The 57,671-nt window shown below is 67.0% G+C and carries 41 protein-coding genes, 3 pseudogenes and 1 riboswitch (1 of these 45 cut by a window edge); of the genes and pseudogenes, 25 read left to right on the top strand and 19 right to left on the bottom strand.

The features are described from left to right. Positions 1 to 2,227, top strand: partial view of a glycine--tRNA ligase subunit beta gene (gene glyS, locus H7A87_RS19820; RefSeq protein WP_119129897.1) — the 3' portion only. Its footprint begins 32 nt before the window's first position; 2,227 of the gene's 2,259 nt are visible here — the last part of the coding sequence; its start codon lies off the left edge, out of view; it ends in the stop codon at positions 2,225 to 2,227. Then, on the top strand, positions 2,227 to 3,816 hold the full coding sequence (locus tag H7A87_RS19815) for a sulfotransferase (RefSeq protein ID WP_119129896.1): 1,590 nt from the start codon (positions 2,227 to 2,229) through the stop codon (positions 3,814 to 3,816). Before glyS ends, H7A87_RS19815 begins: the two co-directional genes overlap by 1 nt. Before the next feature lie 240 nt (positions 3,817 to 4,056). Here H7A87_RS19815 and H7A87_RS19810 read toward each other — a convergent pair whose 3' ends face one another. Beyond that, entirely contained in the window at positions 4,057 to 6,747 is a 2,691-nt protein-coding gene (locus H7A87_RS19810; RefSeq protein ID WP_180497053.1) for a TonB-dependent receptor, read from the bottom strand. Between the two features lie 236 nt (positions 6,748 to 6,983). On the opposite strand from H7A87_RS19810, the gene H7A87_RS19805 reads away from it, so the two are divergent. From H7A87_RS19805 to H7A87_RS19785, 5 genes are all read left to right on the top strand, one after another. Further along, positions 6,984 to 8,765 (top strand): autotransporter assembly complex family protein, encoded by a 1,782-nt coding sequence (locus H7A87_RS19805; protein WP_104584372.1) that lies wholly within the window; start codon positions 6,984 to 6,986, stop codon positions 8,763 to 8,765. After that, positions 8,762 to 12,616, top strand: coding sequence for a translocation/assembly module TamB domain-containing protein (locus tag H7A87_RS19800; RefSeq protein WP_119129894.1), 3,855 nt, complete (start codon positions 8,762 to 8,764; stop codon positions 12,614 to 12,616). The genes H7A87_RS19805 and H7A87_RS19800 overlap by 4 nt, the downstream gene beginning before the upstream one ends. Positions 12,617 to 12,903: 287 nt before the next feature. Further along, positions 12,904 to 13,338 (top strand): hypothetical protein, encoded by a 435-nt coding sequence (locus H7A87_RS19795; RefSeq protein WP_119129893.1) that lies wholly within the window; start codon positions 12,904 to 12,906, stop codon positions 13,336 to 13,338. Between the two features lie 10 nt (positions 13,339 to 13,348). Next, positions 13,349 to 13,798 (top strand): 3-dehydroquinate dehydratase, encoded by a 450-nt coding sequence (locus H7A87_RS19790; protein ID WP_164739707.1) that lies wholly within the window; start codon positions 13,349 to 13,351, stop codon positions 13,796 to 13,798. Further along, positions 13,779 to 14,006: a hypothetical protein gene (locus tag H7A87_RS19785; protein ID WP_180496814.1), complete on the top strand. Its 228-nt coding sequence runs from the start codon at positions 13,779 to 13,781 to the stop codon at positions 14,004 to 14,006. Before H7A87_RS19790 ends, H7A87_RS19785 begins: the two co-directional genes overlap by 20 nt. Before the next feature lie 90 nt (positions 14,007 to 14,096). Here H7A87_RS19785 and H7A87_RS19780 read toward each other — a convergent pair whose 3' ends face one another. Continuing rightward, on the bottom strand, positions 14,097 to 15,827 hold the full coding sequence (locus tag H7A87_RS19780; protein ID WP_180496813.1) for a PQQ-binding-like beta-propeller repeat protein: 1,731 nt from the start codon (positions 15,825 to 15,827) through the stop codon (positions 14,097 to 14,099). 572 nt (positions 15,828 to 16,399) lie between these two features. Then, the gene (locus tag H7A87_RS19775; protein WP_119129890.1) at positions 16,400 to 16,984 is read right to left on the bottom strand and encodes a gluconokinase; all 585 of its coding nucleotides are present in this window, start codon (positions 16,982 to 16,984) and stop codon (positions 16,400 to 16,402) included. Positions 16,985 to 17,142: 158 nt separating this feature from the next. Between H7A87_RS19775 and H7A87_RS19770 the strand changes: the two genes are divergently transcribed. The 3 genes from H7A87_RS19770 (at position 17,143) to H7A87_RS19760 (ending at position 24,796) form a co-directional block, all read left to right on the top strand. Beyond that, complete coding sequence (locus tag H7A87_RS19770; RefSeq protein ID WP_119129889.1) at positions 17,143 to 18,525, top strand: MFS transporter; 1,383 nt, start codon at positions 17,143 to 17,145, stop codon at positions 18,523 to 18,525. 62 nt (positions 18,526 to 18,587) lie between these two features. Beyond that, on the top strand, positions 18,588 to 20,942 hold the full coding sequence (locus H7A87_RS19765) for an NdvB protein (protein ID WP_180497052.1): 2,355 nt from the start codon (positions 18,588 to 18,590) through the stop codon (positions 20,940 to 20,942). Between the two features lie 404 nt (positions 20,943 to 21,346). Further along, a complete protein-coding gene (locus H7A87_RS19760) occupies positions 21,347 to 24,796 on the top strand; it encodes a PAS domain-containing hybrid sensor histidine kinase/response regulator (RefSeq protein WP_119129887.1) in 3,450 nt (1,149 codons plus the stop codon). A 182-nt stretch (positions 24,797 to 24,978) separates the two neighbouring features. Here the strand turns inward: H7A87_RS19760 and H7A87_RS19755 are convergent. The 4 genes and pseudogenes from H7A87_RS19755 to H7A87_RS19740 all read right to left on the bottom strand — a co-directional run. Continuing rightward, positions 24,979 to 25,095: pseudogene (locus tag H7A87_RS19755) on the bottom strand (manganese efflux pump); the annotation flags it as partial. Between the two features lie 149 nt (positions 25,096 to 25,244). Continuing rightward, positions 25,245 to 25,361: pseudogene (locus H7A87_RS19750) on the bottom strand (manganese efflux pump); the annotation flags it as partial. A 149-nt stretch (positions 25,362 to 25,510) separates the two neighbouring features. After that, the gene (locus tag H7A87_RS19745) at positions 25,511 to 26,095 is read right to left on the bottom strand and encodes a manganese efflux pump MntP family protein (RefSeq protein ID WP_104649912.1); all 585 of its coding nucleotides are present in this window, start codon (positions 26,093 to 26,095) and stop codon (positions 25,511 to 25,513) included. Positions 26,096 to 26,141: 46 nt separating this feature from the next. Continuing rightward, positions 26,142 to 26,270, bottom strand: a riboswitch (yybP-ykoY riboswitch). Positions 26,271 to 26,895: 625 nt separating this feature from the next. Further along, entirely contained in the window at positions 26,896 to 27,645 is a 750-nt protein-coding gene (locus H7A87_RS19740; protein ID WP_104585589.1) for a helix-turn-helix domain-containing protein, read from the bottom strand. Between the two features lie 180 nt (positions 27,646 to 27,825). Between H7A87_RS19740 and fucP the strand changes: the two genes are divergently transcribed. Beyond that, entirely contained in the window at positions 27,826 to 29,130 is a 1,305-nt protein-coding gene (fucP, locus tag H7A87_RS19735) for an L-fucose:H+ symporter permease (RefSeq protein ID WP_119129886.1), read from the top strand. Then, positions 29,127 to 29,492, top strand: coding sequence for an L-fucose mutarotase (locus H7A87_RS19730; protein ID WP_104585593.1), 366 nt, complete (start codon positions 29,127 to 29,129; stop codon positions 29,490 to 29,492). The genes fucP and H7A87_RS19730 overlap by 4 nt, the downstream gene beginning before the upstream one ends. A 1,043-nt stretch (positions 29,493 to 30,535) precedes the next feature. On the opposite strand, the gene H7A87_RS19725 is transcribed toward H7A87_RS19730, so the two are convergent. From H7A87_RS19725 to H7A87_RS19705, 5 genes are all read right to left on the bottom strand, one after another. Then, positions 30,536 to 31,858: an L-fuconate dehydratase gene (locus H7A87_RS19725; RefSeq protein WP_119129885.1), complete on the bottom strand. Its 1,323-nt coding sequence runs from the start codon at positions 31,856 to 31,858 to the stop codon at positions 30,536 to 30,538. A gap of 183 nt (positions 31,859 to 32,041) precedes the next feature. Further along, complete coding sequence (locus H7A87_RS19720; protein ID WP_115678111.1) at positions 32,042 to 32,899, bottom strand: fumarylacetoacetate hydrolase family protein; 858 nt, start codon at positions 32,897 to 32,899, stop codon at positions 32,042 to 32,044. A 151-nt stretch (positions 32,900 to 33,050) separates the two neighbouring features. Then, entirely contained in the window at positions 33,051 to 33,821 is a 771-nt protein-coding gene (locus H7A87_RS19715) for an SDR family oxidoreductase (protein WP_119129884.1), read from the bottom strand. Beyond that, a complete protein-coding gene (locus H7A87_RS19710; protein WP_119129883.1) occupies positions 33,818 to 34,690 on the bottom strand; it encodes an amidohydrolase family protein in 873 nt (290 codons plus the stop codon). The genes H7A87_RS19715 and H7A87_RS19710 overlap by 4 nt, the downstream gene beginning before the upstream one ends. Beyond that, a complete protein-coding gene (locus tag H7A87_RS19705) occupies positions 34,687 to 35,730 on the bottom strand; it encodes an aldo/keto reductase (RefSeq protein ID WP_321186794.1) in 1,044 nt (347 codons plus the stop codon). Before H7A87_RS19705 ends, H7A87_RS19710 begins: the two co-directional genes overlap by 4 nt. 292 nt (positions 35,731 to 36,022) lie before the next feature. Between H7A87_RS19705 and H7A87_RS19700 the strand changes: the two are divergent. Continuing rightward, positions 36,023 to 36,343 (top strand): annotated as a pseudogene (locus tag H7A87_RS19700) (xylan 1,4-beta-xylosidase); the annotation flags it as partial. A gap of 114 nt (positions 36,344 to 36,457) precedes the next feature. Here H7A87_RS19700 and H7A87_RS19695 read toward each other — a convergent pair. Next, complete coding sequence (locus H7A87_RS19695) at positions 36,458 to 36,661, bottom strand: hypothetical protein (RefSeq protein ID WP_016901788.1); 204 nt, start codon at positions 36,659 to 36,661, stop codon at positions 36,458 to 36,460. A 3-nt stretch (positions 36,662 to 36,664) separates the two neighbouring features. Beyond that, positions 36,665 to 37,228, bottom strand: a complete 564-nt coding sequence (locus tag H7A87_RS19690; RefSeq protein ID WP_180497050.1) for a TlpA disulfide reductase family protein — start codon at positions 37,226 to 37,228, stop codon at positions 36,665 to 36,667. A 397-nt stretch (positions 37,229 to 37,625) separates the two neighbouring features. Between H7A87_RS19690 and H7A87_RS19685 the strand changes: the two genes are divergently transcribed. Beyond that, the gene (locus H7A87_RS19685) at positions 37,626 to 38,123 is read left to right on the top strand and encodes a hypothetical protein (protein WP_119129879.1); all 498 of its coding nucleotides are present in this window, start codon (positions 37,626 to 37,628) and stop codon (positions 38,121 to 38,123) included. Positions 38,124 to 38,211: 88 nt separating this feature from the next. Here the strand turns inward: H7A87_RS19685 and H7A87_RS19680 are convergent, their stop codons facing one another. Beyond that, a complete protein-coding gene (locus H7A87_RS19680; protein WP_010374372.1) occupies positions 38,212 to 38,880 on the bottom strand; it encodes a response regulator transcription factor in 669 nt (222 codons plus the stop codon). A gap of 277 nt (positions 38,881 to 39,157) precedes the next feature. Then, positions 39,158 to 41,101, bottom strand: a complete 1,944-nt coding sequence (gene acs / locus H7A87_RS19675; protein WP_115678106.1) for an acetate--CoA ligase — start codon at positions 41,099 to 41,101, stop codon at positions 39,158 to 39,160. Between the two features lie 294 nt (positions 41,102 to 41,395). On the opposite strand from acs, the gene H7A87_RS19670 reads away from it, so the two are divergent. The 6 genes from H7A87_RS19670 to H7A87_RS19645 all read left to right on the top strand — a co-directional run bounded on the left by H7A87_RS19670 (position 41,396) and on the right by H7A87_RS19645 (position 48,296). Then, positions 41,396 to 42,778, top strand: coding sequence for a DcaP family trimeric outer membrane transporter (locus H7A87_RS19670; RefSeq protein ID WP_180496812.1), 1,383 nt, complete (start codon positions 41,396 to 41,398; stop codon positions 42,776 to 42,778). Between the two features lie 84 nt (positions 42,779 to 42,862). After that, entirely contained in the window at positions 42,863 to 43,180 is a 318-nt protein-coding gene (locus H7A87_RS19665) for a DUF485 domain-containing protein (protein ID WP_104585619.1), read from the top strand. Further along, positions 43,177 to 44,904 (top strand): cation acetate symporter, encoded by a 1,728-nt coding sequence (locus tag H7A87_RS19660; protein WP_104585622.1) that lies wholly within the window; start codon positions 43,177 to 43,179, stop codon positions 44,902 to 44,904. The genes H7A87_RS19665 and H7A87_RS19660 overlap by 4 nt, the downstream gene beginning before the upstream one ends. Positions 44,905 to 45,515: 611 nt before the next feature. After that, positions 45,516 to 46,550, top strand: a complete 1,035-nt coding sequence (locus H7A87_RS19655) for a glycerophosphodiester phosphodiesterase family protein (protein WP_232087986.1) — start codon at positions 45,516 to 45,518, stop codon at positions 46,548 to 46,550. Between the two features lie 160 nt (positions 46,551 to 46,710). Beyond that, the gene (locus tag H7A87_RS19650) at positions 46,711 to 47,508 is read left to right on the top strand and encodes a peptidylprolyl isomerase (RefSeq protein WP_180496811.1); all 798 of its coding nucleotides are present in this window, start codon (positions 46,711 to 46,713) and stop codon (positions 47,506 to 47,508) included. Then, positions 47,505 to 48,296 carry a hypothetical protein gene (locus H7A87_RS19645; protein WP_119129875.1) on the top strand — a complete coding sequence of 264 codons (792 nt, stop codon included), beginning with the start codon at positions 47,505 to 47,507 and terminating at the stop codon, positions 48,294 to 48,296. Before H7A87_RS19650 ends, H7A87_RS19645 begins: the two co-directional genes overlap by 4 nt. 93 nt (positions 48,297 to 48,389) lie before the next feature. Here H7A87_RS19645 and H7A87_RS19640 read toward each other — a convergent pair whose 3' ends face one another. After that, complete coding sequence (locus H7A87_RS19640; protein ID WP_115678103.1) at positions 48,390 to 49,538, bottom strand: ROK family transcriptional regulator; 1,149 nt, start codon at positions 49,536 to 49,538, stop codon at positions 48,390 to 48,392. Between the two features lie 159 nt (positions 49,539 to 49,697). Between H7A87_RS19640 and H7A87_RS19635 the strand changes: the two genes are divergently transcribed. Genes H7A87_RS19635 through H7A87_RS19620 form a run of 4 tightly spaced genes read left to right on the top strand, consistent with a single transcriptional unit; the run spans position 49,698 to position 54,821 of the window. Further along, entirely contained in the window at positions 49,698 to 52,301 is a 2,604-nt protein-coding gene (locus H7A87_RS19635) for a TonB-dependent receptor (protein WP_232087890.1), read from the top strand. Then, complete coding sequence (locus tag H7A87_RS19630) at positions 52,291 to 53,556, top strand: phosphodiester glycosidase family protein (protein ID WP_119129873.1); 1,266 nt, start codon at positions 52,291 to 52,293, stop codon at positions 53,554 to 53,556. The genes H7A87_RS19635 and H7A87_RS19630 overlap by 11 nt, the downstream gene beginning before the upstream one ends. A gap of 51 nt (positions 53,557 to 53,607) precedes the next feature. After that, the gene (gene xth / locus H7A87_RS19625; RefSeq protein ID WP_104585636.1) at positions 53,608 to 54,387 is read left to right on the top strand and encodes an exodeoxyribonuclease III; all 780 of its coding nucleotides are present in this window, start codon (positions 53,608 to 53,610) and stop codon (positions 54,385 to 54,387) included. Beyond that, complete coding sequence (locus tag H7A87_RS19620) at positions 54,384 to 54,821, top strand: GFA family protein (protein WP_104585639.1); 438 nt, start codon at positions 54,384 to 54,386, stop codon at positions 54,819 to 54,821. The genes xth and H7A87_RS19620 overlap by 4 nt, the downstream gene beginning before the upstream one ends. Before the next feature lie 58 nt (positions 54,822 to 54,879). Here the strand turns inward: H7A87_RS19620 and H7A87_RS19615 are convergent, their stop codons facing one another. Beyond that, positions 54,880 to 55,131, bottom strand: coding sequence for a GlsB/YeaQ/YmgE family stress response membrane protein (locus H7A87_RS19615; protein WP_016901812.1), 252 nt, complete (start codon positions 55,129 to 55,131; stop codon positions 54,880 to 54,882). A gap of 126 nt (positions 55,132 to 55,257) precedes the next feature. Between H7A87_RS19615 and H7A87_RS19610 the strand changes: the two genes are divergently transcribed. After that, entirely contained in the window at positions 55,258 to 55,854 is a 597-nt protein-coding gene (locus H7A87_RS19610; protein ID WP_119129872.1) for a 4'-phosphopantetheinyl transferase superfamily protein, read from the top strand. A 111-nt stretch (positions 55,855 to 55,965) separates the two neighbouring features. Here the strand turns inward: H7A87_RS19610 and H7A87_RS19605 are convergent, their stop codons facing one another. Then, complete coding sequence (locus H7A87_RS19605) at positions 55,966 to 57,552, bottom strand: alkaline phosphatase D family protein (RefSeq protein WP_119129871.1); 1,587 nt, start codon at positions 57,550 to 57,552, stop codon at positions 55,966 to 55,968. Between the last annotated feature and the right edge of the window lie 119 nt (positions 57,553 to 57,671).

Here is a 57,671-nt window from a genome sequence, read left to right as displayed (position 1 = left end):
GGGCACCGAAGAGCTGCCGGTCAAGGCGCTGCCGGGTCTGGCGCAGGCCTTCTTCGATGGCGTGCTGGCCGGTCTGGAAAAGCGCGGCGTTGCCGTCACCCGTGGCGATTCCAAGCCGCTGTCCACACCGCGCCGCCTGGCGGTGCTGCTGCCGGGCGTGGCCACCGAGCAGCCCGAGCAGCGCTCCGAAGTGCTGGGCCCGTATCTCACCATCGCGCTGGATGCCGAGGGCAAGCCGACCAAGGCGCTGGCCGGTTTCGCCGCCAAGGCCGGCATCGACTGGACCGCGCTGGAGCGCACCAGCGATGCCAAGGGCGAGCGCTTCGTGCACCGCGCGGTGACGCCGGGCGCGCGCACTGCCGACCTGCTGCCGGAGATCCTGCGCGAGGCCATCGCCGCGATGCCGATCCCCAAGCCGATGCGCTGGGGCGCGCACGAGTACGCCTTCGCGCGGCCGGTGCAGTGGCTGGTGCTGCTGTTCGGCGATGCGGTGATTCCGGCCGAATTGCTGGGCGTGCGTGGCGATCGCCTCAGCCGCGGGCACCGCTTCATGCATGACGGCGCCGTGTCATTGGCGGCACCGGGCGACTACGTCGAGGCCTTGCGCGCGGCGCATGTGCTGGTGGATGCGGACGCACGCCGTGCGCGCATCGTCGATGAAGTCGAAGCTGCCGCCAGGCTGGCCGGTGGCAGTGCGCGCATCAGCGACGACAACCTGGAACAGGTGGTCAACCTGGTCGAATGGCCGTCGGCGGTGCTGTGCAGTTTCGAGCGCGACTTCCTGGCGGTGCCGCAGGAAGCGCTGATCGAAACCATGGAGATCAACCAGAAATTCTTCCCGGTGCTGGACGACGGCGGCAGGTTGACCGAGCAGTTCATCGGCATCGCCAATATCGTCTCCAAGGACGTGGCCGAAGTCGCAAAGGGCTACGAGCGGGTGATCCGTCCACGGTTTGCCGATGCCAAGTTCTTCTTCGACGAAGACCTCAAGCAGGGGCTGGAGGCGATGGGCGCCGGTCTGGCCAGCGTGACCTACCAGGCCAAGCTGGGCACGGTGGCCGACAAGGTCGCGCGCGTGGCGGCGCTGGCCGAGACGATCGCGCCGCAGGTCGGTGCCGACCCGGTGCAGGCGCGCCGCGCCGCGCAGCTGGCCAAGAACGACCTGCAGTCGCGCATGGTCAACGAATTCCCGGAGCTGCAGGGCATTGCCGGGCGTCATTACGCCAAGGCGGCCGGTGAACCGAGCGAGATTGCGCTGGCGATCGACGAGGCCTACCAGCCGCGTTTTGCCGGCGACGACATCGCATTGTCGCCACTGGGCAAGGTGCTGGCGATTGCCGAACGGCTGGATACCCTGGCCGGTGGTTTTGCGGCCGGGCTGAAGCCGACCGGCAACAAGGATCCGTTTGCGCTGCGGCGCAACGCCCTGGGGCTGGCGCGGACGGTGATCGAGAGTGGGTTTGAGCTGGATCTACGCGAGTTGCTAACGAGAGCCTTGAATTCGGCGTACAACGCGTTGATCAATAGCTCGCCTTTCGAGACTAAAGCCATCAAGTCGCACCTCGGCGATAGCGGTATCACGACAGAAGAACTCCCTGAAGAAAATTCAAAAATCCAAGCCCGTCGATTCACAATCCCTGATCTTGCGCCAAAAAGCGCTGAGCTCTTCGACTTCATCCTGGACCGCCTACGCGGCTACTACGCAGACAAGGGCGTTGCTGCCACCCACTTCAATGCGGTCGCCGCACTGTTCTCGGTCGCGCCCGAGGGCGCTCCTGCATCGGCCAGCGTAGGAGCGCACCCGGGCGCGACCCACGGCTCCCTCTACGACTTCGACCGCCGCATCGAGGCGATCGGCATCTTCGCCACGCTGCCCGAAGCCGAAGCCCTGGCCGCGGCCAACAAGCGCATCCGCAACATCCTGCGCAAGGTCGAGGGCGAGATTCCCGGCGATATCGACACCAGCCTGCTGCGCGAGCCGGCCGAAGAAGCCCTGGCCGAAGCGGTGGAAGCGGCCATCGGCGATACCGGTGATGCGCTGCACCGGCACGATTACGTCGCCGTGCTCGCGCGCCTGGCGCGCCTGCGCCCGCAGGTCGACGCCTTCTTCGACGGCGTCATGGTCAACGCCGAAGACCCGCAACTGCGCGCCAACCGCCTGGCCCTTCTGAAGAAGCTCGGCGACCGCCTCGGCAGCGTCGCCGCCATCGAGCATCTGTCCAGCTGATGGCCGCGTCCGCCGGCGCGGTGCACTGGCAGACCGCGCAGGCCGCGCTGGCACGTCGCGAGCTGGGGGTGGCCGCGTCTGCGCTGCAGGCGTTGCTGGAGGTGGAGCCCACGCACGTGTCGGCCCGCGTGCTGCTGGCCGGCACCGTGCTGGCCAACGGCAGGATGCGCGAGGCGGTGGCGCAGTTGCGGCTGGCCGCAGGCGATCTGGGTGACGACGTGGCGATGCGTTGCCGCGTGGCGCAAGCCTTGCTGCGTGTCGGCGAGCATCGCGTACTGCATGCCTTGCTGCGGCATCCGTCGGTGATGCAGTGCAACGATGGCCCGACCCTGGCCTTGCTCGCGCATGTGCATCAATCGCTGGGCGAACATGGCGACGCGCTGGCGATGATGCGGCGCGCGCAGGCCTGCGGATTCGATGGCGCGGATTTCCGTTTCTTTCTTGCGGTGCAGCTGCAGTTCAATGGTCGCCTCGATGAAGCGGCGCAGGCGCTGGAGCATGCGCTGGCGCAAAAGCCCGGCTATGGCCGCGCGGCGTTGACGCGTGCGCGCCTTCGCCGTCAGACCACCAGCAGCAACCATGTCGAGCAACTGCGTGAGCAACTGCAACGTGCCAAGCCCGACAGCGAAGATCGCGCCGGGCTGGCGTTCGCGCTGTACAAGGAGCTGGAAGACCTCGGCCAGACCGGGGCTGCCTGGGACGCGCTGCAGCATGGCAATGCGGTGATGCATGCGCGCCTGCGTCACGACGCCGATGCAGAAGCTGCGCTCTATACGCAGCTGGGAGCATTGGCCCAGCAAGGCGTGTTCGCCCCGCAGCAAGCCCCCGCCGCGCACGGCCCGCAACCGATCTTCGTGCTCGGCTTGCCGCGCTCGGGCACCACGGTGCTGGAGCGGATGCTGGGCAATCATTCCCAGATCGTGTCGGCTGGCGAGTTGAACGACGTTGGCCATCAACTGCGTTGGGGCGCCGACCAGGCCGGCCGCAGCCTGCTGGATGCGCGTGTGCTGCAGGCGCTGCCGACGCTGGACTACGCGCAGGTCGGCGCGCGTTACCTGGAACAGACGCAATGGCGCGCAGGATCGGCACATTGGTATATCGACAAGCTACCGGCCAACGCGGTGGCGATCGGCCCGATCGCACGTGCCTTGCCGGGTGCAGTGATCGTGCATCTGGTGCGCGAGCCGATGGCGGTGTGTTTCTCCAATTACCGCGCGTTGTTCGGCGACTCCTACGCCTACAGCTACGACCTGCACACGCTGGCGCGTCACTATCAGGCGTATCACGGGTTGATGGCGCAGTGGCGCGCGGCATTGCCGGGCCGGGTGATCGATGTGGACTATGCGCAGATGGTGCGTGATCCATCCACGATCCTTGAGCAGCTGATGGCGCGCTGCGGGCTGGAGATCGAGCCCGGTCAGATCGATATCACCCGCAATGCAGCTGCATCGGCCACGCTGAGCAGCGTGCAGGTGCGCGAAGGTGTGCATGGGCGCAACGTGGACGAGTGGCGGCGCTACGCCACGCAGCTGGAGCCGCTGCGGCTGGATTTGTTGCATGCCGGCCTGATCCAGGCCGACGCACGCTGACAACGGCCAGCACGACGACGCGAGGCTGCTGCATCGGTGCGTGCAGCGTGCCCGCAGCCGACATGCCTGCTGCATGTCGCCAGTTTGGGCTACACACCTTTTCCAGCCGCTCCTGACTCGCTCAATCGCAGTCGCGGCGCTCCCCCGAGCGCTCGATTCAAGAACGCCTGCCCTAAGCCTTGGCCAAAAACGCCAGCGGCAGCCCCCTGGCTGCCGCTGGACGCTACCGCCTCGGATCAGTCAGTGTGCGCCGAAACGCCAGTTCAGCTCCAGCATGTAGGAGCGGCCGTAGCCGGTGTAGTTGAAGATGTTGTAGTACGGGTAGCTGGTGTAGGTGCGGTCGCGCGGCGGCCGGGTGTCGGCAAGGTTGTTGACCGTGGCCGTCAGCGAGATGTCATCGTTGAGCGCATAGTCCAGCGTGGCATTGAGCGTGGTCCACGCACCGACCTTGCGGGCGCCTTCCACCGCATACCCATCGGTGCTTTGTTGCGCCACGAAGTTGGGCGTGCGGCCATTGCGTTGACCGAACAACGTGGTGGTCCAGGCGTCTTTCTGCCAGGTCACCGAGGCATTGACGATGCTGCGGAACTCGGAGGAGAAGAACGGTTCGCTGAGCAGGTCGCGCACCGGGTCCTGCGGGAACTGCTGGCTTTCGTGCTTGAGGGTGAGGTTGTATTGCGCATCGAAAACGAACAGGCCCCAGGATTCGGTCGCCAGGTTGTACGTCGCCTTGCTGAGCACGCCGGAGATCTCCTCGTTGGAGATATTGATCGGGTTGATGCGGATGCCGCTCAGGCGATTGGGTACCGGTGCATCGGCGGCGGTGCGATCGATGCGCGACAGTGCATCCACGCAGGTGGGCGAGCTGATATCCAGGCTGCCGAGGCGGCAGGCCGATTCGGTCTGCAGCAGGTTGTCGGTGCTCAGGTCGCTGACTTTCTGGTCGATCTTGATGTTGTAGTAATCGGCGTTGACGCTGAAGCGCGCACTCGGCGACCAGACCACGCCATAGCCCCAGGACTTTGCCGTGATCGACTGCAGGTCCCGATTGCCGGCGCGGCGTCCGGCGATCGAGGTACCCGCATAGGTGCAGTCGGCGATCGGCACGTTGGGCTCTTCGAGTGCGCACCGGTAGTAATCGTTGACGCCCTGGAAGAAGCCGCTGTCGCCAGCGAAGGAAAACGCCATGTCCGGTGCCTTGAAGGCGGTGGCATAGTTGCCGCGGAACAGCAGCGAATCGATCGGGCGGAATTCCAGCGCGGCCTTGTAGGTGAACTTGGAATCGCCACCGCCGCCCTGGTTCTTGTAGTCGTCGAAGCGTCCGGACAGGTTGGCCGTCAACGTCGAGAGGATCGGCAGGCGCATCTCGAATGCCGCCGCCCAGTTCTCGCGCTTGCCGCTGCCCTGGGTGCCGGTCAGCTGGTAGAAGTCACCGGCGATCACACGTTGATCGGTCGGGTTTTCCCAGTACTGGTTGCCCGCCTGCAGCACGCCGGCCACGCCGACGGCACCGGCCGGCAGGTTGAACAACTCGGTGTTGGTGAGCTGCAGGTTGACGTTCTGGGTCCAGGTCCTGGACTTGGTGCGGATCTCGTCGTTGAAGCTGCGGTATTGCGCCGGCGTCAATGCGCGATAGAAGTTGGCGTCGTTGGGCGAATAGATCGGGTAGCCGTAGTACTCGCCTTGCTGGGGCCCCAGGAACTGCTCGCGGAAGAAATCCTCGATGCGATCGGCCAACGGCCATTGCTGGCGGCTGTCGATGCGGTATTCGGCGCGTGCGTAGTACGCATCGTAGGTCCAGTTGCTGGCGCCCAGCCCGCCCTTGATGCCGGCGGCGATGTTGTAGGAATCGGCGGTCTGGCGATTGTTGTTGAAGTCCAGGTTGCCGGTCTCTTCAGGCGCGAAGATGCGCTGGTAGCCTTCCAGTTGCTGGCTGTCCTGGTTGTAGAACAAGCCGCCGGTATCGGACGAGGTCTGCCAGAAGCGTGAGCCGCTGTTGACCTCCACCTTGGTGCGATTGAGCAGCAGCGTCGCGTAGCCCTGGGTGTTGTCGTTGAAGGCGTAGGTCAGGTTGGCGTAGCCGCTGGCGCTGCGTTCCTTGTTGAGGATGCTGGCGTAACCGGGCTCGGTGCGGCTGCTGCAGAAATTGCCGCGATTGGCGCGGTTGTCGTATTGCACCGTGCCGTTGAACAGCGGGCCCAGTGCATCGCAGTTGGCGGCGCCGGGGTCGATGTAGGTGGTTGGCGTGTTGTGCAGCGCGATGCGCGAGCCGTAGCGCAGCGTGGGGTCCGGATTGTCGGAGGTGGAATCGAAATCGCGTCGCTGGGAGCCGTAGATCGGATCCTGGTTGTTGAGCTGCAGGCCCCAGACGAGATCGGCCTTGCCGAGGGTAGTGCCGCCGGTGAGCTGGAAGCGCTGGTTGTTGCCGCCACCGCCGTCGTAGGTGCCCATGCGGTAATTCATCTGCACGCCATCGACGTGCTTCTTCAGGATGATGTTGACCACGCCGGCAATGGCGCTGGAGCCGTAGATCGAGGACTGGTTGCCGGGCGCCACATCGATGCGTTCGACCATGCCCACCGGCACGCTGGCCAGGTCGACGAAGTTGCTCTGGCCGTTGTAGAGCAGCGGGTAATCGGCCATCGGCCGGCCGTCGATCAGCACCAGGGTGAAGCCGGGATCCAGGCCGAGCAGGCTCAGCGATTTGGCGCCGGCGGTGAAGCCGCCACTGAACTGGCCGTCCTGCACCGAGCCGGTGGCCATCGGCTGCGAGCGCAGCACATCGTAGACATCCTTGAAGCCGCGGCGCTGGATGTCCTGGGCGGTGATGGAGAACACCGGTGTGGCTGTCTCGACCTGCGACCGCGGAATCAACGAGCCTGTCACGGTGACCTTGTTCAATTCAGTCACTGCGTCCTGGTTCTGGGCCATCGCAAGCGATGGCATGGCCAGGGCGGCGCATACGGCGTTGACCAACAAATGGCGCTTCATGGAAACCTCTCTCTCCAAAGGCATGGAACAGGGCGCGACGACCGGGGAGGCCGCGCGGCATCGCTGTCAACGAAACGTTAACAACAGTTCGACTCTAACCAGCCCCTGCGCCTGCGGATAGTCGAGATTGTTTAGATTTTTTGTCCCTTCACGCCTAGGCTAGGTATCCTTTGTAGATGCTTAAAGTCGCGTTTGCTCTCTCCCTGCTGTGCACTCTGCTCGTTCCGCTGCAAGCGGTTGCCCGGGCCACCATCGACAAGATCGAAATCAAGGGCCTGGACGACGACGCCGACGCCGAGATGATCGAGAACATCGAGGTCTCCCTGTCTCTGTATGAGGCCGTGGGCAAGGAGCAGGGCGAGTCGCGACTGGAGTATCTGCTGGCGCAGGCCGAACGGCAGACGCGCGAGGCGCTGGAACCGTTCGGCTACTACTCGCCGACCATCGATCTGGCCGCGCCGCGCAGCGGCGACAAGGTGACGGTAGTGATCACCGTGGAGCGCGGCGAGCCGGTGCGCGTGCGGCAGTCGCATATCTCCATCACCGGCTGGGCCGAGCAGGACCGTTACCTGGGCCAGGATCTCAAGCAGTTCGAACCGCGCGAAGGCCAGGTCTTCAGCCACCCGCAATACGAAGCGAGCAAGGTGCGCATCACCCGTCGGCTGGCCGAGCGTGGCTACTTCGATGCCGACTTCACCCAGCGCCGCGTCGCGGTGACGCGCGCCGAGCACGCTGCCGATATCGATCTGAACTGGGATAGCGGCCGCCGCTACGACATGGGCAAGGTGCGCTTCGACTACGACTACTTCCGTCCGGGCCTGTTCGAGCCGTTGGTGTATTGGGACGAGGGCAGCTACTACCACGAAGGCAAGCTGGATCGCCTGCGCGAGTCGCTGACCAAGCTGGATTACTTCAGCACCATCGATATCCAGCCCAAGCCGGAAGAAGCCGACGACCAGGGCCGGGTGCCGGTGGATGTGAAGCTCACCCGCGCCAAGCGCACCGTCTACACCTCCGGCCTGAGCTACGGCAGCGAGAGCGGTGCCGGTGTGCGTGGCGGGGTGGAGCGGCGTTATGTCAATTCGCGCGGCCACAAGATGGACACGCAGCTGGATTACGCGCAAAACCGAAAGAGCCTGACCACCAGCTATCGCGTGCCGGCGTTCCGCTGGCTGGATGGCTGGTACACCGCCTCGGCGCGGCTCTATGACGAGCAGACCGAATACATTGACCTGCGCAACGTCAAACTCACCGGCAGCCGCAGCGGCCAGATCAACGAGCGCTGGAGTGCGATCGCTTCGATCAATGCCTTGCGCGAGCGCTGGCGTTTCAGCAGCGGTGACGACTTCGAAGGCGCGGTGTATGAAACCTCCACGCTGATCTATCCGCAGTTGCAAGTGAACTACGTCAATGTCGACGACCGCCTGTTCCCGCGCAGCGGCGTGTCCGGGCAGGCCTTCATCCGCGGCGGTGCCGAAGGCGCCGGCTCGGACACCAATTTCGGCCAGCTCTATGGCCAGCTGCGCTGGTTCCTGGGCGCCGGCGACAATGGCCGGGTGATCCTGCGCGGCGAAGGCGGCACCACCTGGACCAGCGATCTGGTGGCGATGCCGCCGAGCCTGCGCTTCTTTGCCGGTGGCGCCAACAGCATCCGCGGCTATGCCTTCCGCGAAGTCGGCCCGCGCACGCCCAAGCCGGACGAATTCGCGCTCGGTGCCAAGAACGTGGTCACCGCCAGCGCCGAATACGAGCATTACCTCAAGGGCGGCCCCTGGGGCGGCGCGGTGTTCGTCGATAGCGGCAGCGCGTTCGACGACACGCCCGACTGGCACACCGGCATCGGCTTCGGTCTGCGCTGGCGCTCGCCGGTGGGCCCGGTGCGCGTGGACATCGCGCATGGCTTGAACGATCCCGACTCGCAGTTCCAGCTCTATATCGATATCGGGGCCAACCTGTGAGCACACCGACGCCGCCCCCCGCACCGCGCCGCGCGCGTTTCTACCGCCGCCGCCGGTTCTGGGTGGGCTCCGGGCTGACCTTGCTGGGGCTGGTGTTGCTGGCCCTGATCGCGGTGTACTGGCTGCTGCAGACCGTGGCCGGGCGCGATGTATTGCTGGCGCAGGTGACCGCGCGCCTGCCGGTCGGTGCCAGCTTTACCTATGGCAAGGTCGAAGGCCCGGTGGCCGGCCCGCTGACCCTGCGCGATGTCGATTTCCGGTATCAGGACATCCACTTCACCGCCGAGCGCGTGTATCTGGAACCGGACCTGCGTCCGTTGCTCGGGCGCAAGCTGCAACTGGATGCCGTGCAGGTCAGCAATGCCACGTTGAATCTGGGCAAGAGCGATGAGCCGTTCACGCTGCCGAGCTGGCCCGAGTCGCTGCCGCAGATCAACGTGCCGCTGGCGATACAGGCCGACAAGATCGACGTAGAGAACCTGCGCATCACCCAGCTGCAGCAGCCGATGATCGTCCTGCACAAGGTGCAGGGCGGGCTGGAAGTGGCCACCGGCGAACTGCGCACGCGCAATCTGGTGGTCGATACCGACATGGGCGACTTCCGCCTGCATGGCGACTACGTGCCCAACGACGATTACCGCGCCGACCTGACCGCCACCGCGGTGCTGCCGGCCGCGCGTGGGCGCACCCCGGCCAGCCTGGGGCTGGTGGCACGCGGCGATCTGGACAAGATGGAAGTGGCCATCGCCGGCCGCGCGCCGGCGCCGCTGCAGGCCAGCCTGGTGTTCACCGGGCGCGATGATCCGACCTGGACCTTCAAGGCCGTCACCGAGGCGCTGGATACCTCGCTGCTGATGCCGGCCACCAACGGGCAGTACGCCGCCCCGGCCACACCGATCGCGCTGAACCTGCAGGCCTCCGGCAAGGGCGGCAACGCCGACCTGCAAGGCAGCGTCAAGCAGGGCGAGTTGAGCGCCAGCTTGCAGCCCTCGCATATCAGCCTGCTGGACCAGGTCATCACCGTCGAGCCGTTGGTGATCGATGCCTTCGAAGGCCGCGCGCAGTTGCGTGGCACTGCCGATTTCCGCGATACGCAGAATCCGAGCTTCCGCTTCGCGGTCAATGCCAGCGGCCTGCGCTTCACCCCGACGCCGGACCCGGCCACCCCCGATGCGCCGGTGGTGCCGGTGGAACTGGTCGATGCGCGTCTGGGCGTGGCCGGCACCCTGAAGGCATGGGCGGCGATCGGCCGCGCCACGCTGGAGCGCGACGGGCAGCAGGCCGCGCTGGTGTTCGACAGCCGCGGCAACGATCAGCGCGCCCAGCTCAAGCAGGTGCAGGCCAGGACCCCGGGCGGCTCGCTGGATCTCACCGGCGAAGTGGGCTGGACCCCGGAGCTGGAATGGGATGTCACCGCCCAGCTGGCCAAGTTCGACCCGGGCTATTTTGCGCCGGGCTGGAACGGCAATCTCTCCGGCAAGGTCGCTTCCAAGGGCCGCCAGCTGCCGGCGCCGGCCGGCGGCGTATCGCCGGGCTTCGAAGCCACGGCGGATATCCCGACCCTGACCGGCCAGCTGCGTCAGCGCGCGCTGTCGGCCAACGGCAAGTTCGCCTTGCGTGGCGAACAGGGCGAAGGCGAACTGCAGCTGTCGCTGGGCAATAGCCGCATCAACGCCAAGGGCAAGGTCGGCGACCAGCTCGATATCGCCGCGCAACTGCAGCCGTTGCAGCTGGACGACGTCCTGCCCGGCGCCACCGGCACGGTGCGCGGGCAGCTGCAGGTTAGTGGCAAGCGCGATGCCCCGGACATCACCGCAGACATCGCCGGCAATGGCCTGCGCTGGAACGACTACAGCGCGCAGAGCATCAGCCTGCGTGGGCGCCTGCCGTGGCGCGGCAGCGACGGGCAACTGGCCTTGCAGGGCACCGCGATCGAAGCCGGCGTGGTGCTGGACAGCGTGCGCGTGCAGGCACGCGGTGCGGTGGAAGCGCTGCGTCTGGATGCCGAGATCGCCAACAGCATGGCCAACCTCGCGCTGCAGGGCGATGTCCGTCGCAATGGCGAGCGCTGGCAGGGCCAGGTCGCCACGCTGCGGATCGCACCCGCCAAGGGCGATGCCTGGGCGTTGCGCCAGCCGGCGCAGTTCAGCACCGATGGCGCCGCGTTTACGCTGTCAGACACCTGCCTGGGCGCAGCCACCGGTGGCGCGCTGTGCGCCAGCGCCAACTGGCCGCGCGAGGGCATGGTGGTGCACGGCGATGCACTGCCGCTGTCGCTGGTGCAGCCGTGGCTGCCCAAGCAGGAGGGGCGGCAGATCTACCTGCGCGGCGATTTGTCGCTGGACGGCAGCTTCAAGCCGCGCGGCAATGCCTGGGAAGGCTCGTTCCGCATCGCCTCGCCCGAAGGCGGCATTCGCCTGGGCGAAACCCGCTACGCGGCGGTGGCCGGCAACCCCAATCGCGGCGAGTTGCTGCGCTACGACCAGTTCAGCGTGCAGGCCGATTTCACCCCGCAGCAGATCCAGGCCAAGCTGGGTATCGGCTTCCAGGGCGCCGGCTTTGTCGATGCCAAGTTCAACACCGGCTGGGACGCCTACGCCCCGCTCAACGGCGAGCTGTATCTCAATATGTCGCGGCTGTACTGGCTGGAGCTGGTGGTGGCCGATGTGGTGCAGCCCAAGGGCCTGGTCGAAGGCCATGTGAGCCTGCGCGGCACCCGCGACAAACCGCTGCTGGGCGGCGATGCCACCTTGAGCAACTTCACCGCCGAATATCCGTCGATGGGCCTGACCCTGAGCGAGGGCAAGGGACGCTTCGACGCACTGCCGGATGGCTCGGCCAAGATCACCGCATCGGCCAAGTCGGGCGAAGGCACGCTCAACATCGATGGCGGGCTGTCGTGGTTCGGCACCAGCACGCCGTTGCTGCTGAATATCCGCGGCCAGAACGTGCTGGCCTACAACACCAGCGAGTTGCGCATCATTGCCAACCCGGACATGCAGTTCGGCATCACCGATAACACCATGCAACTGCGCGGCAAGGTCACCGTGCCCGAAGCCGATATCGACCTGGAACGCCTGGATCGCGGCACCTCGGTGTCCGAGGACGTGGTGGTGCTGGACCCGGTGGACCCGGAAGAAGCGCCGGCCTCGCCGCTGGATATGGACCTGGCCATCGTGCTGGGCGACAAGGTCAACATGAGCGGCTTCGGCCTGAAGGGCGGGCTGAGCGGTCAGATGCAGATCCGCGCGCGCCCGGGCCGCGAGATGACCGCCAATGGCGGGCTGGACGTGCGCGGTCGCTACAAGGCCTATGGCCAGGATCTGACCATCAGCCGCGGCCAGCTGACCTGGAACAACAACATCGTCTCCGACCCGCGCGTGAGCCTGCGCGCCGAACGCAAGGTCGGCGATGTCACCGCCGGTATCGACGTCAGTGGACGCGCCGAATCGCCGCGTGCCGACGTGTGGTCCGAGCCGGCGATGTCGCAATCCGAAGCGCTGTCCTACCTGGTGCTCGGCCGCGGCCTGTCCACCGCCAGCAGCGACGAAACCCAGCAGGTCAGCGCCGCCTCGGCTGCGCTGTCGGCCGGCAGCAGCCTGATCGCCTCGCAGATCGGCGCCAAGCTCGGCCTGGACGAGGCGGGGGTGAGCGAATCCAGCACCGTTGGCTCAGTGGTGGGCTTCGGCAAGTACCTCTCGCCCAAACTCTACGTCGGCTATGGCGTGTCGATGGTCGGCAGCGGCTCGGTCCTGACACTGAAATACCTGCTCAGCCGCGGGTTCGATATCGAAGCCGAATCCAGCACGGTGGAGACCAAGGGCTCGGTGAACTGGCGGCGGGAGAAGTAACAGCCAATCGCGCACCAGTGCATCACGTGGTGCGCGTGGCGCCGCATGTGTCAGGTTTGGGCTTGGCGCAATGCGGATATCGAGGATGTTCGGCCATGCGTGAGGCATCGCCAGGTCGAGCGCTGCAGTTTTATCTACAAGCTGTGCCGCGTCGCCGGGCGCGGCACACCGGCATCGCGCAGGCATTACGCACTTTTTATGCCGGCGCACCAGCGCGCAAATAGCCCCTTTATGCCCGGCAGGCCTACCTTGGCACTCCCGCACTGTGGTGCGTTGAGTCCAACACGATGTGTATCCTGATTTTGCAAGGTCCGCAGGCCGATCCGGCGCAGCTGGCGCCGCTGCAGCTGCCCGAGTGTGCCGGCCGTGCGTTGCGCACGCTGGCGTGCGCCGATGTCGATGGCCTGATCGCCGGCTTGCAGGCCGCCGGTGGCGATGCCGAGGTGGAGCTGGTGCTGCTGGATTCGGGTGATCTGGCGCCGTCCGCGCGTGCGCAGGTGCATGCGACGGCATTGCGTGCGGCATTGGATGCGCTGCACACGCCCTACATCGAGCTGCATACCGATGCCGACCAGGAGCTGGAGCCGTGGCTGCATCCGCAGCATGCGCCGCTGGCGGTGGTGATCACGCCGCACGACGCGCCGCGCGCCTATGCGATGTCGTTGGGGATTGCCGCGCGCTGCCTGCCATCCCTGTGCGCGCCGTTGCGCGCCGCTGCCTGAGGAGGCCGCCATGTCGATCATGATCGTGCGTGGTCCGGAGGCATCGTTGCCGTTGGTGCGTGGGCCGCAGCCGTTGCCGCGGGCGGTGATCCGCCAACTGGTGGCGTGCGCGGGCGATGCGGGCAAGACCGTGGCGCTGCGTGCCTGCGGGTCGGAGCAGGAGCTGCTGGATGCCTTGCGCGTGGCCGGGCAGGCGCGGATGGAAATCGCGTTGATCGATCCGGGCAGCTGCGTGGACAGTGCGCGCCTGCACCGTGTGCTGGGGGCGTTGCCGTATCCGTTCGTGGAGGCCCACGACGATAGCGTGGACCGACCGGAGCGTTGCCTGCCGGAGGGTTTCGGGCAACGCATCGCGACGGTGCGCGGCTACTGCGCGCAGAGCTATCTGCTGGGGCTGGAGATTGCGTTGGAACATCTGGGCTGCACGGAGATCCAGGGCGATGTCCACGTCGGTACCTGAGCTGCGCCAGTTGCATTACTTCGCCGACTACGAGGGTTATTGCGACGGTCGGCCGGTGCTGTGGGGGCAGCTGGCCCACAGCGTGGAGGTGCCCGCCGATGGCGTGCTGGATGCCGCCGGGCTGGTCACCGCGTTGCGCCGCCGCGCGGCCGAGGCGCACGGGCTGGAAACGGGGCAGATCCGCTTGTGCCAGGTCACGCGGCTGTAGCGGCGTGACACACAACGACGCCACCGGAAGGTGGCGTCGTCGTCCTGCGGTGATTGCGCGTCGTTCGACGCAGATCACCCGGGTTGAGGCTTACTTGGCCGGGCTGGCCTCCGGCACGAACTTGGTCAGCTGGTTGGCCGTCGCCGCCGTGCCGAAGTTGAAGCGGCCGTAGCCGGCGCCCCAGTACAGCGCGCCGTCCACGATGGCCGGCGAGGCGAGCACCGAGCCGGTGGCGTCGTGGTTCCACAGCGTGGCGCCGGTGTCGGCATCAAGGGCAACCATGTTGCCGGCCATCGAACCGGCGTAGAGCAGGTTCGGCGACACCGTCAGCGAGCCCTGGCCGCCGGCCGGCACGGTCGGATTCACGCGGTTGATGCCGGGCACCTTGACCTGCCACTTGATCCTGCCGGTGGCTGCATCCAGCGCGGCCCACGAGCCGCCGTTGTGGCTCTGGGTGTTGTCCGGTCCCAGCGTGTAGGTGGCGTTGGTGCTGTTGTTGATGGCCACGTAGACCTGCGACTTGTAGGGGTCGAACGCAGTGCCCCACTCGACGCCGCCGGTGGTGCCGCCGGGGCCGACCTGGGTCGACCACACCTTGGCACCGGTCTTGGCGTCGAAGGCCCAGTAGATGCCGCTCTTCTGCCCTGCGCCGACCAGTTGCTGCGCCTTGCCGTCGCGCCATACGGTGAACAGCTGCACGCCGGCACCGCCGAAGTCGTAATCAGGACCGGTCAGGTTGGTTGCCTGGGTGTTCGGGCACAGGCCATTGGTGGGCGCCACGATGCACGACAGGTTCCAGGCGTCGTAGCCTTGTGCACGGTCGGCCCAGACCAGCTTGCCGGTGTCCAGATTCAACGAGACCACCGAGTCGACGTAGTTGTCCGGGGCCATGCACGCCAGTTCGTCCTGCACGGTGAGTTCGCTGCCGCGGTAGGAGCGCGCGTTGGAGACGCAGTTACCCACGCTGGCGGGAATGTTGTAGTTGTTGCCGGTGCCGAAATACAGGCGGCGGCTGATCGGATCGATCGCCACCTGGCCCCACACCGATGCGCCGGTATACCCCTCGGGCACGTTGTAGAACTGCCACACCTTCTTGCCGGTACTCAGATCCAGTGCCACCACGCTGCCGCGGAAACTGAAGGTGTGGGTCGAATCCAGGTTGCCCCAGTCGCCGGAGGAAATGCCCACGTAGATGCGGTTGCCGTAGATCACCGGCGAGGAGGTGATGCGCGCCTGCGGGTTGGCTTCGGCGGTGGTCTTCCACAGCAGCTTGCCGGTCTTCTTGTCGATGGCCAGCACGGTACCGGCGGCCTGGTCGCCGACGATGATGCTGTTGGCGCTGATGGCCGGAGTGTTGCGCGTCACCGAGTTGGCATTGCCGGTGTAGTCGGACAGCTTGGCCTGCCAGTTCGGCTTGCCGGTCTGGGTGTCGACGCTATACAGCGTGCCGCCCCAGTCGGGCACGTACAACGTGCCACCTTCCACGCTCGGCGTGGCCGAGATGTCGCCGGTGGTGGTCAGGGTCCATGCCGGGACGAGGCCCTTGACGGTGGTGCGGTTGATCTTCCACTCGCCCGGCGCGAAGCGCTGGTTCAAGTAGCCGCCGCCAGCGGTGGTCCAACTGGTGGGGCTGGCGAACGGAAGGTCTTTGCCGAAGCTGCGCCAGATCTGGCTGGAGTCTGCGAAGGCCTGGGTATCCAGGGACGACACCGGCTGTTGTGCGGTTGCGGGGCCGGGCTGGGCGAAAGCCACTGCGCTGGCAAGCAGGCAGGGAACGAGCGTCAAACTGCGAAATCGCAAGCGGCGAATTGAATGTGTCATCACGGCATGTCCATAGATGGAAGGAAGCGCTGGATCCCCCCGGATCTGCCGGGTGAAGATGGCCGATCGGCGAGACCATGCAACACACGCATGTCGCTGCATTCATTCAACGGTCGGGTCCGGTCGCATCTGGTACGACCAGCTCGCAAAAATTGCGTTCAGCCTGTTCGGTATTCGCACAAATGCTGATGATTCATCACTATCTGCATCAGCCGCGATAGGAAAAATGATTGGCCGCGAGACCGGCGTATCGCCTGCAAATCAATGGTCTGCAAAAAGTAACCAGGAAATTTTGCGCCACCTTGTCAGGTTGGTCACGGTGTTGAACAGCGCCCCTCTCCCCAGGGTTCGAGAAGGCACTGTTTGCGCGCCACTGGCGCGCGTGCCTTGGAGCGCCCGCGTCGCAAACGCCGGCCGGGGCGCGGAGCGGGGGTTGGGGTGAGGGGTACGGGGGCGATGCCACACGAGAGACTGGATTGCGTGGCTTCGCAGCTACCCTCATCCGCCCCTTCGGGGCACCTTCTCCCGGAGGGAGAAGGGAACAGCCATGCAGGGCTGCGTTATCTTTTACGTCAGGCGCTTTGAGGCGAGGGCGCGACGCTGTGCACCGCACTGGGCGCGATCAGCGCCAACTGCGCGATGGCATCCTGCACCACCTCCGCCACCGTGGCGTCCACATCCACCGATACCACGTCGGCTTCGTCCAGCGGCAATTCCAGTGTCTGCAACTGGCTGTCGAGCAGGCTGGCCGGCATGAAATGGCCGGCGCGCGCGCTCAGGCGTGCGGCGATCACGTGCGGGGCCGCGTGCAGGAACACGAAGCGCAGCGGAATGCCGCTGCGGCGCAGCAATTGACGATGCGTGCCGCGCAAGCCCGAGAACGCGAGCACCACCGACTCGCCGGCCTGGACGCAGTCGCGCAAGGTGGCCGCCAGCAACTCCACCCACGGCAAGCGCATCGCATCGGTGAGCGGTTGGCCTGCGGCCATCTGCGCGCGTGCGGCCACGCTGTGGTAATCGTCGGCATCTAGAAAACGGTAGCCGTAATGCGCTGCCAGGGCCTGCGCGATGGTGGTCTTGCCGCTGCCGGAAACGCCCATCACCACGATGGCCAGGGGCGAAGCGGACGCGGGTGTAGCGGGGGCTGCGGTGTCCATCACGTCAGGTTATATCTCCGGAGCGATTCGGCATTTTGCCGGATTTCACGTTGGCGGCAGCCGATGCGTGGTGTAGCGTCGGCGCTCCTCGCCAGGTGAGCGGGCCGCCCAGCGTAACGGCGCGCTCGGCCCGGTTCAACGCACTCCAGGGTCTGCCGATGCCGTCATCGCCTGCACCGTCTCCTGCATCGGCGCGCCTGCGCTGGCGCGAAAAGCTGGGCTACGGCGCCGGCGATCTGGGCCTGAATCTGTACTGGGCCAACATCTCCGCGTTCTTGCTGATCTTCTACACCGACACCATGCATCTGCCGGCAGCGGCGGTGGGCACGATGATCCTGTTGACCAAGATCGCCGATGCGATCGCCGATCCGGCGATGGGCGCATTGGCCGATCGCACGCGCAGCCGCTGGGGCAAGTTCCGCCCGTACCTGCTGTGGGGCGCGGTGCCGATGGCGGTGACCGGTGTGCTGGCCTACACCACGCCTGCGCTGGACCAGAACGGGCGCATGTGGTGGGCCACGATCAGCTTCCTGGTGATGATGCTGGCCTACACCGTGGTGAGCATTCCGTACTCGGCATTGTCGGGCGTGATCACCGCCGACAGCAGCCAGCGCACCAGCTTGATCAGCCTGCGCTTCATCGCCGCGTTCGCCGGCACCACGCTGGTCAATTACTGCACCCTGGACCTGGTGGCGTGGCTCGGTGCCGGCAACGATGCGCTGGGCTGGCAGCGCACGATGATGCTGTACGGCGCGGTGGCGGTGGCGCTGTTCGTGACCGTGGCGCTGACCACGCGCGAGCGCGTGCAGCCACCGCCGCAACAGCGCACGCCGGTCCGCCGGGACATCGCCGACCTGCTGCAGAACAAACCCTGGTGCGTGCTGTTCGTGCTGTCGTTGATCATCATGATCACCATCGTCATGCGCGGCGGTGCGGGCGTGTATTACCTCAAGTACTACGTGCAGCGGCCGGAGCTGACCGGGCTGTTCCTGGGCGGCTATTCGGTGTCCTTGGCGGTGGGCGCGGCGATCACGCCGCTGCTGACACGGCATTGGGACAAGCGCCAGTTGATGACCGCGCTGATGGCGATGGTGGGGGTGTTGAGCTGCCTGATGTTTTTCATTCCTGCCGATGCGGTGTGGGCGATCTTCGCGTTGAACATGTTGATCGGGCTGGCGCTGGGGCCGAAGTCGCCGCTGGCCTTTTCGATGTATGCCGACAGCGCCGACTACACCGAGTGGCGCACCGGCCGGCGCGCCACCGCGATGACCTTTGCCGCCGCGACCTTCTCGCAGAAGCTCGGTGGCGCGCTGGCGTCGGCCGGCATCGCCTGGGTGCTGGCGGGCATGGGCTATGTGGCCAACAGCGCACAGTCGGCCGGGTCGTTGACCGGCATCGTGCTGCTGCTGACGGTGATCCCGGGCGCGGTGGCGCTGCTGGCAGCCTGGACCATGCGTTTCTATCCACTCGATGACGGCCTGTTGCGCCGCATCCAACACGAACTGGCCGCGCGCAAGCGCGACGAACAGGAGCACCGCTGACCGTGTCCGCACTTTCCCAGGCTGATTCCAGCACCACGTCCAACGACGATCTGTCCGCGTTGCTGGCGCCCAGCGCCGACGGCACGCGGTATGCGCTCTACAGCCCCACTGCGATGCCGAACGCGGGCGCATTCCTGTGGAACCGCCGCATGATGCTGCAGCTCACCTGCCGTGGTTACGCCACCGGGCAGTTCATGCAGCCGGAGCCGGCCAAGTATGCCCATGCGCCACTGCTGGAGGCGCGCAACTTCATGATGCCCGAGCAGCCCTACTACGCGCATCATCCCGGGCGTTTCTTCTATCTCAAGGACGAAGACAGCGGCGCGTTGTATTCGGTGCCGCACGAACCGGTGCGCGCGCCGCCGGAGCAGTTTGCGTTTTCCGCCGGCAAGCACGATGTGCGCTGGCGGGTGCGCCATGACGGCATCGTGGTGGAGCTGTGCGTGGCGTTGCCCACCGACGATGCGGTGGAGCTGTGGGAGTGCCGCGTGCATAACCTGTCCGGCCGCACACGCCGGCTCAGCCTGTATCCGTATTTCCCCATCGGCTACATGTCGTGGATGCATCAGGGCGGCGCCTACGAGCCGGCGCTGGGCGGCATCGTCTGCCGTAGCGTGACGCCGTATCAGAAGGTGCAGGATTATTTCCGCCAGCGTGACTTCAAGGACTGCACCTTCCTGCTGCACGAGCAGCCGCCGGTGGCCTGGGACGCGCAGCAGACGGCCTTCGAAGGCGAGGGTGGCCTGCATGCGCCCTCGGCCATCCAGGCCGAGCAGCTGGGCAATAGCGATGCGCACTACGAGAACCCGGCCGCCGCGTTGCAGTACCGGCTGACGCTGGACGCCGATGCGGCAAGCGTGTACCGCTTCGCGTTCGGGCCGGCCAAGGACGATGCGGAGATCGCCGCGCTGCGTGCGCGTTATCTGTCCGAAGCTGGCTTTGCCGCCGCCGCGCGCGACTACGCGCAGTATCTGCAGGGCGGGCGGGGTTGCGCGCAGATCGCCACGCCCGATCCGGCCCTGGACAACCTGGTCAACCATTGGCTGCCGCGGCAGGTGTTCTATCACGGCGACGTCAATCGCCTGACCACCGATCCGCAGACGCGCAACTATCTGCAGGACCACATGGGCATGGCCTACCTGCAGCCGGCCACCGCACGCGCGGCGTTGCTGCACGCGCTCTCGCAGCAGGAACCCAGCGGTGCGATGCCGGACGGCATCCTGCTGGTGGAAGGCGCCGAGCTGAAATACATCAACCAGGTGCCACATACCGATCACTGCGTGTGGTTGCCGATCTTCCTGAGCGCCTATCTGGCCGAAACCGGCGATGCCAGCGTGCTCGACGCGGTGGTCCGCACGCAGGACGGGCAGGCGCTGAGCGTGGCCGAGCGCCTGGATGCGGCCATGCAATGGTTGCTGGACGCACGCGACGCCCGCGGCCTGAGTTTCATCGCCCAGGGTGACTGGAACGACCCGATGAACATGGTCGGCTGGCGCGGCAAGGGTGTGTCCGGCTGGCTCACCGTGGCCACCGCGTATGCACTGCGGCTGTGGTCGGGCATCTGTGCAGCGCATGGGCGAAGCGCGCAGGCAGAAACGTTTGCGCAGGCCGTGCAGACGGTCAACGCCGATGCCAATCGGGAACTGTGGGACGGCAACTGGTATGCGCGCGGCATCACCGACGACGGCGTGCGCTTCGGCATCGCCGACGATGTGGAAGGACGCATCTATCTCAATCCGCAGAGCTTTGCGCTGCTGGCCGGCACCGCCGATGCCGCGCAGCGCGACGCCTTGCTGGAGGCGGTGCGCGAACAGCTGCATACGCCGTACGGGCCGGTGATGCTGGCCCCGGCGTACACGCATATGCGCGACGACGTGGGCCGGTTGACGCAGAAGTGGCCGGGGGCCGCGGAAAATGGCGCGGTCTACAACCATGCGGTGGCGTTCTACCTGTACAGCCTGTACCAGGTCGGCGAAGCCGACCGCGCCTGGGAGATCCTGCGCGCAATGCTGCCCGGCCCCACCCGCGAGGACGTGCTGCAGCGCGGCCATCTGCCGGTGTCGTTGCCCAATTACTATCGCGGCGCCTGGCATCAATATCCACGCACGGCCGGGCGGTCCAGCCAGCTGTTCAACACCGGCACGGTGGCCTGGGTGTATCGCTGCGTGCTCGAAGGCCTGTTCGGCCTGGTCGGCGAGGGCGATGCATTGGCGATCCGCCCGCAGCTGCCCACGCACTGGCCGCACGCGCAGGTGGCACGCCAGTTCCGCGGCGCGCAGTTCGAGGTGACGCTGACACGGGAGCCGGGACGCACGCAGGTAGATGTTGACGTGGATGGAGCCGCTTGCCCGGACCAGCGTGTGCACGGCATCGTCGCCGGCCGTACGTATCGGGTGCAGGTGCGCCTGCCGGGCTGACGGCCCTCACCCGCCCTTCGGGCACCCTCTCCCGCAGGCGGGAGAGGGGGGCATTGACCGGCCGGACTGCGATCCGGCCGGAGCGGCTCAGCCACTCATGTGGGCGTTTTTTTGGATCTGAAGCTTCGGCGTGGCGGAATCGGCCTGGCGGAACAACAAACGGCTGACCGGTAGCGCACTGCAGACGCCTAGTAGGGAGACGTGGTCCAGGCGAACACACCACGCCTGAGCCAACGCGGATCACTCCCTTCTCCCGCGTGAGGGAGAAGGTGCCCGCAGGGCGGATGAGGGGCGTCTGACGCTTAACTCTCCGCCAACCACTCCGGCACGAACCCCCAACCCCCAATCCCGATTCCCCACTGCGTAAACTCCCAGGCTCGCCTCGCGCCGCCTAGGAACGCCCCTTGGTCTCAAGCTGGATCCTGCTGCTGGTTTCCGTCGGCTATGCCGCGCTGCTGTTTGGCGTGGCGTGGTGGGGTGACCGTCGTCCGCTGTACCCGGAGCGGCCGTGGCTGCGGCCAGCGGTCTACAGCCTGGCGCTGGCGGTGTACTGCTCGTCGTGGACCTTCTACGGCGCGGTCGGCTCGGCGGTGCGCAACGGCATCGGTTATCTGCCAATCTACCTGGGCCCGCTGCTGTTGCTGCTGTTCGGCTGGCGCATCATCGAGCGGCTGGCGTTGATCGCACGCGCCGAGAACACCGTTTCCATCGCCGATTTCATTTCCTCGCGCTATGGCCGTTCGCGGCGGCTGGCGGCGCTGGTGGCGGTGATCGCGCTGGTCGGCATCGTTCCGTATCTGGCCCTGCAGTACAAGGCGGTGGCGATGAGCCTGGAGGTGCTGACCGGGCATAGCAGTGCCGGGCGCGGCATCTTTGCCGACCCGGCGCTGTACGTGGCGCTGTTGATGGCCTTGTTTGCGACCTTGTTCGGCACCCGCCAGGTCGATGCCACCGAACACCACCGCGGCATGATGCTGGCGATCGCGCTGGAGTCGGTGATCAAGTTGATCGCCATCGTCGCGGTGGGCCTGTTCGCCTGGGTGTGGCTGAGCGATCACCAGGTGCCCATCGCCGACTCGGCGCGCACCTTGTTCGAGCACACCCCGTCGGTGGGCTTCATTTCGCAGACCTTGCTCAGCTTCCTGGCGGTGATCTGCCTGCCGCGCCAGTTCCATGTGGCGGTGGTCGAATGCAGCGACGTCGGCGATATCCGGCGCGCGCGCTGGTTGTTCGGTGCCTACCTGGTGATCATCTCGGCAATGGTGGTGCCGATCGCATCGGCCGGCGTGGCCTTGTTCGGCAAGGGCAGTACGGTGGTCGACGATGCGGTGGTGCTGGCGCTGCCGCTGAGCCAGGGCAATACCGTGCTGGCACTGGTGGCGTATGTGGGCGGGTTTTCCGCCGCCACCGGCATGGTGATCGTGGCCAGCATCGCGTTGGCCACGATGGTCAGCAACGACCTGGTGATGCCGGTGCTGCTGCGCCGCCGTGGCAGCGCCGATGCGCGCGCGGCGGTGGCCTCGCGGGTGTTGTGGATCCGCCGCGTCGCCATCCTGCTGCTGGCGCTGATCGCCTACGGCTACCACCGCAGCGTGGCCAACGACACCACCTTGGCTGCCTACGGCCTGATGGCCTTTGCGGCAGTGGCGCAGTTCGCACCCGGGGTGATCGGTGGGCTGTACTGGCGCGGCGCCAGCCGCAAGGGCGTGGAGACCGGCATGGTGCTGGGCTTCATGACCTGGATCTACACGCTGCTGCTGCCGGCCGCCACGCGCGCGGGCTGGCTGCAGCCGGACTGGCTGGTGGACGGGCCGTTCGGCATCGCCTGGTTGCAGCCGCAGCAACTGTTCGGCATGCATGGCTGGGACCCGCTGGCGCATGGCACGTTCTGGTCGCTGCTGATCAATGTCGGCGCGATGATGCTGGTCTCCGCACGCTGGCGCCCCGGGGTGGACGAACGCCTGCGCGCCGCGCCATTCCTGGACCCGTACGCGCAGCGCCCGGCGGTGGCCGGCGACTGGCCCGGGCATGTGCGCGTGGCCGACCTGCAGGCCCTGGCCGAGCGCGTGGTGGGCGAGCGGCATGCGCACCGCGCCTTCGTCGACCAGGCGGTGCTGCTGGAGCGCGAGCTGCAGCCCACCGTGGTGGCCGATCGCGCCTGGGTACAGTTCACCGAGCGCCTGCTGGCCGCCTCGATCGGCGCGGCCTCCGCACGCCTGGTGCTGACCAGCCTGTTGCGCGGCTCGGGCATGGACCTGGGCGAGGTGGTGGCGGTGCTGGACGAGGCCGGCCAGGAGCTGCGCTTCAATCGCGAGATCCTGTCCACCACGCTGGAAAACATCAGCGCCGCGGTCAGTGTGGTCGACCCGGAGATGCGCCTGACCGCGTGGAATCGCCGCTACCAGCAGCTGTTCGGCTATCCGGACGGCATGCTGTATGTCGGCCGCCCGGTGGCGGATCTGATCCGCTACAACGCCGAGCGCGGCGAGCTGGGCGAGGGCGATATCGAAGATCAGATCGATCGCCGTATCCGCCACATGCGCGCCGGCTCGCCGCATGTGTTCGAGCGCACCCGCAGCGACGGCAAGGTGATCGAGATGCGTGGCCAGGCGCTGCCCGGTGGCGGCTATGTCACCAGCTACAACGACATCACCGACTACAAGCGTGCCGAACGTGCGCTGCTGGACGCCAACGAGAACCTGGAACAGCGCGTGGCCGATCGCTCGCGCGAGGCCGAGCTGGCCCAGCAATCCAAGACGCGCTTTCTGGCTGCCATCAGCCACGACGTGTTGCAGCCGCTCAATGCCGCGCGGCTGTTCGCCTCGGCGCTGCGCGAGAGCCACCAGAACAACGAGGAGCAACGCCATCTGGCCGAGCGCGTGGATGCCTCGCTGCGCGCGGCCGAGGAGTTGCTCGATGGCCTGCTCGACGTCTCGCGGCTGGATGCCGGCGGCCTGCGGCCCACGGTCGAGGACTTCGATGCCAGCGCGCTGATGCATGAACTGGCCGCGCAATACGCCCCGGTGGCGTCCAGCCGCGGCCTGCAGCTGCAGGTGCACGCCCGCCCGCGGTGGGTGCGCAGCGACCGCCGTCTGCTGCGCCGGGTGATGCAGAACTTCCTGGCCAATGCGCTGCGCTACACGCGCCAGGGCCGCATCGTGCTGGGCATGCGCGGCCGCGGCGACCAGGTGGAGCTGCAGGTGTGGGATACCGGCCCGGGCATTCCCGAGCACCACATGCGGCAGATCTTCGAAGAGTTCCGCCGCTATCAGCAGCCGTTCGACTGGGGCGAGCAGGGCCTGGGGCTGGGCCTGTCGATCTGCCAGCGCATCTCGCGCCTGCTCGACCACGACCTGAGCGCGCGCAGCCAGGTCGGCCGCGGCAGCATGTTCTCGATCCTGCTGCCGCGCGTGGCGGCAGTGCCGCTGCCACCGGTGCTGCCGGCGGCGGTGGCGCGCGCGCTGCCCAGCGGCGATTCGCTGGCGGGCCTGCGCGTGCTGTGCGTGGACAACGACCGCGAGATCCTCGACGGCATGCGCGCCTTGCTCGGTCGCTGGCAGGTGGAGGTGATCACCGCCAGCACGGTGGACCAGGCGCTGGAACGCGCGCGCGAGCAACCGGACCTGATGCTGGTGGATTACCACCTGCACGACCGGCTCGATGGCCTGGACACGCTGGATGCGCTGCAGGCCGCCGCCCCTGCACCGATTGCCGGCGCGCTGCTCACCGCCGATGGCCGCGATGAACTCAAGCAGCTCGCGCGCGAACGTGGCTATCGCCTGCTGACCAAACCGGTGAAGCCGGCCTCGTTACGCGCGTTCCTGAGTGCGCATCACGATGCGAAAACGCGCTGACGGGTGCATCCCTGCCATCACCGCGACATGCGGCGATGCAGGCGGCATCGAGTAAACATCCCACGATGCCGACCGCGCACGGAGCGCATGCCCTGCATCGTAGGAGCGCACCCGGGCGCGAGGGGCTTTATCGATAACGCCTCGTCGCGCCCAGGTGCGCTCCTACGGCAGACCGCTGCGTGCTATGCGGCGCCGCTGAGGTGTTCGTAGAGGATGATGCTGCCGACGATCACCAGGATCACGCCGCCGAGGATCTCGGCGCGCTTGCCGATCAGGTTGCCGAGCGCGCGGCCCAGCACGCGGTCTAATACGCGGCCTAGCTTGACGCCTGCGGTGGTCATGCACGGAGCGCACTGCCCTGCATCGTAGGAGCGCACCCGGGCGCGAGGGGCTTTATCGATAACGCCTCGTCGCGCCCGGGTGCGCTCCTACGGCAGACTGCTGCGTGCTACGCGGCGCCGCTGAGGTGTTCGTAGAGGATGACGCTGCCGACGATCACCAGGATCACGCCACCGAGGATCTCGGCGCGCTTGCCGATCAGGTTGCCGAGCACGCGGCCCAGCACGCGGTCTAATACGCGGCCCAGCTTGACGCCTGCGGTGGTCATGCACGGAGCGCACTGCCCTGCATCGTAGGAGCGCACCTGGGCGCGAGGGGCTTTATCGATAACGCCTCGTCGCGCCCAGGTGCGCTCCTACCGGAGAATGCTGCGTGCTATGCGGCACCGCTGAGGTGTTCGTAGAGGATGACGCTGCCGACGATCACCAGGATCACGCCGCCGAGGATCTCGGCGCGCTTGCCGATCAGGTTGCCGAGCACGCGGCCCAGCATGACGCCTGCGGTGACCATGCTGAAGGTGCACAGCCCGACCACCACCGCCACCACGCCGATATGCACGTCCAGAAACGCCAGGCTCACGCCGACCGCCATCGCATCGATGCTGGTGGCAAAACCCGTGGTGGCCAGGGCGAGCAGGCCGTGCCGTTTTGGCGTGTCGGCAGCTGCATCTTCAATCTCGTCGGCTTCGTTGCGCAGGCCGGCCACAATCATGTGCACGCCCAGGCCGCCGAGCAGCACGAAGGCAATCCAGTGATCGAACGCACGCAGGTGGCTGGACGCGGCGCGCCCCAGCAGCCAGCCGATCACCGGGGTGATCGCCTCGATGCTGCCGAAGATCAAACCGGCGCGTAGCGCATCGCGCCACTGCGGCTTGCGCATGGCCGCGCCCTTGCCGATCGCTGCGGCAAACGCATCGGTGGACATCGCAAAACCGATCAACACAATGGAAAACGGGGACATCGACATTCTCGGGTTGGGCACGATCGCAACGACATGCGCCCGCGCCAACCGTTGTTGTGCGCGCATGCCGCTGGTCTCGCCAAACCACGATTGGTTGCCTGCACCACGGCGCAATGGCCGAGTATGTTGATGCAGGCGCTTTCGATGGACGAAAGCAGGCTACTCCCCAAGGGGGCGCGCAGTGTAGCAACGCATGGCCGCGTTCGGTGCGCCTGCACTGCACGCGAAGGTCGGTCTGATCTTTATAGCCGTGGCTATTGCGACCCGGGATTTACGCGGGTTTTTGCCTTGTTTCCAGGCGCCAGGGCCCGGACGGCAGGTCCACCCACCGGTCGGATGTGGTGCCCGATTGCCTTGGCTATGATGACGAACGGTCTCCACGCCGATGAAGCAGGCAGCGAAAAACGTTGGGGAAAAGCCGCTGATGTGGGATGTGCTGCAAGCAGTGCGATATGGAACTCCGTGGCTGGACGTGCGTGCGTGCATGCGCCGGCGCCGGCTTGCCGCTGTCTTTCAGGACGCCGATGCAGGCGTGCAGCGATCAGCAACATGCACCGATGCCGCTCTCCGGAACACTGCGATGTGCGCGGCCTGCGACGCCGCAGCGGGTGCACGCGACACCGGTCGCGTGGAGCGCGATGGCCAGGCTGCCCTCGCAGCCGCAGCACTCCGGAAAAATCACCCAGCGCTACACGCACAGGCTCAGCCGCGCAGCGGGTAGACGCCAGAGCCAACCGCCGGCAGCGCGCAGCGGGGAGCCACCAGCACCGACGCAAACAAACGCCCGGCCCGGGCCGCTGCTACAGCAACGCTGCGGAGATCTCCGCTGTCGCCGCGCACAAGGCCTGCAGCGCCGCGTGCGGGCCGACCAGCTCCGGGCGGCGCGCGATGAACGGGACGGTCAGCGTATAGGTCGCGCTGCCGCGTTGCAGGATCGGTGCGGTCAGGTCGACCACGCCCACCACCGCTTCGCTGGGCTGCATGGCATAGCCATCGTTGCGCGCCTGCGCGGCGGCCGCCAGGAACTGCGCACGCTCGAACGGCACCTCGCTGGCGTCGAGCATGTCCAGCCAGCGCGCCTGCACCTCCGGCTGCTGGAACGCGAACAGCACCAGCCCGGAACTGGAATGGGTCAGCGGGCGGCGATGGCCCGGGCGCACCACCAGGCCCAGGTCGCTGGGCACGTCCATCTGCGCGATCACCACGATCTGGTCGCCGGACGGTGCCACCAGGTGGCAGGGCTGATAGATCGCATCGGCCAGCCGCCGCATCACCGGCAACGCCGCTTCGCTGATGCTCTGCACCTGCGGCTGCTGCATGCCGAGCATGAACAGCCGATTGGTCAACACATAGTCGCCTTCGCCGTCGCGGGTGAGATAGCCGCGCTCCTCCAGCACCTGCAGCATGCGGAAGATCTCCCCGCGCGAGCGACCGATGCCCTGCGAGATCGCGCCCATGCTCATCGGCTGTGCCTGGCGGGCGAGCAGCTCGAGGATGTCCAGGCCCTTGTCCAGGGCGGGGGCGCGGTACTTGGCGGGTTCGGTGCTCATCCGTCTGCGGCTCCAGGCAAGGCTGCGGCGCGCCAGGGTACAGGCATTGCGGGCAGCGGTGAGGGTCGGCCCTCGCGTGCAAATATAAACAAAGTTTTTATATTTGCATGGTGCTGGCCTGCGCAGTACGCTCGCCGCACAGCAACGCAAGCGCCACAGCCTTGGGAGGGGATCGGTCGCATGCATCACAGTGACATTGCCGCGTCACCGCGCGGCAACCTGGCGCGTACCGCCATGGTTCCCCTGTTGTTGATCGTCAGCCTGTTCTTTCTATGGGGCATGGCCAACAACCTCAACGACATCCTGATCAAGCAGTTCAAGAAGGCCTTCGAGCTGACCGACCTGCAGGCAGGCCTGGTGCAGAGCGCGTTCTACCTGGGCTATTTCGTGTTCGCGATGCCGGCGGCGATGTTCATGCGCCGCTATAGCTACAAGGCGGCCGTGGTGTTGGGCCTGCTGCTGTATGCATGCGGCGCGTTCCTGTTCTATCCGGCCGCGCAGGTGCATACCTACTGGCTGTTCCTGCTGGCCTTGTTCGTGATCGCCAGCGGCCTGGCGTTCCTGGAAACCACCGCCAACCCGCTGGTGACCGTGCTCGGCCCGGCAGAAGGCGCGGCACGGCGGTTGAACCTGGCCCAGGCATTCAACCCGTTGGGCTCGATCACCGGCGTGCTGGTCGGCCAGCACTTCATCTTCTCCGGCGTGGAGCACACCCCGGCCGAGCTGGCGGCGATGACGCCGGCCGCGCGCGCGGCGTTCTTCGCCACCGAATCGGCGGCGGTGCAGACGCCGTACCTGGTGATCGGCGCGGTGGTGGTGGTGTGGGCGATCCTGATTGCGCTGGTGCGCTTTCCCACCGGTGATGCCGGCGCGGGCGAGGCTGCGCCCAGGCGCGCACGCTTTAGCGAATTGCTGCGCAACCGGCTGTTCGTGTTTTCGGTGGTGGCGCAGTTCTTCTACGTGGGCGCGCAGGTTGGCATCTGGAGTTATCTGATCCGCTATCTGCAGGACGCGGTGCCGGGCACGCCGGAAAAAAGCGCGGCCACCTATCTGACCATCTCGCTGGTGCTGTTCATGGCCGGCCGCTTCATCGGCACCGCGTTGTTGCGCTATCTGGCGCCGGCCAGGTTGCTGGCGAGCTTCGCCACGATCAATCTGGTCTTGTGTGCGGTGGCGATTGCCTTCCCCGGTTGGACCGGCCTGTATGCGCTGGTGGCGGCAAGCGTGTTCATGTCGGTGATGTTTCCGACCATCTTTGCGCTGGGCCTGGACGGCATGCATGACGATGCGCGCAAGCTGGGCTCGTCCTTGCTGGTGATGTCGATCATTGGCGGTGCGCTGCTGACGGCAGTGATGGGCGCGGTGTCGGACCTGGCCGGTATCCACTGGGCGATGGTGGTGCCGGGTGGGTGCTTTGCGGTGATCCTGCTGTTCGCGTTGCGCGCACGGCGCGCGGCGCCGGTGATTGCTGGGGCGGGCGCATGAGCACGCGGCGGCTGTGCTACGTGCTGGATCTGCACGACGATGCGCAGTTGATCGCCGAGTACGAGCGTTGGCATCGGCCCAGCGAGGTCTGGCCGGAAGTGGTGGCCTCGTTGCAGCAGGCCGGCATCCTGGAGCTGGAGATCTTCCGCAGCGGCGATCGGCTGGTGATGCTGATGGAGGTCGGCGACACCTACGATCCGGCGGCCAAGGCCGCGCGGGATGCGGCCGATCCGCGGATCCAGGCCTGGGAAGACCTGATGTGGCGGTTTCAGAAACCGCTGCCGGGCAGCGCGCCTGGGGAGAAGTGGCGCGAGGCGGGGCGGATCTTTGCGTTGAGTGCGGCGATCGACGCGCAGCGCTAGCCGTGCCCCTCATCCGCCCTTCGGGCACCTTCTCCCGCTTGCGGGAGAAGGGAGCAGTCGCTTGGCGGGGCTGCGGTCCGGCCGGCCTGGCAATATCGGGTGGTGCGCTTGTGGGTCTGCGTCTTCGGCCTGGCGAACGGCTGACTGGCAGCATGCTGCAGACGCCCGACGGTGGAGACATGGCGCAGACGCCTACCCCACCTGAGCCAACGCCGACCACGCCCTTCTCCCGGGTGCGGGAGAAGGTGCCCGCCGGGCGGATGAGGGGGCTGCGTGCTCAGTCCTCGCCGTTGCCGGCCAGATCTTCGACCCGGAAACGTTCACCTGGATGGCAGAGCCGTTCCGTCCGGATTCCAGTCTAGGCCGGACAACCGCTTCCTTCTCCCGCAGGCGGGAGAAGGTGCCCGCAGGGCGGATGAGGGGTTGCGTGCTCAGTCCTCGCCGTTGCCGGGCAGATCTACGACCCGGAAACGTTCACCTGGATGGCGGCTGTTCCGGCCGCATCGCAGTCCCGGCCGGACAACCGCTTCCTTCTCCCGCGCCCGGGAGAAGGTGCCCGCAGGGCGGATGAGGGGCTGGGTGCTCAGTCCTTGGCGTTGCCGGCCAGATCTACGACCCGGAAACATTCACCTGGATGGCGGAGCCGTTCCGGTCGCATCGCAGTCCCGGCCGGACAACTGCTTCCTTCTCCCGCAGGCGGGAGAAGGTGCCCGCAGGGCGGATGAGGGGCTGGGTGCTCAGTCCTTGCCGTTGCCGGCCAGATCTACGACCCGGAAACGTTCACCTGGATGGCGGAGCCGTTCCGGCCGCATCGCAGTCCCGGCCGGCCAACCGCTTCCTTCTCCCGCAGGCGGGAGAAGGTGCCCGAAGGGCGGATGAGGGGTTGCGTGCTCAGTCCTCGCCGTTGCCGGGCAGATCTACGACGCAGAAACGTTCACCTGGATGGCGGCTGTTCCGGCCGCATCGCAGTCCCGGCCGGACAACCGCTTCCTTCTCCCGCAGGCGGGAGAAGGTGCCCGCAGGGCGGATGAGGGGCTGGGTGCTCAGGCCTTGGCGTTGCCGGCCAGATCTTCGACCCAGAAACGTCCTTCCGGATAGCTGAACTCCGCGATCGAGGACGCATGCATTTCCGCCGAGAAACCTGCCGCCTCCGGGGCCAGGTAGCGGCCGTGCCGGATGCGCACCGGGTCCAGGAAATGCTGGTGCAGGTGGTCGACGAATTCGATCGCGCGGTCTTCCATCTTGCCGGTGATGGCGACGAAGTCGGCCATGGCCAGGTGTTGCACCAGTTCGCACAGGCCGACGCCGCCGGCGTGCGGGAACACGCGGATATTGAACTTGGCGGCCAGCAGCAGGATGGCGAGGTTTTCGTTGACCCCGCCCACGCGCGCGGCGTCGATCTGGATCAGGTCCACCGCGCCGGCCTGCAATAGCTGCTTGAACACCACCCGGTTCTGGGTGTGCTCGCCGGTGGACACCGGTACCGGCGTGATGCCCTGGCGGATCGCGGCGTGGCCGAGCACATCGTCCGGACTGGTCGGTTCCTCGATCCAGGCGATGTCGAATTCGGCCAGCTGGCGCATCCAGTCGATCGCCGGGCCCACGTCCCAGCGCTGGTTGGCGTCCACCGCCATCGCGATGTCCGGGCCGATCGCCTCGCGTGCCAGGCGGCAGCGGCGGATGTCGTCCTGCACTTTGGCGCCGACCTTGAGCTTGATGGTGCGGAAGCCGTCGGCCACCGCTTCCTTGGCCAGGCGCACCAGCTTCTCGTCCGAGTAGCCGAGCCAGCCGGGCGAGGTGGTGTAGGCCGGATAGCCCTGTTCGATCAGCGTGGCGATGCGTTGCGCGCGCTGCGGTTGCGCCGCGCGCAGGATCGCCAGCGCTTCGTCGCGGGTGAGCGCGTCGGTGAGGTAGCGGAAGTCGATGGTGTCGACCAGCTGCTCGGGCGTGAGTTCGGCGATGTAGCGCCACAGCGGTTTTTTCGCCGCGCGCGCTGCCAGATCCCAGGCGGCGTTGATCACCGCGCCGATCGCCATGTGCATCACGCCCTTTTCCGGGCCCAGCCAGCGCAGCTGCGAGTCGTTGGTGAGCCGGCGCGCGAACGCACCCAGATCGGCGATGACCTCGTCCACCGACAGGCCGACCACGTGCTCGGCCAGTGCGGCCACCGCGGCGGTCTGCACATCGTTGCCGCGGCCGATGGTGAACACCAGGCCGTAGCCGGCCAGGTCATCCGGCGCATCGGTGCGCAGCACGACGTAGGCGGCCGAGTAATCCGGATCCGGATTCATCGCATCCGACCCATCGAGCTCGCGCGAGGTGGGAAAGCGGACGTCGTGGGTGTCGAGGGCGATGATGGTGCGCATGAAAGTCCTGGGCGATGGAAGCGAAAATTAGAAACGCGCGGAGTAAGACGGAAACGGAGCAGGACGCCAGAGCCTCTCTCCCACCGGGAGAGGGGCTTCGGGCTGCATCGTGCCGGATGTATTACGACTTGCCTTGACCGCCATCTCTTTCCAATGCGGAAAAAGGTGCTGAGGAAAGAGGCCTCAAGCCGCATCACGCGGATGCGCCACCACCGGCTGGCGCTGGCGACCCAGCCCTTCGATCTCCAGCTCCATCACGTCGCCCGGCTTCAGGTACACCGGCGGCTTCTGGCCCAGGCCCACGCCCGGCGGGGTGCCGGTGCTGATCACATCGCCCGGCATCAGCGTCATGTAGCGGCTGATGTGGCTGACCAGTTCGGCCACGCCGAACACCATCGTGCGGGTGCTGCCGTTCTGGTAGCGGTGGCCGTTGACCTCCAGCCACATCGACAGGTTCTGCGGGTCGGCGATTTCATCGCGGGTGACCAGCCACGGGCCGATCGGGCCGAAGGTGTCGGCGCTCTTGCCCTTGACCCATTGGCCGCCGTGTTCGAGCTGGAATTCGCGCTCGGACAGGTCGTTGATCACCGCGTAGCCGGCGACATGGTTCAGCGCCTCGTCCACCGTGACATCGCGCGCCACATCGCCGATCACCACGCCCAGTTCCACTTCCCAATCGCTCTTGACCGAGCCGCGCGGGATGATCACGGTGTCGTTCGGCCCGGTCACCGCGGTGGTGGCCTTCATGAACAGGATCGGCATCTTGGGCACGTCCATGCCCGATTCGGCGGCGTGGTCGGCGTAGTTCAAGCCCACGCAGATGAACTTGCCGATCTGGCCCACGGCGGCGCCATAGCGCAGCTCGCCTTCGAGCAGCGGCAGCGTGGCCACATCCAGCGCACGCAGTTTGTCCAGGCCGGCATTGGTGATGTGCTCGCCGGCCACATCGTCGATCACACCGCTCAGATCGCGGATGCGGCCTTGGTCATCGATCAGGCCGGGACGTTCCTGGCCGGGGGCGCCAACGCGTACGAGTTTCATGCAGTCTTCCTTTGCAGGTGAGGAATGGAGCGGCCAGCAACGCTGGCGCGCGTGCATCGGGTGGGTAAGGGCGGCGGGCGCAAACCGAGGCGGACGAGCGGGACGCATCGCATCTGGCAGTGGTGCGCGGCGCCGCGATCCATCGTCGTACTCAGTTCGACCAGCCGCCATCGATGATATGGGTCTGGCCGGTGGTGAACGACGATTCGTCCGAGGCCAGGTACACCACCAGGTTCGCGATTTCGCGCGGGTCGCCCAGGCGGCCCATCGGCTGGCGGTCGGTGAAGCTCTTCCACACGGCCTGTTCGTCGCCGCCCAGCGCCTTGACGCGCTGGCCCAGCGACGGCGTCTTGATGGTGCCGGGGCAGATCGCGTTGCAGCGCACGCCCTGGGCCACGTAATCGGCGGCAATGGCCTTGCTCAGGCCGATCACCGCCGCCTTGGTGACGCCGTAGACGAAGCGGTTCGGCACGCCCTTGATGCTGGAGGCCACCGAGGACATGTTGATGATGCTGCCGCGGCCGCGCTCGAGCATGCCCGGCAGCACCGCCTTGCAGGTGTAGTACATCGCATCGACGTTGATCGAGAACGAGCGGCGCCAGGCCGGCTCGTCGCAATCGAGGATGCTGCCCTGGTGCACGAAGCCGGCACAGTTGAACAACACATCGAACGGGCCGTGCGCGGCGACCAGGTCGGCAACCGCCGATGCATCGGTGACATCCAGCAGCTGGGTGGTGATGGCATCGGATTCGGCTGCCAGCGCCTGCAAGGCCGCGGCGTCGATATCGGTGGCGATCACCTGCGCACCGGCACGCGCGCAGGCCAGCGCGCTTTCGCGGCCGATGCCGGCGCCGGCGGCGGTGATCAGGCAGCGCTTGCCATGCAGGCGGTCGTTGGGAGTTGCAGGGATCGAGACAGTCATACCGAAGAGGTTCCGTGGGTGGGGGCCGCCGGCCGTGGCAGACGATAGAACGTGCGTGCGTTGTCGCCGAACACGGCCGCGGCATGGCCGTCGGCGTGTGTGGCAACCAGGTGCTGTGCGATCTCAAGCCACTGCGCATACTCGGCGCGCTGGGTCAGCACCGGCCAGTCGCTGCCCCACAGCATGCGCTGCGGGCCGAAGCGTGCGAACAGATGCGCGACATACGGCTCCAGCGCCTCCACGCCGGCGCCGCGCGCTGCTTCGGTGAGCAGGCCGGAGAGTTTGCAGTGCACGTTGGGATGCTGCGCCAGCGCGGCCATGCCGGCGGCCCAGGCGACGAATTCGCCCGCGGCGATCTGCGGCTTGCCGCCGTGATCGACGACCACGCGCAACTGCGGATGGCGCTTCAGGCGCGCCTGCAGTGCCGGCACATGCACGCTGCGGATCAAGGCGTCGAAGGCCAGGTCGTGCGCGAGCAGGGCGTCGAAGGCGGCATCCAGCCCGGGCTGGGTCAGCCATTGCGCGTCAGCAATGTCCTGCACCATCGGGCGCAGGCCCTTGAGCATGCCACTGCCTGCCTGCACCAGCGCATCGATGCGCGCGGCGGCATCGGGCGCGGCGAAATCGACCCAACCCACCACGCCGGCGATGCGCGCATCGGCGCGCGCCAGCTCGAACAGGTAGCGCGTTTCGGCCTCGGTCGCGGCGGCCTGCACCACCACCACGCCATCGATATCGGCAGCGTCCAGCGCCTGGCCGATATCGGCGGGGCCGAAGTCGCGATACAGCGGCGCCAGTTCGGGCGTCAGCCAGTGGTAATCGCCACGGGCCAGCTGCCAGAAATGCAGATGCGCGTCGATGCGGCTCATGGCGTGGGCAGGTCCGCGTCGAGTAGGCCGTCATCGCGCAGGCGCTGCCACAGCGCAGGCGGAATCGCCGCCTGCAACCGCGTGGCGGCCGAGTGCACCTCGGCCACCGTCCGCATGCCGGCCACCACCGTGGTCACCGCCGGATGCGCCAGCGGGAACTGCAACGCGGCCGCGCCGATATCCACCCCGAACGCCGCGCAGGCTGCATACAGGCGCTGCGCATGCTGCAGGGTGGCGGTGTCGACCGGGGCGTAGTTGTAGGTCGCGCCGGGGCCATGTGCGTCGCTGAGCAGGCCGGAGCTGTACGGGCCGGCCGACAGGATCGCCACGTTGCGCTGCTGCGCCTGCTCGAGCAGCGCGCGGGCACCGTGCTGCTCCAGCAGCGTGTAGCGGCCGGCCAGCATCACGCAGTCGAGCGGAAAGCGTGGCAGCACCTCCAGCGCCACGTCCTGCTCGTTGACCCCCAGCCCGATCGCCCCGCAGGCACCGGCCGCCTTCAGCTCCGCCATCGCCGGCAAGGCCTCCTCCAAGGCCTGGCGCAGGACGTTGGCGTGGTTGTCGCCGTGGGTCAGCGCACCGATGTCGTGCAGCAGCAGCACGTCGATGTAGTCGGTGCCCAGGCGCTCCAGGCTGGAGGCAAACGCGCGCCGCACGCCGTCGGCGCTGTAGTCGAACTCGGCGCGCCGGCCCGCCACGGCAAAGCCGTCGCGCCCGGCGGTGGCCTGCGCGTCGTCGTGGATGCAGCGGCCGACCTTGGTCGACAGCGTGTAGGCGCTGCGCGGCACGCCGGCCAAACCACGGCCCAGGCGCGTCTCGCTCAGCCCGTAGCCGTAGTACGGCGCGGTGTCGAAGTGCCGGATGCCGGCCTGGTACGCAGCCGCCACCGCGGCCAGCGCCTGGCCGTCATCGACCTCGGTATACAGATTGCCGATCGGCGCGGCGCCAAACCCCAGTGCCGACAGCTGCACATCGGTGCCGCCCAGACGCTGCCGCGCAATGCTCACGCCGCACACTCCGCGCGCAGGGCGGTCGCGGGGCAGGTGCACACGGAATCTGGGAAGCAGGAGCTGGGCATCGCGACATCCACCAGCCGGCCGATGCCGGTCTGTTCGCATATGAATATCGCAATCATGAGTGAACAGATCACGCTGCAGTGCAGCATTGCGGGCCACAAGGCCGATACGTGCGCCGTGCAGCGCCACGGTAGGCCGTCAGCCCGCCCCGCTCGCCAGCGTCGCACGACGTAGGACCCGGTCTGTATCGAAATCCTTGCCGCATGGCCTCGTGCGACGGGCGCAAGACAGGCACCAACGCTGCGCAAGCCACGTGCGGTTCAACCACAAGGCCTTCGTCGGCATCGGCGTTACGCCCGATACCATCAAGACCTACGAATACTCCGAAGAGCTGGTGTGGGCACGCGCGCCCAATACGCACCGACGCATCCGCCTGCGTCTGAGCAACGATGCGCATGTGGTGACCTTCGACTATTGCTTCGACGATGGCCGGCAGTGGATCAGCCACCCCACGCGCATGGAAATGTCCGGCTTTCACCACAACGTGTTCGGCGGCTTCCTGAGCCTGCAGCTCGGCATCTACGCTGCGCAGCAAGGCGCAGTGGTGTTGCGTGATTTCAGTTACCGCGCGCTGCGCTGAGCGCGGTCTGCAGCATCCAGCGATGCGGGTAAACGGCGGGGTCCGGGGGGACCCCGCCGTCAGACCTGGCGTGGCTAACAAAACGTAGCTGCACAGGCGTTTTGCTCGCTGCTCCTAGCCGCAGCAGTAGCAGACGTTGCCCTGGCCCAGGTCGCCGCCAAACTCCGGACACTCGGCTTTGCAGGCCCACGCACTACACGATTCGGTTTTCGGCTGTGCGTTATCCACCGCCATGACCTGGAACGCACCGAAACCGGTACTGGCCAGGAACGTGGCCGCCATCAACGCCGTCCGCAAAGTACCCCAACGCTTCTTCATGCATTACTCCTTCACCGTTGCCAAAGCCGCTGGCGCATCCGTGCGGCGCAACGCGGCGACCAGGTCCTGCACCTGCTCCGTGGTATCGAAGACGCCAAGACGGGAATGGCGCACGCGCCCCTGCCCATCGATGGCCATCAGCAGTGGCACGTTGCGCGCGCGAAACAGCATCAGTGCGCGACGATCGGTCAACGTGACCACCGGAAAATCGAAGCCATGCACATGCGCATAGCGCGCAGCCTGCGCCGCATCGCACTGGCATACGCCGAGCAATTGCGGACGGCCGGGCAGATTGGCCTGCAACTGCCTTGCCGCACGCAGCACGGTGGGTGCCGAGCGCTGGCAATACGGGCAGGTGGTGGTGAAGAAGAACAGCACCTGCGCCTGTCCCTGCGGCACGCCGAGCAGATGGCGTTGGCCCTGGGTATCGGTGACCGCGATGCGCGGCACGTACATGCCGTCATACGGCGCGCTGATGCGGGTCTGCAACATCCGCTGCTGCGCGCGCAGCTGCTTGTTCTGCCAGGCGAGCACCGCGATCAATGCACAGGCAACCAGCAGCCCGATCCAGAGCCAGGGAAAACGTCGCGCCATGCCAGCTCCAGTAGCGTCATCAAGCCCGAGCCTTGCCCAGGCATGAGCTGATGGTCAATGGTGATATCGACAACTGCGATGTCGCGCGGTGCGGGGCTGTGGACGCGGTCACGCCCCGGCGCTTGGGCTTGCCAGTGCCGCGGCAGTCGGCACGGAGCGATTGCGCAACTGCGACGCTGCAGGTGGAGCGATGCCACCGCGCCGCACCGGCGCGCGACGCATCCATCGCCGCGCCGTAATCGCGACCGGACCATGCGCGGCAGGCGCACGACATGCCACACGCATGCCATGCCGCAGCGTGGACATGCACGGCATCGATTGCCCATGGCGTACAGTCGCGTGCCCCATACACGCCAGGCCGCACGTTTCGATGCCTTCCTATCTTCCCCTGCTGGCGGTCGCCGCCTGCCTGTTGCTGCCGCTGCAAGACAGCCTCGCTGCTGCGCCCGATCGCAACGCGCCTGCCGCGGTTGTCTCAAGCTGCACGGCCGATGCGTACAGCAGCTGTCCGTCCTGGATGCCGTCGCAGCAGGAGATGCGCACGGTGCTTGCCGATTATTTCTGCGACGCCGCCGATCGCGGGCTGGTCCGGCCGCGCGTGACGCGCGTGGTGCGTGCGGAGACCTCGCAGGTCACCTGCGCTGCGCTGGGGCCGGAAACCAATTCCAATATCGCCTGTGGAGGCGATATGCAGTTCATTGGCCCGGACGGCCGCACCGATTTCCTCACCTTCAGCCCGACCATGCATCGTCAGGACGATGGGCGCTATGCGATCTATGAAGGCGAGGACGAAAACGGCAACGCGGTGTGGCACGCGCCCTCGCCGCAACGCGCGTCGAAGGTCTGCACCGGCCAGCCCTTGCGCTGACGAGCGTACCGGAGCTGCCACCGGCGGGGTCTCCTGCGACGGCGTCGGTCTGCGCCAACGGGGCGCGCAGCCGGTCGCTGCAGCGTGCTCAGTCGTCTTCGGGCGGCGGCAGCACGATGCCGTCGGCATCGATGGCGAGCTTGCCGGCCATCAGCACCGCCTGGGTGCGGTTGGTGACGCCGAGCTTGCGCAGGATCGCGGTGACATGCGCCTTGATGGTGGCCTCGGACACGCCTAGATCGTAGGCGATCTGCTTGTTGAGCCGCCCGGCGCCGAGCATCTGCAGCACGCGGAACTGTTGCGGGGTGAGATCGCGCAGGCGCTGGCCCACTTCGCGTTCTTCGCTGTCGGTCGGCGGCAGGTTCTGCGCCTCTGCCGGGATCCAGCGCTCGCCATCGAGCACCGTGGCCAGGGCGCGGCCGATGGTGTCCGAATCGGCGGACTTGGGAATGAACCCGAACGCGCCATGGTCGATCGCACGCCGCATCACCGTCGGCTCCTCGCGCGCCGACACCACCACCACCGGCAGCTGCGGATGCAGCGAGCGCATGTGCACCAACGCACTGAATCCCTGCGCGCCCGGCATGTTGAGATCCATCAACAACAGGTCGGCATCCGGTTGCGCATCGGCCAGGGTGTACAGCGCATCCACCGTGTCGGCCTCGAACAACTGCACGCCCGGCATCACGCGCTGCACAGCCCCGCGCAAGGCCTCACGGAACAGGGGGTGGTCGTCGGCGATCAGCAGGGTGGTCATTGAGGGGCCGGGAATCAGGAATCGGGAGTGGGGAATCGGGAATTGCAAAGGCAACAGCGAAGGCAGCAAAGCAACAGCAACAGCAACAGCAACAGCAACAGCAACAAGACAGCGATAGCGAGGCGGCGAAGTCAGTGTGACGGGTTGGGAGATCAAATCGACGTGGGCAGACATGGCCTGGGGACCGCTTCCACAAATCCCCATGCCGCCTATTCCCCACTGCTCAGGGAACCGCTTCGACGATTCCCCACTCCCGATTCCCCATTCCTGACGCGCGTCAGCGCGCCAACCGCTCGTTCACCAACGAATCCACCACCGACGGGTCGGCCAGGGTCGAGGTGTCGCCGAGTTGGTCGGGGGCGTTTTCGGCGATCTTGCGCAGGATGCGGCGCATGATCTTGCCCGAGCGGGTCTTGGGCAGGCCCGGTGCCCACTGCAGGTGGTCGGGCGAGGCGATCGGGCCGATTTCCTTGCGCACCCAGGTCACCAGTTCCTTGTGCAGTTCCTCGCTCGGGGTTTCGCCGGCGATCAAGGTCACGTAGGCATAGATGCCCTGGCCCTTGACGTCGTGCGGGAAGCCGACCACCGCCGCTTCGGCGACCTTCGGGTGCGAGACCAGCGCGCTTTCCACTTCGGCGGTGCCGATGCGGTGGCCGGACACGTTGATCACGTCGTCCACGCGGCCGGTGATCCAGTAATAGCCATCGGCATCGCGGCGGCAGCCGTCGCCGGTGAAGTAGCTGCCCGGATAGGTGCGGAAGTAGGTGTCGATGAAGCGCTGGTGGTCGCCGTACACCGAGCGCATCTGGCCCGGCCACGAATCCAGCAGCACCAGGTTGCCTTCGGTGGCGCCTTCCAGGACCTTGCCTTCGGCATCCACCAGTGCCGGCTGCACGCCGAAGAACGGCAGGGTGGCCGAGCCGGGCTTGAGATCGACCGCGCCGGCCAGCGGCGAGATCAGGATGCCGCCGGTTTCGGTCTGCCACCAGGTGTCCACGATCGGGCAGCGGCTGTCGCCGACCACCTCGTAGTACCAGCGCCAGGCTTCCGGATTGATCGGCTCGCCGACGCTGCCGAGCAGGCGCAGGCTCTTGCGCGAAGTCTTCTTGACCGGCTCCTCGCCATCGCGCATCAGCGCACGGATCGCAGTGGGTGCGGTGTAGAAGATGCTGACCTTGTGCTTGTCGATCACTTCCCAGAAGCGCGACACGGTCGGATAGTTCGGCACGCCTTCGAACATCACCGCGGTGGCGCCGTTGGCGAGCGGGCCGTAGACGATGTAGCTGTGGCCGGTGACCCAGCCCACGTCGGCGGTGCACCAGTAGATGTCGTCCTCGCGCAGGTCGAACACCACTTCGTGCGTGTAGCTGGCAAACAGCAGGTAGCCGGCGGTGGTGTGCAGCACGCCCTTGGGCTTGCCGGTGGACCCGGAGGTGTAGAGGATGAACAACGGATCTTCCGCGTTCATGCGCTCGGGTTCGCACGCGGCCGGCTGGCCGTCGACCACATCGTGGAACCAGCGATCGCGCGGTGCCTGCATCTCGACCGCACCACCGGTGTGACGCACGACGAGCACCGTTTCCACGGTGTTGGTGCCGGGCAGTTTCAGCGCTGCATCGACGTTGGCCTTGAGCGGAATCTTCTTGCCGCCACGCAGACCTTCGTCGGCGGTGATGATCAGCTTGCTCTGGCAATCGATCACGCGGTCGGCGATCGAATTGGCCGCAAACCCGCCGAACACCACCGAATGCACCGCACCGATGCGTGCACAGGCGAGCATGGCCACGGCGGCATCGACGATCATCGGCAGGTAGATGGTGACCCGGTCGCCCTTCTTGACGCCCAGGTTGCGCAGCGCATTGCCGAGCTTGCAGACGCGCTCGTACAGCTCGCGATAGGTAACCGGATAGGACTGCGCATCCGGGCTGTCGGGCTCGAACAACAGCGCGGTCTTGTCGCCGCGCGTGGCCAGCTGGCGGTCCAGGCAGTTGACGCTGGCATTGAGCTCGCCATCGCCGAACCAGCGGATATGGAAATCCTCCAGCGCGTAGCTGACGTCCTTCACCTGGGTGGGTTGCTTGAACCATTCCAGCCGCTGTGCGGCCTTGCCCCAGAATTGCTCGGGATGTTCGATCGATTCGCGATACAGCGTTGCGTACTGCTCGCGCGTAATGCGCGCATTGGCGGCGAACGCGGGATCGACGGGATAAACCTCAGCCATGGCACCCTCACTTGCGATGAACTTGTCGGAAGAGGACGTTGCGGCTGCCCTCGGTAGACAATCAGTGTGCCGTATCCATTCTGTCCCGGCGTTCAACCGGGCCTTAGACCTTGGTCTTACCTGCCGCAGCCGGTGATCCGCAATCCGTTGCCGGCCCTGGTGCGACGATCGGTCACCTTGTGGAATGCTGCGCTGCAGCTACGACCAAAGGCGAATAGGCTGCAAAGCGCGGACTGCCTCACGCTCCGCACAGCATCGCCATCAAGCGCGAGGCCATATCGGGGAGAGGGGTCCATGACACACCGTACTGCACCGTTAGTGCGCCATCCGCTGGCGGCTGCCTTGTTGATGGCGAGCATCCTGCCGGGCGTGGCGTTCGCGCAGACCGCCAAGGAAAAGGCGCTGGAAGCGCGCATCGCCGAGCTCGAGCGTCAGGTCCAGCTGCTGGTGTCTGCGCAACAACAGCAGCAGGGCCAGATCACGCAGACGCAGACCCAGGTGACCGAGGTGCGTGCCGCACAGGCGCAGGCACCTGCCGCGCCGGCGGTGCCGGCCGGCAAGCGGCCGATCCAGCTGACCAGCATCACACCCAATGCAGCGGCGGGGACGACGTTCCGCTACGGTGGTTTCATCAAGGCCGACTTCATGACCACCCGCACCTCCGACGGCGCATTGCCCGAAGGCGCGGTGGGGCGCTACCTGTACATCCCGACCCAGACGCCGGTCGGTGGCCAGGCCTCGAGCACCGACACCGACTTCCACGCCAAGTTCTCGCGCTTCAACCTGGGCGTGGACACGGTCACCGAAAACGGCGACAAGATCACCGGCTTCATCGAGCTGGATTTCTTCGGCAACGCGCTGGCCAACCAGGTCAACAATCTATACGGCGGCACCCTGCGCCACGCCTACGTGAGCTGGAACAACTGGCTGGCCGGCCAGACCTGGTCCAACTTCATCGATTCCACGATCCTGCCCGAGGCGGCCGACATCGTCGGGCCGACCGACGGCGCGCTGTTCAGCCGCCAGACCCAGATCCGCTACACCCGCGGCGCCTTCAGCGTGTCGGCGGAAAATCCCGAGACACTGACCACGCCCTACCAGGGCGGCAACACCATCCTGGCCTCCGACCACGGCGCGATGCCGGACCTGACCGCGCGCTACAACTGGAAGGGCACCTGGGGCACGTTCGGCCTGTCGGCGATCGCGCGCCAGTACCGCACGCGTAGCGCGCTCACCAACGACACCGACTTCGGCGGTGCGATCGCCGGCGGCGGCCGCTGGATCATCAACGCCAACAACGATCTGCGTTACCAGCTCAGCTACGGCGAGGGCCTGGGGCGCTATCTGGGCCTGGGCAACGGCTCGGATGTGGAGATCGACATCGACGGCAACATCCAGACCGTCAGCACGATCGCCGGCTGGGTGGCCTGGCGCCACGACTACAACGCCAAGCTGCGCAGCACCATCATGTATTCGCGCGTGAACTACGACCACGACATCGCCAACACCGGCGCGCTCGCGAGCAAGTCGCAGCAGAGCATCCGCGCCAACGTGTTCTATTCGCCGCTGCCCAAGGTCGATGTGGGCGCGGAGCTGATGTACGGCCGCCGCGAAGCCGAGAACGGCGACAGCGGCGACATTTCGCGCCTGCAATTCACCACCAAGTACAGCTTCTAGTTTTTGCCACTGGCGGCCCGCTCCACTGCGGTGGAGCGGGCAAGGCCACCGTCGTTTTACCAGCGCTCTACCAGGAGACAGACAATGACCGTCTCGAATGACGCACTGATCGCCAAGATCGATGCCAATCCGAAGTACCACGCACTCAAGCGCCAGCGCAACACGCTGGGCTGGACCCTCACCGTGCTGATGTTGCTGGCCTATTACGGCTACATCGGCCTGATCGCCTTCGACAAGGAATTCCTCGCCAAGCCGATGGGTGAAGGCGTGACCTCGATCGGCATCCCGATCGCGATCGGGGTGATGGTGTTCACCATCGCCATCACCGCCATCTACGTGCGCCGCGCCAACAACACCTACGACCAGCTGACCGCGCAGATCCTCGAGGACGCCCGCAAATGAGCAAGTATTCGCGTCTTCTCCTGATCCTGGCCGGGCTGCTGCCGGCCGGCATCGCGCTGGCCGCCGGCGGCGACATGGGCCAGGTCGACAAGCAACCCACCAACTGGGTGGCGATCGGCATGTTCGCCTTCTTCGTGCTGGGCACCTTGTGGATCACCAAGTGGGCGGCGGCCAAGACCAAGTCGGCCTCCGACTTCTACACCGCCGGCGGCGGCATCACCGGCTTCCAGAACGGCCTGGCGATCGCCGGCGACTTCATGTCGGCGGCCTCGTTCCTGGGTATCACCGCCGCGGTGATGGCCAACGGCTACGACGGCCTGATCTATGCGATCGGCTTTCTGGTCGGCTGGCCGATCCTGACCTTCCTGATGGCCGAACGGCTGCGCAACCTCGGCAAGTACACCTTCGCCGACGTGGCCGGCTATCGCTTCGCGCCGACTGCCATCCGCAGCTTTGCCGCGTCGGGCACGCTGGTGGTGGTGCTGTTCTACCTGATCGCACAGATGGTCGGCGCCGGCGCGTTGATCAAGCTGCTGTTCGGGCTGGACTACTGGGTGGCGGTGACCCTGGTCGGCGTGCTGATGATGGTCTACGTGCTGTTCGGCGGCATGACCGCCACCACCTGGGTGCAGATCATCAAGGCGGTGCTGCTGCTGACCGGCGTGACCTTCATGGCCGTGGCGATCATGTGGCACTTCAACTTCAGCTTCGAGGCGCTGTTTGCCGAGGGCGTGCGGGTGAAGACGGCGATCGCGGCCAACGGCGGTGCATCGCCCGAGGACGCGGCCAAGGCGGGCCTGTCGATCATGGGGCCGGGCGGTTTCGTGAAGGACCCGATCTCGGCGATCTCCTTCGGCATGGCGCTGATGTTCGGCACCGCCGGCCTGCCGCATATCCTGATGCGCTTCTTCACCGTTCCCGATGCCAAGCAGGCGCGCAAGTCGGTGCTGTGGGCCACCACCTGGATCGGCTACTTCTACATCCTGATCTTCATCATCGGCTTCGGTGCGATCGCCCTGGTGCTGACCAACCCGCAGTTCGCCGATGTCACCACCGGCACCATCCACGGCGGCAAGGGCGCGGCCAACATGGCGGCGGTGCTGGTCGGCAACGCGGTCGGCGGCAACGTGTTCATGGGCTTCATCTCGGCGGTGGCCTTCGCCACCATCCTGGCGGTGGTCGCAGGCCTGACCCTGTCCGGTGCCTCGGCGGTGTCGCATGACCTGTATGCCACGGTGATCAAGAAGGGCAACCCGGCGCCGGGTTCGGAGCTGAAGGTCTCGCGCGCCACCACCCTGGTGCTGGGCGTGATCGCGGTGCTGCTGGGCATCGTGTTCGAGAAGCAGAACGTGGCCTTCATGGTGTCGCTGGCATTCGCCATCGCCGCCTCGGCCAACTTCCCGGTGCTGATCCTGTCGTTGTTGTGGAAGAACTGCACCACCCGCGGTGCGGTGGTCGGTGGCTTCCTGGGCCTGATCTCCTCGCTGGTGCTGACGGTGCTGTCGCCGTCGGTGTGGGTGGACACGCTGGGCAATGCAGCCGGCTCGGCGCCGTTCCCGTACACCTCGCCGGCGCTGTTCTCGATGACCATTGGCTTTGTCGGCATCTGGCTGTTCTCGATCCTGGATCACAGCCCGCAGGCCGCCAACGAACGTGCCGCGTTCAAGGCGCAGCAGATCCGTGCCGAAACCGGCCTGGGTGCCAGCGGCGCGTCGGGTCACTGACGTACAGTCACTGAGCAGTCGCAGAACGCCGGCCTAGTGCCGGCGTTTTGCGTTTTGGCCAAGGCTGGCAGCGGGCAGCGCCTGTGTTGCCACGTCCCTACGATCGTCTTCTGACGCGAAAGGCGGGGGTATCGGTCGACCGCGCGCACCGCGCCGGTGCCGGCAGCGATCCAGCATCGTGACGACCTGTGCGCAACGCCCCGTCAGACCTCGGTGCGCTGGCGTCCGACGCGCTGCGCGCGCATGCACGACAGCGCTGCGTCCTCGCGTGGCATCGATGCGATCGCATCGTCCGCTTCGTTTTCCACGCAATGCCTGCGCGATCGCGAACAACCGCAACACCAGCGAAGAAATTAAGTCATCTAGGGTGACTAAATTGGCGCACAAGCCGAACGCTGATCACGCACGGCTTGGCCTCACCCCCGGTATCGACCGGCTGGCGAGTGCGCTGCAAGCGAGTCCGCCGATTGCGTCGACCTGTCGGCTCTCGTCCATCCCTTGCCCTTGCTGCACCTACGAACCGGGACACAGAGACCATGCCGACCACCCTCGTTCCACATCCCCTGGCCCGTGCCTGCCGCCTGCTCGGCGTGCTGGCCGTGCTGGCGGCCATGCCGCAACTTGCTGCGGCATCCTGTGGCAATACCGCCAACAAGATGGCGGAGATCCTCAACGACAAGTTCACCGCCGATACCCTGGTGCTGGCCCACCGCGGCCTGTGGGGCAAATACTCGGGCGATCCAGCGATTCCGGAAAACTCCAGCCGCGCCGTGCTCAATGCCGACGTGCAGTGCATGGACGGCGTCGAGCTGGACGTCAAGGTGACCCAGGACGGCATGCCGGTGCTGAGCCACGACTTCAATCTTGGGCGCACCACCGACGTGTACACCGTCGTCGGGGGTGCCAAGTACAACCCGAGAACCAACCAGGGCGCCAACCCGCTGGTCAGCAGCCTGTCGTTGGCCAACATCAAGCGACTGCACCTGCTCACGCCGGACCGTGGCACCGTCACCGGGTGGGAGATGTACAGCCTGGACGAGTTGTTTGCGTACTGGAAGCGCAACAACATGCAGCTGCCGCTGATCTTCGACGTCAAGTCGGCCGATGGCGTGCGCGCGGTACACACCGCTGCCCTGAAGGCGTTTCCCGATCATCCCGAGCAGGTCGTGGCGATGAAGGTCAACGCCACGTTGTTCCCGCACCCTGCCGCCTTTGTCGGCAACTCCCGGTATGTGCATGCCATCCCGGTCTACACCACCAACATGCTGGCGAAGATCGATGTGCCGGCCAGTCGCGTCGAATGGCAGCGCTATGCCCACACGCTGGAAATCAACGTCAAGCAGGACGATGGCCTGTTGCAGGGCCAGAAGAACGCAGCGCGTGCCGAGGGCAAGCGCATTGCCATCTTTCAGGCCATTCCCGATGGCCCGGGTGCCGGCGAGTTCATCAGCAACAACGGTTCGTGCTGCTACCGATTGTCGCAACTGTATTCCTCGTACCAGGGCAAATCCGATACCGCAGACCACCGCGGCGACATCGGTTTCCTGATGTCGCAGCGGTTCGGGCTGATTACCACCGACGACCCGAAGTCGACCATGCGCACGCTGAAGATCAACGGGCGGCGCATTTCGCATTACGCCCCGTAACGCCTTGACGGCATCCGGTGCGGCCGAGGTTGCCGCACCGGATGGCTGGCAAGCGTCAATCGCCGCTGTTTCGGAGGGAGATGTCATGTCCAGGTCATTCAACGTTTCTGTGGGTCCTGCACGCGCGAGGCGCTGCGTCTTGCTGCTGCTCGCTGCCTGCATGACCACGCAGGCTGCCATTGCGTCGCCGGCAGACGCAGATGCGGGCAAAGAGGCTGCGCCAGCGGAACAGGCACGCCGCGACAATGCGGACAGCGCCGCTGCGTCCATCGAACGCGCGGTCCTGGCCGAACACGCAAGGCGCCAAGGCCTTGCCGATGATCCGCAAACCGCGGCCCTGCTGCGCGAGGCTGCCGACACCGTGCTTGCGCAGGCCGAGCGCGACCACCTGCTGCAGAGCGTGACGGTGTCGCAGGCCGCTATCGCACGGCGTTTTGCCGAACGGCCGGGCGACTTCGACGAATTCCGGCTCAGCCATGTCTTCATCGCCGAACAGCCCGAGTCGGCGCCGCGGCGCAGTCATCCATTGAGTCAGGCGCAGGCCCTGGAGCGTGCGCAGATGCTGCGCCGTCGTATCGCGCGTGGAGGCGATTTCGCCCGACTGGCCGCCGAGGAATCCGACGATGGTGCCACTGCCGCCGACGGGGGGCAGCTGTCGTCGATGTTCGGCCTGTACCTGGACACCCCTTTCGCGGCGCCGGTGCGTGCGCTGGCGGTGGGCGACGTGTCCGGCCCCGTGCGCGGTCCCGGCGGCTATCACCTGATCCGCCTGGAGGAAAAGCACACCGCCACCCTCGACACCGTGGGCGGGATGATCGAAGCGCAGCTGCGCGAAGAACTGCGCGATCGCGCCATCGCCCAGCTGGTGCGGGACCGTTCTGCGCAAGCGGCGGGTCTGGCGTCCTCGGAGCAGGGCCAGCGCAGCGCCGAGGCGGATGCACCGCGGATCCGGCAATGAGAGGGACCGGCGCGCCGTTCCGATGGCTGCTCCTCGTGGCGCAGGCGCTGGCCTTGTCAGCCTGTGGTACCGGAGCGCGGCAGGACTTCCAGGCCGAAGCGACGCTGCAGGCCAGCGCTGCAGGAACGGGGCGCAGCAGCGCCGCTGCCGCGCCGGGCGCGCTTGCCGCGGCGTCGTATGCGCGCGCGCAGGCCTATCGCCGCTGCGCCATGCTTGCCGAAGCGCCGCCGGCGCCGTCCGTTGGCGATGCGGACCCGGCGGAGCCTGGCGCGCGCGCGGCGGTGTCGCAACGCGCACGCGACCATGCTGCCCGGCTGAAGGCGTGCCAGCACGTGGGCGAAGGCGAGTACGCGCAGGTGGACCAACTGCTGCGTCAGGCTGCCGCCGGCGGCAATACCGACGCGCAGCTGGAATTGCTGCGTCGACGCGCCGGCCTGCTGCTGGAGCGCCAACCCGCGATCGCCGAAGACGGCAGCCCGCAACCGCTCTCCCGGTCCGATCGTGCCGAGGCCGAGCAGGTGCTGGCCGACCTGGAGACGATGGCGATGCAGGGCAACCGGGCGGCGATGCCGGTGCTGGATCAGTTCGTGTCCTCGCCGCTGCTGGCGAGCGCCGAGCCGCTGTACGGCGATGCCTGGCGACTGGTGGCCCAGCAGCCGTTCGGACATCCGTTGCCGCCTGCCGCCCCGCTGCGCGGCGAGGAGATGTTCGAGGAGATGGATGCCGCCACCGAGCAGCAGGTGGTGATGCTTGCACGGGAGCTGCATGCCAGCTGCTGCGCGCGCTGACGCAGCCTCCGCGCCGGGCAGGCTGCCGTAGCGCCAGCGGCAGGGCGAAGCGCACGGCGTGCACGGCAGGCGGCGTCGCTGCCGGCGCGCGCACTAACGGAAGTAGCGCGCCTTCAGCGGCAGCGTGGCTGCCCCGATCGCGCAGGCGTCGGCCGGTGCCTCGGCCGGCAGCAGCACCGGCATCGGCCTGGCCTGGCCGCGGCGCGGCAGGTTGTCGATCTGCACGGCGGCGATCAGGCGCCGGGCCAGGTCGGCCGGCAGGCGGCCGCCGAACACGATCGCTTCCGGGTCGCACACCGCAGTGATCGCCGAGACGATCAACGACACCCCCGGCGCACTGCGCGCGATCCAGCGTTCGATCGCCGGCCAGCGCGGGTCGTAGGCGGCCAGCAGGCTGCGTACATCGGCAAACACCACGCCGTCGGCGGCCAGCAGTTCGCGCAGCAATTCCAGCGTGGCGCGTTCGAGCTTCTGCGCCGGCAGCATGCCGGCGAATTCACCGGCATTGCCGCGCGCACCGCGCATGACCTGGCCGTCGATGACCAGGCCACCACCGAACCCGTAGCTGAGATAGAGATAGGCAAAATCGCGGTGGCGACGGCCCACGCCCAGCATCGCTTCGCCGGCGGCGGCCACGCTGCCGTCGTTGTCCATCCACACCGGCTGCGCGCAGGCCTGCGCCAGCCAGGGCGCCAACGCGAACTCGCCAAGCGCGCGCAGCGGTTCGGGCGGATTGATGCGCCCGTCCTCCCCGGTGAAAAACCCGCTCATCGCCAGCCCGATGCCCAGCCGCGGCCCCGCCGCGTGCTCCAGGCCTGCCAGCAGCGCCGCATCGCCGGCCTGCAGCTGCAGCAACACCGCATCCGCACTGCGTGCGTCCAGCGGCAGCTCGCTGACCGCCAGCACCTGGCCGGTGAAATCCACCAGCGCCAGGGTCAGCGCATCGGTGGCGATGGACACGCCCAGGGTGTGGCCGTGCGCCGGATTCAACGACACCGCCACCCCCGGCTTGCCGCGCCCGGCACGTGCCACGCCGCTGCCCATGTGGACCATGCCGCGCGCCTGCAGGCCTTCGATCAGGCGCACCGCCGTCTGCACGGTCAGCCCGGTGCCGCGGCTGAGGTCGGCGCGGGTGAGCACGCCGGCCAGGCGCAGGCGGTCGAGCATGTCGCGCTCATTGCGGCTCAGGACGGGGAAATGCGGCGAATGCGGCGGCAATGCGACAGCAGCAGTGGACGGCATGGCGAGCGGTGGCACGGGGGACGCGCCAGTCTACCCGCTTCGGCTGAAATAATTAATTCACAGTAAGTTATTAAATTGGCGGCCTCTGCCGTCTGCGGTCATCCCATGTCACGTTTGCGTACCCGCCCATGTCCCCGCCTCGGCCTGCTGGCCCTGTGCATGAACGCCAGCCTGGGCGTCCATGCCGCTGCGCCGGCCAGCGACACCACCCCGGTGCAGCTGGACGCGGTGCAGGTCTCCGGCCAGCACCTGTCGATCCGCCAGGCGATCGGCGCCAAGCGCGAGGCCGCCGTGGTGTCCGACGGCGTGGCCGCCGACGATATCGGCTCGATCCCCGACTTCGGCCTGGGCGAGGCCCTGCAGCGGGTGCCGGGCGTGTCGATGGTGGTCAACAACGGCCGCGGCGAGGCGCAGTTCATGAGCCTGCGCGGCTTCAACCCCGACTACAACAACGTGCTGATCGACGGGGTGGCGCTGCCGTCCACCGAAACCAGCCGGCGCGTGCAATCGCTGGACGTGATTCCCGCCTCGCTGGCGCAGCAGGTGGACATCTACAAGAGCTTCAACGCCGACATGGACAGCAATGCCATCGGCGGCATCGCCGCGCTGCGCACACGCAGCGCCTTCGATCACGACGGCCGCTTTGCCACCGTGCGCGCCAACCTGGCCGACTGGGAAAACCGCCGGCAGCTGCAGGGCAGCACCCCATCGGGCCAGGTGCAGGGCAGTTTCAGCGACACCTTCGGGCCGGATCAGCGCTTCGGCGTGGTGCTGTCTGCCGATTACTTCCGGCGCGATTCGGCGTCGTTGAATACCGCCATCGACAGCTACAGCTATTACGCCAACGGTGTGCGACAGACCCTCACGCCCGGTCTGGATCCGGACGGCCTGGCGATCGCACCGGACCGCTTCCGCCCGCTCAGCTACGACAACCTGCGCCAGCGCCGCAGCGTGTTCGGCAAGCTCGAATACGACGACGGCCAGGACGTGAGGCTGGCCTTCAGCGCCGGCACCTTCGAGCACGGCAACGACGAGCAGCGGCGCTCGCAGTGGATCAACCGCGTCGGCAATGCCACGATCACCGACGCCGGCAACGGCCGCTACGCGCAGGGCAGCGCGCAGGTGGATGCCAACCATTTCGACCAGACCCGCACGCTGCGCTACGCGCAACTGGGCGGCAGCTTCCGGCTCAATCCGGAAGGTCGTGTAGACGCATTGCTCAACCGCGCCACCGGCAAGTACCGGCAGGACACCCGCGAGGACGTGTTCAGCGCCGCCGCTTCCCCGCGGCTGGGCTTTGCGTATGCGCTCGGCGACGACACGCGCCCGCGCATCGCCCCGGTCGACCCGGGGTACTACGGCAATGCGGCCAACTACACCCAGCAGTATTTCTTGACCCGCGTGGAAAAGAGCAGCACCGACACGACGACGTTCAAGCTGGACTACAGCCAGAACGCCGATGCCGATGCGCGCGGCTGGGGCTTTCGTGGCGGCCTGCAGTACCGCGACCTGCAGCAGCGCTACAACCTGGATGAAGTCCGCCGCAATCCGGCCGGCCGCGTGAGCCTGGCGACGATCGGCACCGACGATGCGCGCATCTGCCCCTACGCCGAAGTCGGCTGCCTGTTGTTGATCGACCCGGCCCGGGTCGCCGCCTTCGCTGCCGCCTCGCCAGGCGCCTACGTGCCGGCCAGCACCAATGCCCGCAACAGCGCGATCAGCGATTTCGGCATCGACGAGCGCAGTGGCGCCGCCTATGTCATGGGCACCTGGCATGGCGAGCGCACGCTGGCCACGGTCGGCCTGCGCAACGAATACCTGCAGCGCGCCGTACGTAGCGCGGTGCCGCAGCCCTTGAACAGCACCAGCAACTACGTGCAGCAATCGGCCGACAGCGACCGCCGCTTCCTGCTGCCTTCGGCGAACCTGGCCTGGGACATCACCCCGGCAGTGAAACTGCGCGTGGCCGGCAGCCGCACCATCGGTCTGCCCACCTACGCCGACATCGGCCAGAACAGCAGCCCGGTGGTCGATGCCACCGGCCTGACCATCAATCGCAGCATCGCCAACCCGCTGCTAAGCCCCCGTCGCGCCGACAACCTGGACCTGTCGCTGGAATGGTACCCGGACCGCGATTCACAGCTGTCGCTGGCACTGTTCCACAAGCGCATCGGCGATGAAATCGTGCGCCTGACCAGCACCGACACCCAGCGCGACCCCGGCGGCCTGGTCGGCAGCTATCAGGTCACCACCACCCAGGCGATCAATACCGGCGATGCGCAGGTGCAGGGCATCGAATTGACCGCCATCGACACACGCTTCGATTTCCTGCCCGGCGCCTGGTCCAACCTGGGCGCGATGTTCAACGCGACCCTGCTCGACCCGCGTACCGCCGATGTGCAGATGGCCGACGGCACGCGCCGCGCGCTGCCCGGCCTGATGGAATCGCCCAGGCGCAGCGCCAATGCCTCGCTGCTGTACGACATCGGCCGGTTCAGTGCGCGCGTCAGCGCCAACTACACCGGCCAGCAGCTGCTTTCGGCCGCCACCGACAACCGCGTCAACGACCGCTATTACGACCCGATCACCAGTTACGACGCGCAGCTGGCCTGGAACTTCAGCAAGCAACTGCGCCTGACCGTGCAGGGCCGCAATCTCGCCAACGCGCGGCTGACGCGGGTGATCGGTGCCGACCGACAACTGATGCGCGAGCAGCTCGACAACGGCCGCGCCTATTACCTGGGAGTGGACTATGCGTTCTGATCGCCGCGGCGCATCGGCGCCATTGCTGGCAGTGCTGGCAGTGCTGGCAACACTGGCCGGCAGCGCCAGTGCCGACGATGCCGCAACTCCATCGGCAGCCACGCCCTTCGTGCCGATGGAGACCCTCGTCAGCGGCGACTGCTGGGGCCAATGGCCGGACGATGTGCTGGCGGCGGCGAGCCGCTGCAAACCGGCCGAACACAATCGCATCGCCTTGCAGGTACCAGACGATGCCGATGGCCCGGCACGCGTCGGCATCGATGCCAGTGCCTGCCGCGGCGCGCGCTGCGCCGGCCTGGCGCAGGTGCTGCAGGCCGCGCCCACCCAACGGCTGCTGCTGCGCACGCCACCTGCACGCATCGACGCAGTGCTGGCCGCCTTGGATCAGGCCCATGCACGCGAACGCGTCAGCATCGAACCGCTGGTGCAGCCGGTGCCGGCGCCTGGCGCGCCGATCACGCTGGCGCCGGGCATCCGCTACTGGCGGCAGGCCATGCGCGCACCGCAACCGGTGATGCTGCATATCGCCGAGATCGATCTTGCCACCCCCGGGCTGCAACTGGTCGGCACCCCTGGCGAGCGCAGCGGGGGCGGCGAGTTCCTGGCCAAGCCGACCACCGCGTTCGTGCGCGACCGCGGCCTGGCGCTGGCGATCAATGCCGATTACTTCCTGCCGTTCGAGGGCGGGCAGTTGTTCGACAAGGCGTTCGTGCCGGCGGCAGGGCAGGGCGTCACTGCCGAAGGCCTGGCGATCGAGGCGGGGCATCTGGATTCGGCCGCCGCCACCAGCGATGCACGCGTCAACGCGGCGTTGTGCGTGAGCGCGCGCAATGCGGTCAGCATCGTGCATGGCAGCTGCCCGCCGGGCACCCGCCTGGGGGTGGGGGCCGGCCCGCTGCTGCTGCGCGACGGCAAGCGCCAGCGGCGCGAGGCCAGCCGCGCCGAGTACTACGACGGCCCCGAGCCGCGCAGCGCGCTGGGACTGGATCGCGCGCGCAGGACGCTGTGGATGGTGGTCGCCGACGGCCGCCAGCCGGGCTATAGCGCCGGCATCACCCTGGACGCGCTGACCACGGTGCTGCAGCAGCTTGGCGCCACGTCCGCCATCAACCTGGACGGCGGCGGCTCCAGCACCCTGGCCGCGCGGGTGGATGGGCGCGTGCGCGCACTCAATCGCCCCATCCACACCGGCATCCCGGGGCGCGAACGCCCGGTTGCCAACCAGCTCGGGGTACGCATCGCGCCACGGCCCTGAGCGCACGCGGGCGGCGCGGTACCATTGGCGGTTTGAACCACGGTCCGCGCCATGAAGATTGCCTCCTGGAACGTCAACTCGCTCAACGTGCGCCTGCCGCACCTGCAACAGTGGCTGGCGGACTTCGCGCCGGACGTCGTGGGCATCCAGGAAACCAAGCTGGAAGACCACAAATTCCCGGATGCGGCCCTGGCCGCGCTGGGCTACCGCAGCGTGTTCTGCGGGCAGAAGACCTACAACGGCGTGGCGATCCTGTCGCGCTCGCCGGCGCTGGAGGTGCAGATGGGCATCCCCGGCTTCGATGATGTGCAGCAGCGTGTGATCGCCGCCACCGTCGATGGCGTGCGCATCATCAATCTGTATGTGGTCAACGGCCAGGACGTGGGCACCGACAAGTACGCCTACAAACTGCGCTGGCTTGAGGCGGTGCACGACTGGATCGCGCAGGAACTGCAACGCCACCCGCAGCTGGTGGTGCTGGGCGACTTCAACATCGCCCCGGACGCGCGCGACGTCTACGCGCCGGAAGTGTGGAGCGACAACCACATCCTCACCTCCACCGCCGAGCGCGGCGCCCTCAACAAGCTGCTGGCGCTGGGCCTGCACGATGCGTTTCGCCAGCATCACGACGATGCCGGCCATTTCAGCTGGTGGGATTACCGCCAGGCCGCCTACCGCCGCAACCTGGGGCTGCGCATCGACCTGACCCTGGTGTCGGATGCGTTGCGCGCCCGCGCGGTGGAAGCGGGCATCGATCGCGAACCACGCACCTGGGAGCGTCCCAGCGACCACGCGCCGGCCTGGGTGCGGCTTGCCGAGGCCAGCGCATGAGCGAGCGGCATCTGCGGCGTAGCACGCACAAGGTTGGCGAGGTCACGCTCGGGCCGGTGCACCGGCTGAGCTGTCACTGTGGCGCGGTGCAGATCGATCTGGACCTGCCGCACGGGCTGCTCGATCCGCGCCGTTGCGATTGTTCGATGTGCCGCCGCCGCGGCGCCATCGTCGCCTCGGTCACGCTCGATGGCCTGCATGTGTTGCAGGGCGAAGACGTGCTGCGGCTGTATCAGTTCAACACGCATACCGCGGCGCATTATTTCTGCGGCGTGTGCGGTATCTATACGCATCACCGGCGGCGCTCCAACCCCAACGAATACGGCTATAACGTCGGCTGCCTGGAAGGCGTCAACCCGTATGCGCTGAACATCGCCGTGCCGGTGGAGGACGGGGTTCACCATCCGGCTGATCGGGTTGCGGTCGATGGCTGAAACGGCAACGCCCGGGCAAGCCCGGGCGTTGGGTTCTGCAGCGTTGCGTGTACGTTGTTTAACGCACGCGGCCACGTGTAAACAGGTTGACGATTGCCAGCAGGATCACCGCACCGACCAGCGACCACACGAAGGTCCACAGGGTGATGGCCTGATTGATGCCGCCACCGAACAGGAAACCGGCAATCAGCGCGCCGACGATGCCGACCACGATATTGAGGATGATGCCTTGCTGCGCATCGCGACGCATGATGATGCTGGCCAGCCAACCCACGATGCCGCCGACGATCAACCAGATGATGATGCCCATGTTGCCGAACTCCTCATTCGATTGCACCGGAAGTAGTGCATGGGCGCCATTCAACGCAGACAGGCGTGAAGTGACTGTCGAGCGCGATCACACGCCGATGCGGGCGTTGTGCTTGGTGCATGCAGCGTGACAGCGTACGCGAGCTGGCACATCGGACCGGTGCAACTGTGGCTGCGTCCGCACCGGCATGGCGAGCGCGGCGAGCCACAGGCGCGCGAGTTGCTGGGCCAGGCGCTGGCGTTGGAACCTGCCCGGGTACCGCTGCTGCGTGACGCGCGCGGGCGCCCGTCGCTGCAACCGGCCTTGCCCGATTGGGACGCCGGCTGGAGCCATAGTGCCGATTATCTGTTGGTCGGCCTGGGCAACCGCGTGCGGCTGGGCGTGGACCTGGAACGCATCCGCGCGCGCCCGCGGCTGCTGGAGATCGCGCAGCGATTCTTCCATGCCGACGAAATCGCACTGCTGGCCGGGCTGGAGCCGGACGCGCAGCAGGCGCTGTTTTTCCGCCTGTGGTGCGCCAAGGAAGCGCTGCTCAAGGCGTACGGGCATGGTCTGTCGTTCGGCCTGCATCGGCTCGCCTACGCGGTGGCACCCGACGGCGCATTGCAGTTGCAATGGTGCGACCCGGCGCTGGGCCAGGCCGCACACTGGCGGCTGCACGAGTGGTGGGCGGCCCCCGACTGCCGCGCCGCACTGGCGTTCCATCCATTGCCGGCCGACTAGGCGCGGCGATCAACGCACTGCATCTTTGCACCGCAGCGCCAGCGCGTTGTCTTGATCGGGCTGCAGCACGTGCAGGCCGTGGATCTGTGCCGTGGCGGCCCGACCACTGTCTCAGGCAGGTTCCGGCCACGCCGCGGCATGCGGCAGGATCGGCTGACGGAACTGCGCCACCCCGTCCAGATCGCGCAAGGTCACCGTCAGCACGCCGGTGCGTGCATCGATCTCCACTTCGCCAAAGAATTGAAATCCTGCCAGCGGCGACAGGTTCGGCGCCGGCGGGGCTTTCTGGAAGATCACTGTCGGCCCGAACGTGGCATCGAGGGCATTCGGGCCGAAGCTGCCCGCATTGAGCGGGCCGGCCACGAATTCCCAGAACGGCTCGAACTGCTGGAACGCCGCGCGGTCCGGGTGGTAGTAATGCGCCGCGCAATAATGCACATCGGCGGTCAGCCACAGCGTGTTGCGAATGCGCGCTGTGCTGATGAAACGCAGCAGCGTGGCGATCTCCTGTTCGCGCCCACGCGGCACGCCCGGATCGCCGTTGGCGATCGCCTCCCAGCGCGCGCGGCCCGCTGCGTCCTGCCCATCGGGGACCTGCAGGCCGATCGGCATGTCGGCGGCGATCACCTTCCATTGCGCGCGTGAACCGGCCAGTTCGCGCTGCAGCCAGGCCAGTTGCTGCGTACCGAGAAATGCCGCGTCCGCGCCCGGCTGCGGTTGCAGGTTGTCGCTGTTGGCGCCGCGATAGCTGCGCATGTCCAGCACGAACACATCCAGCAGCGGGCCGTAACCGATCTTGCGGTAGATGCGACCGTCGCCATCGGCACGCACGCCGCGCATCGGGGCGTATTCCAGGAATGCCTGGCGCGCACGACCGGCCAGCACCCCGATATCGCGCACCTGATAGCGCGCGTCCAGCTGCTTGCCGGGCGACCAGTTGTTGGTGGTTTCGTGATCGTCCCATTGCCAGAGTTGTGCGACCTCGGCATTGAAGCGGCGCACATGCTCATCGAGCAGGTTGTAGCGGTAATTGCCGCGGAATTCGTCCAGCGTTTCGGCAACCTTGCTCTTGGCCGCGGTGGTGAGGTTGCGCCAGCGCCTGCCTTCTTCGACGACCAGCTCGGCCGGGACGGGGCCGTCGGCATAGATGGTGTCGCCGCTGTGCAGGAAGAAGTCCGGGTTGCGCTCGCGCATCGCGCTGTAGATGCGCATGCCGCCGATGTCCGGATTGATGCCGAAGCCCTGGCCGACGGTGTCGCCGCTCCAGACAAAGCGCACATCGCCACGCGCCTGCGGCGCACTGCGCAGATGGCCATGCACCGGCGCGCTCAAGGTGCCGTTGTCGGCATCTTCGAAACGCACCCGGTAGAAGATGTCCTGATCGCGCGGCAACGCGCCCAGATCCACCCGTGCAGTGAAATCGTGCGCCGGCAAGGCCACCGGCCCATCCACACGACGCGCCTGCCGCAGGCTCGGGCGCGTATCCCATTCCACCCGTAGCCGCGCCGGCCGGTCGCAGCGGCTCCACAGCATGGCCCGGCCATCCACGACATCGCCGCTCTGCACCCCATCGGTGATCAGCGGCCGCCCGGACGGCGCAGCCAGGCTGCGCGTGGACCAAGCGGCAGTGGCCGGCAGCAACAAACCGGCACCCAAACCTTGCAACACGCGGCGGCGGGCGGGATCGGCGGTGGGCATGGCATCCTCGATGCGTCTGGCAGCGGGCATCCAGATATAGCGCCGCCGTCTTACCGGGGCGTGTCCATGGCGCTGCATGACGCAGCAGGCCAGGCGGCGAGAGGCCGTCACCTCGTTGC

Origin of the sequence: Xanthomonas sp. CPBF 426 (assembly GCF_903989465.1) — a bacterium.
Lineage (GTDB): Bacteria > Pseudomonadota > Gammaproteobacteria > Xanthomonadales > Xanthomonadaceae > Xanthomonas > Xanthomonas euroxanthea.
Note: the sequence above shows the minus strand (reverse complement) of the source record. Positions and strands in the feature narration are given on the sequence as shown.

Coding starts and splice junctions, on each gene's coding strand:
- H7A87_RS19815 (WP_119129896.1), top strand. CDS start 2,227: ATGGCCGCGTCCGCCGGCGCGGTGCACTGGCAGACCGCGCAGGCCGCG.
- H7A87_RS19810 (WP_180497053.1), bottom strand. CDS start 6,747: ATGGCCCAGAACCAGGACGCAGTGACTGAATTGAACAAGGTCACCGTG.
- H7A87_RS19805 (WP_104584372.1), top strand. CDS start 6,984: ATGCTTAAAGTCGCGTTTGCTCTCTCCCTGCTGTGCACTCTGCTCGTT.
- H7A87_RS19795 (WP_119129893.1), top strand. CDS start 12,904: ATGTGTATCCTGATTTTGCAAGGTCCGCAGGCCGATCCGGCGCAGCTG.
- H7A87_RS19790 (WP_164739707.1), top strand. CDS start 13,349: ATGTCGATCATGATCGTGCGTGGTCCGGAGGCATCGTTGCCGTTGGTG.
- H7A87_RS19785 (WP_180496814.1), top strand. CDS start 13,779: ATGTCCACGTCGGTACCTGAGCTGCGCCAGTTGCATTACTTCGCCGAC.
- H7A87_RS19780 (WP_180496813.1), bottom strand. CDS start 15,827: ATGACACATTCAATTCGCCGCTTGCGATTTCGCAGTTTGACGCTCGTT.
- H7A87_RS19775 (WP_119129890.1), bottom strand. CDS start 16,984: ATGGACACCGCAGCCCCCGCTACACCCGCGTCCGCTTCGCCCCTGGCC.
- H7A87_RS19770 (WP_119129889.1), top strand. CDS start 17,143: ATGCCGTCATCGCCTGCACCGTCTCCTGCATCGGCGCGCCTGCGCTGG.
- H7A87_RS19745 (WP_104649912.1), bottom strand. CDS start 26,095: ATGTCCCCGTTTTCCATTGTGTTGATCGGTTTTGCGATGTCCACCGAT.
- H7A87_RS19740 (WP_104585589.1), bottom strand. CDS start 27,645: ATGAGCACCGAACCCGCCAAGTACCGCGCCCCCGCCCTGGACAAGGGC.
- fucP (WP_119129886.1), top strand. CDS start 27,826: ATGCATCACAGTGACATTGCCGCGTCACCGCGCGGCAACCTGGCGCGT.
- H7A87_RS19730 (WP_104585593.1), top strand. CDS start 29,127: ATGAGCACGCGGCGGCTGTGCTACGTGCTGGATCTGCACGACGATGCG.
- H7A87_RS19725 (WP_119129885.1), bottom strand. CDS start 31,858: ATGCGCACCATCATCGCCCTCGACACCCACGACGTCCGCTTTCCCACC.
- H7A87_RS19720 (WP_115678111.1), bottom strand. CDS start 32,899: ATGAAACTCGTACGCGTTGGCGCCCCCGGCCAGGAACGTCCCGGCCTG.
- H7A87_RS19715 (WP_119129884.1), bottom strand. CDS start 33,821: ATGACTGTCTCGATCCCTGCAACTCCCAACGACCGCCTGCATGGCAAG.
- H7A87_RS19710 (WP_119129883.1), bottom strand. CDS start 34,690: ATGAGCCGCATCGACGCGCATCTGCATTTCTGGCAGCTGGCCCGTGGC.
- H7A87_RS19695 (WP_016901788.1), bottom strand. CDS start 36,661: ATGAAGAAGCGTTGGGGTACTTTGCGGACGGCGTTGATGGCGGCCACG.
- H7A87_RS19685 (WP_119129879.1), top strand. CDS start 37,626: ATGCCTTCCTATCTTCCCCTGCTGGCGGTCGCCGCCTGCCTGTTGCTG.
- H7A87_RS19680 (WP_010374372.1), bottom strand. CDS start 38,880: ATGACCACCCTGCTGATCGCCGACGACCACCCCCTGTTCCGTGAGGCC.
- acs (WP_115678106.1), bottom strand. CDS start 41,101: ATGGCTGAGGTTTATCCCGTCGATCCCGCGTTCGCCGCCAATGCGCGC.
- H7A87_RS19670 (WP_180496812.1), top strand. CDS start 41,396: ATGACACACCGTACTGCACCGTTAGTGCGCCATCCGCTGGCGGCTGCC.
- H7A87_RS19665 (WP_104585619.1), top strand. CDS start 42,863: ATGACCGTCTCGAATGACGCACTGATCGCCAAGATCGATGCCAATCCG.
- H7A87_RS19660 (WP_104585622.1), top strand. CDS start 43,177: ATGAGCAAGTATTCGCGTCTTCTCCTGATCCTGGCCGGGCTGCTGCCG.
- H7A87_RS19655 (WP_232087986.1), top strand. CDS start 45,516: ATGCCGCAACTTGCTGCGGCATCCTGTGGCAATACCGCCAACAAGATG.
- H7A87_RS19650 (WP_180496811.1), top strand. CDS start 46,711: ATGACCACGCAGGCTGCCATTGCGTCGCCGGCAGACGCAGATGCGGGC.
- H7A87_RS19645 (WP_119129875.1), top strand. CDS start 47,505: ATGAGAGGGACCGGCGCGCCGTTCCGATGGCTGCTCCTCGTGGCGCAG.
- H7A87_RS19640 (WP_115678103.1), bottom strand. CDS start 49,538: ATGCCGTCCACTGCTGCTGTCGCATTGCCGCCGCATTCGCCGCATTTC.
- H7A87_RS19635 (WP_232087890.1), top strand. CDS start 49,698: ATGAACGCCAGCCTGGGCGTCCATGCCGCTGCGCCGGCCAGCGACACC.
- H7A87_RS19630 (WP_119129873.1), top strand. CDS start 52,291: ATGCGTTCTGATCGCCGCGGCGCATCGGCGCCATTGCTGGCAGTGCTG.
- xth (WP_104585636.1), top strand. CDS start 53,608: ATGAAGATTGCCTCCTGGAACGTCAACTCGCTCAACGTGCGCCTGCCG.
- H7A87_RS19620 (WP_104585639.1), top strand. CDS start 54,384: ATGAGCGAGCGGCATCTGCGGCGTAGCACGCACAAGGTTGGCGAGGTC.
- H7A87_RS19615 (WP_016901812.1), bottom strand. CDS start 55,131: ATGGGCATCATCATCTGGTTGATCGTCGGCGGCATCGTGGGTTGGCTG.
- H7A87_RS19605 (WP_119129871.1), bottom strand. CDS start 57,552: ATGCCCACCGCCGATCCCGCCCGCCGCCGCGTGTTGCAAGGTTTGGGT.